We start from the raw sequence: 56,597 nt of genomic DNA on the forward strand, positions 1-56,597 counted from the left end.
GCGTGGTGCACTGCTGATCCGGGGGCCATCGCTTGCTGGGTCCCGGCTCTGCGGCGCATCGCTTCGCGCCGCACCGCGTCCGGGACATGCGGAGGTCGGCACGCTAAGTTTGCGTCATGACGATTCAAAGCACCTTCTCCTTCGACACTCCCGGCGATGCCGAACGCGCGGCCGAGCTCCGCCGCGTGAAAGCGCTGGCAACACTGGTGCTGGCCTCGACGCTCGCCCTGTTCATCGTCGCGAAATGGCTGCTGCCCGTGCATCCCGTGTTCGGCTTCATCGCAGCCTTCGCGGAGGCCGCGACCATCGGCGGGCTCGCCGACTGGTATGCGGTGGTGGCGCTGTTCAAGCGGCCGCTCGGCCTGCCGATCCCGCACACCGCGATCATCCAGAGCAACCAGGCCCGCATCGCCGACAAGCTCGGCGAATTCATCCAAGTGCATTTCCTCGAGGCCGGTCCCGTCGAGGCCAAGCTGAAGGAGATCGATTTCGGCTCCTTCGTTGCCGACTGGCTGCGCGACCGCAAGCGCAGCGACGACCTCGCGCGCTTCGCGCTGCGCCTGCTGCCGGAGGCTGTGTCGGCGACTGAGAGCTCGGGCCTGATGACTTTCATCATCCGCCGCATGTCCTCGCAGCTCCAGGCGATCGACCTCGCGCCGCTCGCGGCCGGTACGCTGCGTGGCTTCGTCGCGGAGGGACGGCATCAGATCCTGTTCGACGATCTCCTGCGCGTGATGCACGAGACGCTGAATCAGAAAGAGACGATGGCGATGATCCGCGAGAAGGTGCGCGCGGAGCTGCCGACCTTGCTCAGGCTCTACCGCGCCGACAAGTTTCTGGTGAACAAGATCGTGGCTTCCGCCACCGCCTTCTTCAATGAGGTGCGCAGCGATCCCAAGCATCCGTTCCGCGGCGAATTCGACCGCATGGTGCTGAGCTTCGTCGACCGGCTCGGCACCGATCAAGCCTATATCGACCGTATCGCCGGGCTGAAGCGCGATCTGCTCGCGCGGCCCGAGCTTACCGATCTCGCCCGCACCGTCTGGGCCAACACGCGCTCCTTCATCGAGCGCAGTGCGAGCGGTGAGACGCAGGTGTTGCAGCATCATCTCGCCGGCATGTTCGTCGCGGCAGGCGAAGCGCTCGCCGGCGATGCCGAGCTGCGCGGCGAGATCAACCAGGGCCTGGTGACGGTGCTGCGCAGCTTCGTCGCCGACCAGAAGAGCGGCGTCTCCACCTTCATCTCCGACCAGGTCAAGGCGTGGAATATGACGCAGCTGATTTCGCTGATCGAAATCAACATTGGGCGCGACCTGCAATACATCCGCTTCAACGGGTCGCTGATCGGTGGGCTCGCTGGACTTACGCTCTACGCCGTGGAATTCCTGCTTCGATTGTTGTGACTTTTGCGTCACGGCCGTTAGCATTAACGCGCGGGCCTATTGTCGCCGCGCATCTCTCCCGCTTGAATATCGGGAACCGGCCGCCTAGCTGATTCATGTTGCGCTGCGGAACGTTCAAGAAGCCGGCGTATTGGAATTCATGCCCATTTGCCGGCATTGCTGCCGGCGGCCTCTCAGGTCTTCCCAGGGGAAACATTGATGACCGCAACTGCCCAGACGCTGCGTCCGCCGTCCCGTACCCTGATGTTTCTGGAGGGGCGGGCGATCCACGAGTTCGGCGCATTCCTCGGCGCACTGCCGCTCTTGAGCCTTGCGCCGCGCGGCGATGGGCATCCGGTGCTGGTGCTGCCGGGCCTCGTGGCCTCCGATGCGTCCACGCGCGCGCTGCGCACGTTCCTGACCAGCAAGGGCTACGCGGTGAGCGGCTGGCGCCAGGGCCGCAACTACGGCCTGCGCGACGGCGTGCAGCATGCGATGGTCGACCTGGTGCGGGAGCTCAGCGACACGCATGGCCGCAAGATCAGCCTGGTCGGCTGGAGCCTCGGCGGCCTCTATGCACGCCAGCTCGCCAAGATGATGCCCGAGCGCGTGCGCCAGGTGATCACGCTCGGCAGCCCCTTCGCCGGCGATCCGCGCTCGACCAACGCCTGGCGGGTCTATGAATGGGCCAGCGGCCGCAAGGCCGACGAGGTCGATCCGCGCTTTGGCGGCGAACTCGCCGCCCCGCCGCCGGTGCCGACCACCGCCATCTTCAGCCGCACCGACGGCATCTGTGCCTGGCAAGGCTGCATGGAGAAGATGGGTGCGCAGACCGAGAGCATCGAGATCGAAAGCAGCCATTGCGGCATGGGGCATCATCCGGCAGCCGTCTATGCCGTGGCCGACCGGCTCGCGCAAAAGGAAGGCCAGTGGCGCCCGTTCGATCGCAGCGGCTGGCGCAGCCTCGCCTATCCTGATCCGCATCGGTAGGCTGTTTCTTCGCCTCTCCCCGCATCCGCCTTCGCTCAAGCTTCGGCGGACATGCGCGGGGAGGAGAAGAGCCGTCGTCCCCGTCCATTGTCGTGCCCGCACCAAACGCGCTATGCCTCGCGCATGGCGCATCCGCTCTCCCGCATCATCGACCAGCTCAAGCGCGAACCATCGCGCACCGGCTCCATCGTCATCACCGTGTTCGGCGACGCCATCGTGCCGCGCGGCGGCTCCGTGTGGCTGGGCACGCTGCTGGAATTCTTCGAGAGTCTGGACATCGATAGCGGCGTCGTCCGCACCGCGATGTCGCGGCTTGCTGCCGACGGCTGGCTGACGCGCGAGAAGGTCGGCCGTAACAGTTTCTATCGCTTGGCCGACAAGGGCCACCAGACGTTCGAGGCCGCGACGCGCCACATCTACGATTCGCCGCCGTCCGACTGGACCGGGCGTTTCGAGCTGCTGCTGATCGGCAATGGCGAGGACCGCGACGCCTCGCGCGAGGCGCTGCGCAATGCCGGCTTCGGCAGTCCGCTGCCGGGCGTTTGGGTCGCGCCGTCAGGAGTGCCCGTCCCGGACGAGGCGATGGGCGCCATCCGCCTCGAAGTGTCGGCGGAGGATGACAGCGGCCGCCGCCTGCTCAGCGCGAGCTGGCCGCTGGACCGCACCGCGGACGCTTATCTGAAATTCATGAAGACGTTCGAGCCGCTTCGCGCCGCGATTGCGCGCGGCGCGGATCTGTCCGAGGCCGATGCCTTCACCGCGCGGGTCCTGTTGATCCACTACTATCGCCGCGTCGTGCTGCGCGATCCGCTGCTGCCCGAAAGCCTGTTGCCGGCGGATTGGCCGGGAAGGGCGGCGCGCGCGCTCTGCGGCGAGATCTATCGCGCGCTCCTCGCTCCATCGGAACAATGGCTTGACGAGCATGGAACCAACGAGAAGGGGTCATTGCCGGCGGCCCGGAAGCTGCTGGAACGCAGGTTCGGCGCCTGACTGTTATGTTACAGAAATATCTTGCATGATGTAATTTCTGTTATACATTGTCTCCCAATAGAACGGGAGGATGCGCATGTACACCCAGGCGCTGAACATGGCCGAGACCGACGATCGCGGTCTGGAGGACGCAGGCAAAGCTGCGCAGTTTCAGGCCCGCATCGATGCCGAGGAGCGTATCGAGCCGAACGACTGGATGCCGGCGGCCTATCGCAGGACGCTCACCCGCCAGATCTCCCAGCACGCCCATTCCGAAATCGTCGGCATGCTGCCCGAAGGCAACTGGATCACGCGCGCGCCGACGCTGCGCCGCAAGGCCGCGCTGCTCGCCAAGGTGCAGGACGAATGCGGCCACGGGCTCTATCTTTACGCCGCTGCCGAGACGCTCGGCTCATCGCGCGAGGAGCTGGTCGACGCGATGCTCGCCGGCAAGGCAAAATACTCCTCGATCTTCAACTATCCGACGCTGACCTGGGCTGACATCGGCACGATCGGCTGGCTGGTCGATGGCGCCGCGATCATGAACCAGATCCCGCTCTGCCGTTGCTCCTATGGCCCGTATGCGCGCGCGATGATCCGCGTCTGCAAGGAGGAGTCGTTCCACCAGCGCCAGGGTTACGAGATCATGCTGACGCTGTGCCGCGGCTCGGAGGAGCAGAAGGCGATGGCGCAGGACGCGCTAAACCGCTGGTGGTGGCCGGTGCTGATGATGTTCGGACCGCCGGATGCGACGAGCCAGCACAGCGACACCTCGACGAAGTGGAAGATCAAGCGCTTCTCCAATGACGAGCTGCGCCAGAAGTTCGTCGATGCCACCGTGCCGCAGGCGCAATATATCGGCCTCACCATTCCTGATCCCGGCATGACGCAGGACGCGGATGGGCACTGGCGCTACAGCGAGATCGACTGGACCGAATTCAAGCAGGTGCTCGCCGGCAACGGCCCGTGCAACCGCGACCGCATGGCGGCGCGCCGCAAGGCGCATGACGAGGGCGCCTGGGTGCGCGAGGCGGCAGCCGCTTATGCCGCCAAGCGCGCCCGGCGTCAGACCGCGCAAGCCGCGGAATAGGAGACCAATATGGCCACGCCGAACACGCCGCTGTGGGAAGTCTTCATTCGCAGCCGCAACGGGCTCGCGCACAAGCATGTGGGATCGCTGCATGCGAGCGACGCCACGATGGCGCTACAGGCTGCCCGCGACATCTACACCCGCCGCGGCGAGGGCCTGTCGATCTGGGTCGTTCCGTCGACCGCGATCACCGCGAGTGATCCCGCCGAGAAGGGCATGATGTTCGAGCCGGCGGAGTCGAAGATCTACCGGCACCCGACGTTCTACGAGGTGCCCGAGGAAGTGGGGCACATGTGATGGCTGTCGCCAACATCCAGGTCTCCGAAACGCCGCTGGTGCTTTACGCATTGCGCCGCGCCGACGATGCGCTGATCCTCGGTCACAGGCTGTCGGAATGGTGCGGTCACGCGCCGATGCTGGAAGAGGACATGGCGCTCTCCAACATCGCGCTCGACCTCATCGGCCAGGCGCGGGAGCTCTACAGCTACGCTGCCAAGGTCGAAGGCAAGGACAACGACGAGGACAAGCTCGCGTACCTCCGCGACGTCAGGCAGTACCGCAATCTGCTGCTGGTCGAGCAGCCGAATGGCGATTTCGCCCAGACCTTGGTGCGGCAGTTCTTCTATTCCGCCTTCGCCGATCTCTACTGGCGCGCCATGATGAATTCGCGTGATGCGACGCTGGCGGCGATTGCCGCGAAGTCGGAGAAGGAGAGCGCCTATCATCTGCGCCATGCCTCGGAGTGGATCATCCGGCTCGGCGACGGCACGGACGAAAGCCATGCCCGCGCGCAAGCCGCGATCGATCATCTCTGGGCCTTCACTGGTGAGATGTTTACCGTCGACGACGGCGAACGCGCCCTGATCCATGCCGACATTGTCATCGATCCCGGAAGCGTGCGCGGTCGTTGGCTGACGACGCTCTCGGATGTCACCCGTGAAGCAACGCTCAAGCTACCGCAGAACGATTGGATGCAGCAGGGTGGCCGCGCCGGCCGCCACAGCGAGCATCTCGGCCACCTCCTGTCCGAGCTGCAATCGATGCAGCGCACTTTCCCGGGGCTGACATGGTGACGGTGCTGGAGCGCGATAGCGATCTGCGCCAACGCGCCTGGGATGCGGCGGCGAGCGTGTTCGATCCCGAGATCCCGGTGTTGAGCATTGCCGATCTGGGCGTACTCCGTGATGTCGTTCTCGACGGCGACCATGTCGAAGTCGCGATCACACCGACCTATTCGGGCTGCCCGGCCATGAACATGATCGCGCTCGAAATCGAGATCGCGCTGGAGCGCGCTGGCTTCCGTCAGCCCAAGGTACGAACCGTGCTGTCGCCGGCCTGGACCACGGACTGGATGAGCGAGGAGGGGCGCGAGAAGCTGCGCGCCTACGGCATCGCGCCGCCGCAAGCCTCGAGCTCGCGCCGCTCGCTGTTCGGCGAGCAGGCGGTCGCGTGCCCGCAATGTGGCTCCGACAAGACTGAGCTCCTCTCCGAATTCGGCTCGACCTCCTGCAAGGCGCTGTGGCGCTGCAAGTCCTGCCGCGAACCCTTCGATTACTTCAAGTGTCATTGACCATGTCCGCAGCCGCACCGCGCTTCCATCGCCTTGCCGTCAGCGATCTCCGCCGCGAAGCGGCCGACGCCGTTTCGATGACCTTCGCCATTCCCGGCGAGCTCGCCGGCGATTACGCCTTCACGCCCGGCCAGTACCTCACGCTGCGCACCACGCTCGACGGCGAAGAGGTGCGTCGCTCCTATTCCATCTGCTCCGGCCCTGATGACGGCGAGATCCGCATCGCCGTGAAGAAGGTCGACGGCGGCGCGTTCTCGAATTGGGCGGCGGACGAATTGAAGTGCGGCGACGAGCTCGACGTGATGACGCCGACTGGCCGCTTCGGTGCGATTCCTCAGGCGGACACGGCGCGCGTCCATGTCGGCTTCGCCGCCGGTTCCGGCATCACGCCGATCCTGTCGATCGCGAAGGGCGTGCTCGCGCGCGAGCCGGACAGCCGCTTCTTCCTGTTCTACGGCAACCGCACCACCGACAACATCATGTTCCTCGAAGCGCTCGAGGAGCTGAAGGACCGGTACATCGATCGTCTCTCGATCTTCCACGTCATCTCCGGCGAGGAGCAGGACATCCCGATCCTGCATGGCCGGCTCGACGGCGAGAAGGTGAAGGTGCTGCTCCGCTCGCTGGTGCCGGCGGCAAGCGTCGATCATGTCTTCATCTGCGGTCCCCTTGGCATGAGCGAGGAGATCGAGTCGACCTGCCGCGATCTCGGCATCGGTGACGAGCACATCCATGTCGAGCGCTTCGTCTCCGAATTCGGCGGCAAGCCGCGGCCGAAGATGGCGGTTGCGCCCGACGCGCCGCCAAAGGCGATCGCCTCGCTGATCATCGACGGCAAGCGTCGCGACGTGCCTGTTGCCGAGGATGAAGCGATCCTCGATGCCGCGCTGCGCGCCGGGGTCGATCTACCCTTCGCCTGCAAGGGCGGCATGTGCTCGACCTGCCGCGCCAAGCTGGTCGAGGGCGAGGCGCCGATGGACATCAACTATTCGCTGGAACCGTGGGAGCTCAAGGCCGGCTTCGTCCTGACCTGCCAGGCCAAGCCATCGTCCGAGCGCGTCGTGGTCGATTATGACCATGTCTGATCGGGCGTATCAGGCTCCGACAATGCAAATGCGTCGCATTATTTGACAGTTTTGGTCAACCAGCAGAACATCATGAACAAGCAATTGGCCGGGAGAAGCGCGTGAACGTCAAAGCCGCCCTGTCGCCTGAGGATATTGCCCGCGCCTGCGCCGATGCGATGTGGGCCGAGGACGATGCGTCCAACGGTCTCGGCATGGAGATCGTCGAGATCGGCCCGGGCTTCGCAACGCTCGCCATGACGGTACGGCCGGACATGGTCAACGGCCAGCGCATCGCCCATGGCGGCTTCATCTTCACGCTCGCCGATTCCGCCTTTGCGTTCGCCTGCAACTCGCACAATGAGCGCGTTGTGGCGGCGCAGGGCCAGATCACCTTCATCAAGCCCGGCAGGCTCGGCGACCGCCTCGTAGCAATAGCGCGCGAAGTCACCCGCGGCGGCCGCTCCGGCATCTACGACGTGCGCGTCACCGCGGGCGACGCCGTGATCGCGGAATTCCGCGGGCATTCGCGCGTCATTCCCGGCACGTGGCTGCCGGCACAGGAAAAATAAGAGACCAACAAAGAAAAGAACAGATAATGTGGGGAAACGAGGATGGCTCTGACGAGGCTCAAGGAAGGCGGCAGCACCTATAGCGCCGAGATGGATGCGCATGAGCGCGCCTCGCGCGACGAGATCATGGCATTGCAGAAGCAGCGGCTGGCCCGGTCGCTGCAGCACGCCTACGACAACGTCGCGCATTATCGCAAGGCCTTCGACAAGGCCGGCGTGCATCCGTCCGACTTACGCGAGCTCTCCGATCTCGCAAAATTTCCGTTCACGGTGAAGACGGATCTGCGCGACAACTACCCCTTCAACATGTTCGCCGTGCCGCGCGAGAAGCTGGTACGGGTGCATGCCTCATCCGGCACCACGGGCAAGCCGATCGTGGTCGGCTATACGCAAGCCGACATCGACACCTGGTCGGAAGTGATGGCGCGCTCGATCCGCGCCGCCGGCGGCCGTACCGGCATGATCATTCACAATGCCTACGGTTATGGTCTCTTCACTGGCGGTCTCGGCGTGCACTACGGCGCGGAAAGGCTCGGCTGCACGGTGGTGCCGATCTCCGGCGGCATGACCGAGCGGCAGGTGCAGCTCATCAACGATTTCCGGCCCGATATCATCACGGTGACGCCGAGCTACATGCTGGCGATCCTCGACGAGTTCAAGCGGCAGAAGCTGGATCCTCGCCAGTGCTCGCTCAAGGTCGGCATCTTCGGCGCCGAGCCCTGGACCAATGCGATGCGCGCCGAGATCGAGGACGCCTTCGACATGGACGCGACCGATATCTATGGCCTGTCCGAGGTGATCGGCCCCGGCGTCGCGCAGGAGTGCATCGAGACCAAGGACGGGCTGCACATCTGGGAGGATCATTTCTACCCCGAAGTGATCGATCCCGAGACCGGTGCGGTGTTGCCGGATGGCGAGAAGGGCGAGCTGGTGTTCACCTCGCTGACCAAGGAAGCCTTTCCGGTGATCCGCTATCGCACCCGCGACCTGACGCGGCTGCTGCCGGGTACGGCGCGGCCGGGCATGCGGCGGATGGAGAAGGTGACGGGACGCTCGGACGACATGATCATCCTGCGCGGCGTCAACCTGTTCCCGACCCAGATCGAGGAGGTGCTGCTCACCACCGACTGGTGCGGCGGCCACTTCATTCTGGAATTGACCCGGGAGGGCCGCATGGACGAGCTGACCATCATCGCCGAGGCGCGGCCCGAAAGCTGGGACGGCCGCGGGCTCGTCGATCATGCGAGCCGGATCGCGACCCACATCAAGAACACGATTGGCGTCAGCTCCAGGGTGCAGGTGGTTGCGCCCGCCACGCTGGAGCGCTCCCTCGGCAAGGCCAAGCGGCTGTACGACAAGCGGCCCAAGGACTGACTTGACGGATTGACTTGACCGCCCCCAGAGGCGACAAGGCCCGCGAGAAATCGTGGGTCTTTTCATGTCGCCAGCCGATGCCAAAACCGTCGAAGCGCGCTGTGTGCGCCTCAACGCCAAAGCGGAAAACGCCGCTGCGCTTGCGCCAGTCGTCGAGCGCCGGACACTCACGCGCGGGCCGAACGATCTCCTGATCGAGGTGAAGGCTGCCGCCGTCAATCCGTCCGACGTCAAAGCTGCGACCGGGCTGATGCCCTATGCCGTGTTCCCCCGGACCCCCGGCCGCGACTACGCCGGCGTGGTAGTCGACGGACCCGCCGGCACAATGGGGCGCGAAGTGTTCGGCTCCTCCGGCGATCTCGGCATCCGCCGTGACGGCACCCATGCGAGCCATCTCGTGGTCGAAGCCGATGCGGTCGTGGAGAAGCCGAAGACCGTGTCCTGGGAGGAGGCCGCCGGCATCGGCGTGCCCTTCGTCACCGCGATGGAAGGCTTTCGCCGCGCCGGCATACCAAAGGCCGGCGAGACCGTGCTGGTGTTCGGCGTCAACGGCAAGGTCGGCCAGGCCGCGGTGCAGATCGCGACCTGGCAGGGCGCGCGCGTGATCGGCGTGGTGCGCAAGGCGGAAGCCTATGAAGGCCATGCCAACGCGCCCATCGAGGTGATCGACGCCTCCGCGACCGACGTGGCCGCGCGCGTGCGCGAATTGGTCGGCGGCAAAGGCGCCGACATCGTCTTCAACACGGTCGGCGATCCCTATTTCCAGGCCGCGCACAAATCGCTTGCGCTTCGCGGCCGCCAGATCCTGATCGCCGCGATCGAGCGGATCGTGCAGTTCAACATCCTCGAATTCTATCGCGGCCAGCACACTTATGTCGGCATCGACACGCTCGGACTGTCGTCGGCCGCGACGGGCGCGGTGCTGCGCGACCTCGGCCCCGGCTTTGCCAGCGGCCATCTGAAGCCGTTCCCGATCAAGGCGAATGCGATCTATCCGCTGGAGCGCGCGAAGGAGGCGTATGTTGCGGTCGCCGGCTCGTCGCGTGACCGGGTGATGCTGAAGCCGTAACGATGGAGTCCTCCACCCAGCTCGTCATTCTTGCCGGCCTCGTCATTGGGCTCACTTACGGCGCCGTTGGCCTGCTCAGCGGTTTCTGTCTGATGAGCAGCATGCGCGGGTTTCTGGCGGAGGGCGACGGGCGGCTGGTGCGAACCTACGCGCTGGCAATCGCTGTTGCGATCGCGGCGAGCCAGTTCCTCGCCGCTAGCGGCATGGTCGATCTCGGCAAGTCGATCTACCTGCAACAATCCTTCTCCGCCCCAGTGCTGTTCCTCGGCGGCCTGCTGTTTGGCTACGGCATGGTGCTGTCGAACGGCTGCGGCTCGCGGGCGCTGGTGTTGCTCGGCCGCGGCAATCTCCGCTCCTTCGTCGTCGTGATCGTGCTTGCGATTGCCGCGCAGATGACGCTGAAGGGCCTGATCGCAGCGGCGCGCATTACGCTGGTCCAGGCTTCGCAAACCACGGTCAAAGCGAATTCGCTGCCGTCCGTGCTGGCTACGCTCGGTCTTACGGAGCTGCCTGCGCGCGCGCTGGCTACTGCGGCGATTGTCTTCGCGCTGATCCTGTTTGCCTTCGCGCATCCTGGGTTTCGTCGCTCGCCGGGTCAGATCGCTGCGGGAATCCTCGTCGGTCTCCTCGTCGCCGGCGGCTGGTACGTCACAGGCTATCTAGGCGCCGACGACTTCAATCCCGTCCCCGTGACCTCGCTCACCTTCATCGCGCCGATCGCGGATGCCCTGCAATACGCCATGCTCTCGACCGGGCTGACGCTCAACTTCGGCATCGCCACGGTTGCCGGCGTCTTCGCCGGCAGTCTGGTCACCGCGCTCGCAACGGGCCGCTTCAAGCTCGAAGGCTATTCATCGCCACGCCATATGCTGCGGTCGGGCACGGGTGCCGCGTTGATGGGGATCGGCGGCGTGATGGCGTTCGGCTGCTCGATCGGGCAGGGGCTCACCGGCGTCTCGACCCTCGGGCTGGGTTCATTCGTCGCAGTTGCCGGCATCCTGCTCGGCACCGCGGCGGGCCTGCGCGGAAGGTTGCGGGTTCAGCCACTCGCGGTGGCCTGACTGCGCAACAGCCGGTCGCCCAGCGTCGCAAGACCGACGCCAGTGACGATCAGTCCGGCCGCGACGGCGAGGCTCATGTCGATGGGCTCGCCGAGCAGGATCGCGGCGCTGGCAATGCCGACGAGCGGTGTGCCGGTGGTCCCGAGCGACGTCGTCAGTGCAGAGATGCTCTTGTTGACCATCGACATTGCCCAATAGGCCAGCGCCGTCCCGATCAGGCCCGAATACGGGAAGAGCGACACAAGCCTCGATGACCACTCGACTTGCGGCGGCCCGTCGATGATCATCGCCAGCGTCGTAAGCACGGCCGTGGCCACGAGCACCTGCCAGAGCAGGAGCTGGAGCGGGGATGCGATCCAGCGGTGCGCGCGGATATAGATGATGTTGGCGGCCCAGGAGATCGCGGCGAGGATGACCATGCCGGCGCCGAGCAGGACTCCTGCATTGGTCCAGTCGATCGAGGACGGATTCAGGATGACGGCAAGCCCGATCAATCCAAGCAGAGCGCCGGCGAGCTTTGGCGCGGTCAGCGTATCCTTCCCCAGCAAGGGCGCGGCGATCGCGACCCAGAGCGGCGTGGTGTAGCCGAGCACGATGGCCTTGCTCGCGGGCAGGAAGCGCACACCGGCAGCAACCAGGACCGAGAACACCGTCATGTGCAGCAGCGCCACGCTCAGGACCACAGGAAGGTCGCGGCGCTCCGGGATCACCAGATTCCTGCTCAGTCCGAGGATCACGAACAATCCGGCCAGCGCGATCCAACTCCGGATCGCTGACGTCCAGAGCGGCGAAAGAAACTGGACGAGCTGCTTCGTCACCGACCAGTTCACGCCCCAGGCCAGCACGACGATGAGGAACAGGCCGATGGCGGCACGGGGGGACAGGGTGTTCATCGGAGGTCCTTGAAGCAATCCGGCTCGGCGGATAGCATCTCGCCTGGCACCTGAAAAAGTGCCAGATTGGAGAAGAATAAGGTGCCAGTTTCAGAAGCCATGATCGCGGGCCTTATCGAGCTGAAATGGGCCGACGGGGAGGGCTTGGCGACACAGCTGACGGGTCAGCTGCGAAGCCTGATTGCGAGCGGTCGCCTCGGCAAGGGCCGTGCGCTGCCGTCGAGCCGCCGGCTCGCGAGCGACCTCGGCGTGTCCCGCAACACCGTCACCTACGCGTTCGAGCAGCTCGCCGCGGAAGGGTATCTGGCAGCGTCGCCCGGGCGGCGTCCGGTGGTGGCGATCGACGGCGGCGAACGCATCGAAGGGGCGCGCGCAGTCGGGTCGAGTCCGGGCTCCGCCAGGCCGCGGCTCTCGCCCTGGGCCTCAAAGCTCCAGCAGACGGACTGGCCGATGTCCTATCAGGCGCCACTCAAGCCGTTGCGCCCGGGGCATGGCGACGCCAGGGAGTTTCCGAACGAGATCTGGGGACGTTGCTTGCGCCGTAGCGCCGTAGGGGCAGCCAGGCGCGAGCTCGGACAGGTCAGCCGGCCGCGCTTGCGTGAGGCGCTGGCGCATTACCTCGCCGCCAGCAGGGGCGTTCGCGCGAGCGCGGAGCAGATCATGATCCTGCCGAGCGCGCAGGCTGCGCTGACCTTGATCGCGGCGGCCGTTATCACGCCCGGCGACGACGTTTGGGTCGAGGATCCCGGTTATCCCGGTGCCGCGGCCGCCTTCCGGGCCTCCGGGGCGCGCGTGATCGGTGTCGGTCTGGATGAGCAGGGCATGCAACGGATGCCGGATCTTGCGACGCCAAAGCTGCTCTTCATGACGCCATCGCATCAGCATCCGACCGGGCGGCTGATGTCGCTGGCACGCCGCACCGAGTTTCTCAGCCTGAGCAGGCCCGGCAAGACCTGGATCGTCGAGGACGACTACGATGGCGAATTCCACTACGACAGCCGGCCGGTGCCGGCCTTGCAGGGCCTCGATGCCCATGGTCGCGTGTTCTATGTCGGCACCTTCTCGAAGGCGATGACGTCGGACATCCGACTCGGCTATCTCGTAGCGCCGCAGGTGCTGGTTCGCACTCTGGAGATCGCACAGCGGCATATCGGACTGATCGCGTCCAGCCACATCCAGGAGGCACTCGCCGAATTCATCGCCGATGGGCACTTCCTGGCGCATCTGCGCCGGGTTCGTCGGCTCTATCACGCGCGCCGCGATCATCTCGTCGCGGGGCTGGAGCGTCATCTCGGCGAGGTGCTCTCGGCCGAGGTGCCCTCGGGCGGCATCCAGCTTGTGGCGCGCCTCAAGCGCGGTCGCGCCGATCAGGCTGCGGTGAAGCGGCTCGTTGAGGCGGGCGTTGTCACGCGAGCCATATCCGGCCTGGCGCTCGGCAAGCCGCGCGATCACGGCCTGCTGCTCGGCTTTGCGGCCTGGCGCGAGAGCGAGATCAGCGCGGCCGTGCGGACGATGGCATCGTGCTTCTAGCGCACCGCTTCACTCCACCGCCTTCGTCACGATGCGGATCTCCGACGTCAGCGTCCGGTGAACCGGACACTTGTCGGCGATCTCCATCAGCTTCTTGCGCTGCTCGGCATCGAGCGCGCCGTCGATCGCGATGTCGCGCTCGATCTGGTCGAGCATGCCCTCGCGTGTCTCGCACTCCGCGCAGTCCTTGCCGTAGATCTTGGAATGCTTCAACGTCACCGTGACGCGGTCGAGCGGCAGCGATTTGCGGTCGGCATAGAGGCGCATGGTCATGGAGGTGCAGGCCCCTAAGCCGGCGAGCAGGAAATCATAGGGGCCGGGGCCGGCATCCTCGCCGCCTGCCGCGACCGGCTCGTCGGCCACCAGATGATGCGGGCCGACGGTGATGATCTGGTTGAACTTGCTCCTGCGGGTCTCCTGCACCACGACCTGGCGCGGCGCATCGGGCAGATCTAGCACCTTCGCGGGCCTTGCGATCTCGATGTAGCGGCTGGCCCAGGCGGCGATCACGTCGGCCGCGTAGAGGGCGTCAGTGGGCTTCGTCAGCAGATGATCGGCATGATCCAGCGAGACGAAGCTCTTGGGATGCCTGGCCGCAACGAAGATCTTCGTCGCGTTGTCGATGCCGACGGTGTCGTCGACCGGCGAGTGCATCACGAGCAGCGCCTTGTGCAGGCCGGTGATGTCCTTCATCAGCTCGTGCTCGGCGATGTCGTCGAGGAATTCACGCCTGATCCGGAATGGGCGGCCCGCAAGCGAGACTTCGACCTCGCCCTGCGCGCGGATGTCGTCGAGATGCTCCTTGAACAGGCCTGTCACATGCGCCGGATCGGATGGGGCCGCGATCGTCACGACCGCCCTGGCTTCGGGAATCTTTCCGGCTGCCGCAAGGATCGCAGCGCCGCCGAGGCTGTGGCCGATCAGGATCGAGGGCGTCTTGTGGACGCTACGCAGATGATCGGCGGCGCGCACGAGATCGGCGACGTTGGAAGAAAATGTCGAATTGGCAAAATCGCCCTCACTGGAGCCGAGCCCGGTGAAGTCGAAGCGCAGCACCGCAATGCCCTTGGCCGCGAGCGCAACCGAAATGCGCTTGGCCGCCAGCGTATCCTTGCCGCAGGTGAAGCAGTGCGCGAACAGCGCGAAAGCCGCGGGCTCGTCGTCGGGTAGCTCCAGCGCGGCCGCGAGCTGATGGCCGCCTTCGCCGGTGAATTGAAAGCGCTCCGTCGGCATGGGCTTCCCCCATTCTTGCGTGAACCTAATCCCCCGAATAGCGCTGCTCGGCCCAGGGATCGCCGCGGTTATGATAGCCGCGGACCTCCCAGAAACCCGGCGCATCCTCGGTCAGGAATTCGATGGCCTGGAGCCATTTGGCGCTCTTCCAGAAATACAGGTGCGGCACGACCAGCCGCACTGGACCGCCATGCTCTTCCGTCAGCGGCTGACCCGACCAGCTATGGGCGAGCAGCGCGTCTTCGGCAGCAAAATCCTCCAGCGCGAGATTGGTGGTGTAGCCGTCATAGCAATGCAGCGTGACGAAGCGCGCATCCTCGCGCGGCTGGCAGACCGCCAGCAGCTCACGCGTGGCGAGCCCTTCCCACTCATTATCGTAGCGCGACCAAGTCGTGACGCAATGGATGTCGGAGCTGAACCGGCTCTGCCTTTGCGCGGCGAACTCGGCAAAGGTCCAGAACACGGGAGTGTCGACCGCGCCGTAGACGTCGAGCCGCCAGCGCTCGCGCGAGACGGGCGGCACGACCCCGAGATCGAGCACCGGCCAATCCTTGGTGAGGTGCTGGCCGGGCGGAAGCCTTTCATCCTCCGGCCGCGTGATCTTGCCTGTGAGAAAGCGCCCCTCGCGAGCCCACTTCTCCTTGGTGCGCGTCAGCTTGCTGTCGGATGGCGTCTCGTCGGTCATGGCCTACTCGTGGCGATGCATTGCGGAGGCGTGCTTGGTGTCGCGCATGCCGTGAAAGGCATGTCCACTTCCTTTGCCTTGGGAAGGCCTACATCGCCTTTCCGAGCAGAAATGGCAACTGCCGGGGGCCTCTCACCGTGCCCTGTGACCAGGTCACCGTCCCCGCCGGATCGAGCCGGAAGTCGGGAATCCGCTTCAGCCATTCCTCCAGTGCAACCTGCATCTCCATGCGTGCCAGGTTGGAACCGACACAACGGTGGATGCCGAGGCCGAAGGCCGCGTGGCGATTCTCGCTCCGGTCGATCACGACTTTGTCAGCGTCCGGAAACATCTTGGGGTCGCGATTGGCGGCCGGGAAGGACAACAACACCATGTTGCCCGGCTTGACCGGACAGCCCGAAATCGTCGTCTCCGTGACCACCTCGCGCGCCATCGTCACCGGCGAATAGGCGCGCAGCAGCTCCTCCACCGCCGTCGGGATCAGCCAGGGCTCGGCGATCAGCCGCTCGCGGTCGGCCGGCGTCTTCGCAAGATGCCACAGCGAGGAGCCGATCGCGCTCCAGGTGGTGTCGATGCCCGCGATGAGAAGCAGGCGCAGCGAGCCCAGCACGTGGGTGTCCTCGAGCGGATTACCGTTCTTGTCCCTGGCGTTCATCAGGTAGGAGATCAGGTCGTCGGTGGGCTTGTTTTTGCGCGCTTCGATGTGGTCGCTGAAGTAGGCGCTCATCTCCTGGACGGCCTGGAGCAGCTTGCTCTCGTCCTTGATGCCGAGCTCCAGGATCCTGTGGATCCAATCGATGAAAAGGTCGCTGTCGCTCTCGGGAATGCCGAGCATGTGCGCGATCGCGCGTACCGGAATGTGTTTCGTGTAGCGCGCCGCAGCGTCCACGCTCTTTTCGGCGATGAAGTCGTCGATCAGCTCGTTGCAGATGGCACGGACCCGCGGCTCGAGCTTCTTCATGGCGTCCGGCGTGAACGGCGGCAGCAGCAATTGCTTGGCCGGCTTGTGCACAGGCGGATCGGAGGTGATGGGCGGGGCGGCGTTCTTGCTGGTAATTTCCGGCCGCACGTCACGGACGATGATCCGGCGGGAGGAGAAATGTTCGGTGTCGTTGGCGATCTCTCGCACCGCCTCATAGGTTGTCGGCAGGTAGCAGCCGAGGAAGCGTTTCGTGTGCACCACGGGACTCGCGGCGCGCAGCTCATCCCAGATCGGGAAGGGGTCCTCGGTCCATTGCGGATCGGTGTGGTCAAAATCATGGACCCAGTCGGTCACGGGCGGATGGGCGGCGGGCTGGTTGGCGTCGGACATGGCAGGGAATCCCTTGGCTCGTGTTCGCTGAAAGCACGCGGGGCGGCAGCGGCCGCGCTACTCCTCGATCACATCGATTGCGATTTCCGGGCAGTTGGATTTCGCAAGCCAGGCCTTGTCCTCGAGCCCCGGCGGGACGGTGCCGTCTCCGGCTTCATGCGCGTTGCCGTATTCGTCGAGCTCGAAAAGTTCCGGCGCGAGAGCCTTACAGCGCGCGTGGCCCTGGCATTTGTCGGGATCGACGTGAACCTTCAATCGCTCTGCCATTGCTGCTTCCTTGGTCGCGTGCGCGCGAGGGCCCGAAGGGCGGCGCGTTTCCTCATCTGAGTTCTGTTTAAGTTATATGCTATTACATTCGCGACGGGCTTCCCCTGTCAAGCGCAAACTTATAGGCTTCGCCTCAACATGCGTTCACAACTCGCCCGCAAGCCCGAGAAGACCTACCACCATGGCGATCTTCGCGATGCGTTGATCAAGGCCGCGCTGCACGAGGCAGAGCGGGGCGGCGCCGAGGCGATCAGCATCAAGGCGCTTGCCAAGCAGCTCGGTGTCTCGCAGCCGGCGCCATACCGGCATTTTGCCGACCGCGAGGCGCTGCTCGCGGCAGTCACCGCGGAGGCATTCCGACAGCTCTCAGCGCTTCTGCGCGAGGCGATGGCGAAGCCGTCGAAGCAGTCGAAACTCTCGCGGCTCGCGCAGGCGACGCTCGATTTCGGTCTGCGTCGCAACGGCATCTACCGCCTGATGTTCGCTTCGCGCACCGTGTCCTGCGCGGCCAAAGGCAGCGAGCTGCACGAGGCGACGCGAGAGACGTTTGCGCTCGTGATCGAAGCCTTGGAAGCGCCCGCTGTCGGCTACTTGCGCGAACGGCAGGCGCTCAAGATCTGGGCGGCGCTGCACGGCGTGGTGATGCTGGCCGCGCAGGGCCTGTTCACCGGTGAGGCGGCGCACGCCACGCGCGAGGAGCTGGTCGAGGATTTCGTCAACGAGACGAAGGCTGCGCTGGCGGTCGCCATCAAGGACGTCCAGCGTCGAAAGAAGGCCGGCGCTTAGGCCCGCGCCTTCAGCAGCCCCATCAGCTTCTCGACAGCGCTGTCCGGCGTCGTCACCACGGGACGGCCGGAGGCCTCTGCAACCAGCGGCGCAGTCGCCGCAATGCTGAATTGCGCGAGCGCGATGACGTCGCAATCGCGTAGGTCCTTTGACGCTTCGACGATCAGCCGGTCATGCGTGGCGCGGTCGCCACGGTCGAGCGCGGCCAGTGCGCCCTCGGCAAGCTTCGGCACGATCTGGACCGAAGCGGGAAACTCGGGCGGCATCGACGCCAGCGTCGGCGGAAAGGTCGAGAGCAGGCCGATGCGCTGACCCATGGTCACCGCCCTCTCGATCATGGCCTCGTTCGGCTTGAGCACCGGCATTGGCGCATGCCTGCGCGCGACGGCCTCGATACAGGGGCCGAAGGCGGAGCAGGTGAACAGGATTCCATCCGCTCCCGTCGCCGCCGCGTAATCGCCGAGCGCGAGGAAACGCTCGGTCATGGCATCGGTGAGTGCGCCGTCGCGCGCCAGATCCGCCGACAGGCTGTCGTCGAGCAGGTTCATCAGTCGCGCTTCTGGCCACGCCTTCGCAAACGCCGCTTCGATCGGGGCGATGGAGTGCTTGAGGGCGTGGATCAGGGCGATGCGAGGGGGCGTCGTCATTGAAAGTGACTACCTGGTAGGTCTCGTGCCCCGGACGCAGCGCAATGCGCGGTATTGCGCTGCCGAGCCGGGGCCCATCTAAGTGCTGGGTCCCGGCTCTGCGCAGCAGCGTTGCACGCTGCAGCGCGTCCGGGACACGGCAGATGCTTACTTGAACGGCACTGCGTACATCAAGCCGCCCTTGCTCCAGAGGCCGTTGAGGCCGCGGTCGAGCTTGAGCGGGCTCGCTTTGCCGACATTGCGCTCGTAGATCTCGCCGTAATTGCCGCCGGCCTTGATCGCCGTGACCAGCCATTTGTTGTCGAGCCCGAGCCGCGAGCCGAGGTCGCCGGACGCACCGAGCAGCCGCTGGATCGCCGGCGTCTGCGACTTCGTCATCTCATCGACATTGGCCTGCGTGACGCTGAGCTCCTCAGCCTCGATCAGGCCGTAATGCAGCCAGGTGATGATGTCGCTCCAGACCTCGTCGCCGTTGCGGGTGAAGGGTCCGAGCGGCTCCTTGCTGATGGTCTGCGGCAGCACGACATAATCGGCCGGGTTCGGCGCCGCGGTGGTCACCGCGCCGGCCAGCGCGGAGGCGTCCTGGGTCATGGCGTCGCAGCGGCCGCCGAAGAAGGTCTGGTACATGGTGTCGACGCGGTCGAACACCAGCGGCTTCCAGTCGATGCCGTTGGCGCGGCCGTAATCGCCGAGCGTGTCCTCGTGCGTGGTGCCCTGTGCGACGCAGACGGTGGCGCCCTTGAGGTCCTTCAGATCCTTCACGCCGAGGTCCTTCTTCACCACGAAACCTTGGCCGTCGTAGAAGTTGATGGGGCCCTGCCGCAGGCCCAGCGTGACGCCGCGCAAGTAGGTTTGCGTCGAGTTACGGTAGAGCACGTCGATCTCGCCGGATTGCAAGGCGGTGAAGCGGTTCTGCGCCGTCAGCGAGACGTAGCGCACCTTGTTGGGATCGCCGAGCACGCCGGCCGCGAGCGCGCGGCAATAGTCGACGTCGAGGCCCTTGTAATTGCCCTGCGAGTCCGGCGCGGAAAAGCCGGCAAAGCCAGCGCTGACGCCGCACACCAGCGTGCCGCGGCTCTTCACCGTGTCGAGCGTCGCGGCCGACGCCATCACGGTTGATGCTGCGAGCGCGCTCGCTGCGATAACCACTTTCCTCATACTACTCTCCCCTCAGTGATTGACACTACGCAACACGTTGTCGACGGCGGTGCCGAGCTTGTCGACGATCTGATCGATCTCATCCGCCGAGGTGATGTAGGGCGGCGCCAGCAGCACGTGGTCGCCGCGCACGCCATCCACGGTACCGCCGCCGGGATAGCAGCCGAGCCCGCCAGCAAAGGCCTCCGCCTTGATCTTCTGGTGCAGCTTGAGCGCCGGATCGAACGAGGCGCGCGTCGCGCGATCGACGACGAGCTCGATCGCCCAGAACAGGCCGCGGCCCCTGATGTCGCCGACATGGCGGTGATTGCCGAAACGTTCGGTCAGGCGCTGCTCGAGCTGCCGGCCGCGTTCCCTGACCTGGTCGAGCAGGCCGTCCTCGCGGATCACGTCCTGCACCGCGAGCGCCGCCGCGCAGGCGAGGGGATGCGCCAGATAGGTGTGGCCGTGCTGGAACGCGCCCGAGCCCGCGCGGATGGTGTCGATGATCTTCCCGCTCGCGAGCATCGCGCCGATCGGCTGATAGCCGCCGCCGAGCCCCTTTGCGATCGCCTGGATGTCGGGTGCGACGCCTTCCTGCTCCCAGGCGTGCGTCGTGCCGGTGCGGCCCATGCCGCACATGACCTCATCGAGAATGAGCAGCGCGCCGTGCCGGTCGCAGATCTCGCGCACCGCCTTGAAGTAGCCGTCCGGTGCGGTCACGGCACCGGCGGTGGCGCCGACAACGGGCTCGGCGAGGAACGCTGCCACAGTATCGGGTCCGAGCCGCTGAAACTCGGCTTCGAGCTCGGCGGCGAGGCGCGCGACGAACTGCGCATCAGACTCGCCCTCGCGCTTCTCGTGATAGGCAAAGGCCGGCGTCACATGGCTGAAAGCGGTCGAGAGCAGCGGTGCATAGGGCGCGCGGCGCCAGGCATTGCCGCCGGCGGCGAGCGCGCCGAGCGTGTTGCCGTGATAGCTCTGCCGCCGCGCGATGAAATGCTGCCGCTGCGGCTCGCCGCGCTCGATGAAATATTGCCGCGCCAGCTTGATGCTGGCCTCGATCGCCGCCGAACCGCCGCTGACGAAATAGGCGTAGGCGAGGCCGCCCGGCTCGTGCCCGACCAGCCTCTCGGCCAGCGCCTCGGCCGGCTCGGAGGAGAAGAACGCGGTGTGGGCATAGGCCAGCGTCGAGGCCTGTTTCGCCATCGCCGCGATCACGCGCGGATGCTGGTGGCCGAGGCAGGACACGGCCGCGCCGCCGGAGGCGTCGATGATGCGGCGCCCGTCCTCGGCAAACAGATAGACGCCTTCGCCGCCGATCGCCTTGGGCGGAGTTTCGCGCAGCGAGCGATGCAGCACGCGGCTGGTGCGAGTGCTCATGGGTCAACCTTTCTCCGAGACGTAGATGGAGGCAGCAGTGAGCCGCGCCTCGGTATTTTCCAGGCGCTTTTTCGCGGCGACGCCGCCGAGCGAGAACGTCACCGCCGCAAGCGACTGCGCGATCGCGATCGCGCCGGTGAGGCTCGGAAAGAACCCGGGAGATGAGGCCGCCTCGAACAGCAGCACGTGGTCGGCGCCCTCGGCCATCGGTGCCGCGAGGCTGTCCGCGATCGCGATCAGCGTTGCGCCGCTGCGATGAGCGGCCTGCGCGACGCGGACGCTCGCACGCGTGTAAGGCAGGAAGCCGATGACGATGACGGCTTCGCCGGGACGGAAGGCGCCGAGATCGAGGTCGTCGGGCCCGGACGTGCCGACGATCTGCACATGTTCGGGACGGAACAAGCGGAGCTCGTAGTTCAAGAGTTCCGCGACGCTGCGGCAGCTTCGATAGCCGGCGATCCAGATCCGCTTGGCATCGTGCACCGCGCGCGCCGCTTCCGCAATCGGCTGGGCCGGGATCCGTGGAAGGCCGGCGGCCTCGGCCTCGAGCTTGTCGATGACGAGCGCGACATCGGCGTTCGGGCCATGGCGTCGGCCTTTTGTGCGGCCGGAGAAGGGTGCGGTCTGCGACGGCCGCCGCGCCTCGGTCAGCGCCGCACGCAGCTCGTCCCAGCCGGAATAGCCGATCGCCTTGGCAAGCCGCGTGAACGCGGCTGGATCGGCGCCGGCTTCCGCCGCGAGATCGCGCATCGAACGGGTGGTGGCGTCGTAATCATTGGCGGCGACGAAGCGGCCGACCTCCTGCAGGCGCAGGGGGAGCGATGGCAATGCGATGCGCAGTTCGCTCAGGGGCGAGGATTTCGCGGGCTCGGCCATGAAACATTTGTTGCATGAATTCGAGTTTGGTGCAACAGTTGACGTGCGCCGCCGGAAATCGCTGCATTTGAGAAGGATTTTTGTGCTGTGACCGCCGATCATCCCAGGCCGCCGCCGCGCCGCCGCCTCCTCGCGCTTGGGCGCAACGAATTGAAGGGCTTGTTCTGGCAGGTCCTGGTGGTCGGGATCGCGGTTGGAGTGATCGCCTTCCTCTGGTCCAACACCGTCACCAACCTCTCGGCCCGCCGCATCACCACAGGCTTCGCCTTTCTCGGCCGCGAGGCCGGCATGCCGATTGCCGACAGCCTGCTCGCCTACAATCCCAGGGACACCTATTTCTGGGCGTTCGTCGTCGGCATCGCCAACACCTTGCGCGTCGCCGTGATCGGCATCGTGCTCGCGACGATCTTGGGCACGCTGATTGGGATCTCACGGTTGTCGGCGAACTGGCTGCTGTCGCGGCTTGCCGCCGTCTACGTCGAAACGCTGCGCGACATCCCGCTGCTGCTTCAACTCCTGTTCTGGTACGTGCTGATGCAGGCGCTGCCGGCGGCACGCGCCGCGTGGCGACCCGTCGAGGGCGTGTTCCTCTCCAATCGCGGCCTGATCCTGCCGGCGATCCCGTTCGGCCCGCCGCAGCTTGCGGTGCTCGGCGCCGCGGTGCTGGGCTGCGCGGTGTTCTATCTCATCCGGCGATGGCTGGTCGCGCAGCAGATGCGCGACGGCAAGCCGCGGCCGGCCTGGCCGTTTGCGCTCGGCCTCATGGTCGTGGTGCCGGTGGCGGTCTCGCTCGCGCTCGGCGTGTCCTGGACGATCGAGTGGCCGCAGCTGCGCGGCTTCAATTTCGTCGGCGGGTTGACGCTCGCGCCGGAATATTTCGCGCTGCTGATCGCGCTCGTGACCTACACCTCGGCCTTCATCGCCGAGATCGTGCGCAGCGGCATCCAGTCGGTGCCGCGCGGGCAATGGGATGCCGCCAACGCACTTGGCCTGCGTCGCAGCTTCATGCTGCGGCAGATCATTTTGCCGCAAGCGCTGCGCGTCATCGTGCCGCCGATGACGAGCCAGTATCTCAACCTGACCAAGAACTCCTCGCTCGCGGTCGCGATCGGCTATCAGGACGTGGTCTCGGTCGCCAACACCACGCTGAATCAGACCGGGCAGGCGATTGAAGCGATCGCGCTGATCATGGCGGTGTTCCTGACCATCAGCCTTTCCATCAGCTTCTTCATGAACTGGTACAACGCGCGCATCGCGCTGGTGGAGCGCTGAGCATGACCGCGATCACCGACATCCCCGATGCACCCCGCGCCGCTCGCCGGCCGCAGACGGGCAATCCGGTGCTGCGCTGGCTGCGCAAGAATCTGTTCTCGTCGATTCCCAACGGTATCCTCACGGTCGTGCTGCTGGCGCTGCTCGCCAAGGGCATCTTCAGCTTCGTGCAATGGGGCATCGCGAATGCGGTCTGGCTGACGCCGGCTAACGACTCCAGCGCCTGCCGCGCCGTGCGTGGCGTCGGCGCCTGCTGGGCGATCGTTCCTGAGAAGTACCGCTTCATCCTGTTCGGCACCTATCCGTTCGACGAGCAGTGGCGGCCGGCGCTGTCGGTCGTGCTGTTCATCGCGCTGTACTATCTCTCGACCCGCCGCGCGCTGTGGCGGCGCGAACTCGTCTATCTCTGGATCGGAGCGCTGGCGCTGATCAGCGTGCTGATGTGGGGCGGCGTCTTCGGGCTCTCCTTCGTCTCGCAGGACCGCTGGGGCGGACTGCCGGTGACGCTGATCCTCGCGACGTTTGGTCTCGCCTTCGGCTTCCCGCTCGGCATCCTCGTCGCGCTCGGCCGGCGCTCGAAGCTGCCGGCGATCCGCTCGCTCAGCGTGCTCTATGTCGAGCTGATCCGTGGCGTGCCGCTGGTGAGCTTGTTGTTCATGGCGAGCGTGATGTTTCCGCTGTTCATGCCCGCCGGGTTCAACATCGACAAGCTGCTGCGCGCGCAGATCGCGATCATCCTGTTCGCCGGCGCCTACCTTGCCGAGGTCGTCCGCGGCGGGCTTCAGGCGGTACCACGCGGGCAGTACGAGGCCGCCGACGCGCTGGGGCTGTCCTATTGGCGCAAGCACCGGCTGATCGTCCTGCCGCAGGCGATCCGCCACGTCATCCCGCCGCTGGTCAACACCTTCATCGCCTTCTTCAAGGACACCAGCCTCGTGTTGATCATCGGCATTTTCGACCTGCTGACGACCGCCAAGACCGCGATCATCGATCCCGCCTGGCAGCAGTTTTCCGTCGAAGTCTATATCTTCGTTGCCGCGATCTACTTTGTCTTCTGTTTCGCGATGTCGCGCTACAGTCGCAGCCTTGAGGCGCCGACAACGCCGAAGTGACGTTCCCCGTTTGGTGCCGCTTGTTTGCGCTTGCCCCGATTGCCGATTTTGAGCTCTAATACCAGAGGTTGCTCCTGCGGTCGATTTGGCGAGGCTGTCATGCGCGTGGCCGTTTTGCGGCAATTTATCGCCGCCCAAATCTGCGTCCCGATCTTCATAACCAATCTCGGCACGTCATCGTGTGCCGCCGAGGGGTTACGGCGCTATCGCGCACCGATCGGTGAGAGTTCGATTTCGGGAATATCGTCGGGCGCGTTCATGGCCGTTCAGTTCGGCACGGCGTGGTCGTCGGTGATCAAGGGCGTCGGCGTGGTCGCGGGCGGCCCTTACTGGTGCGCGAAGGCGGACGCGTTCGACGCCGCCACCTGGTACTGGGGGCCGATCTGGCGGGCCACGGGTGCATGCATGAAAGGGCCGGCGTCGGATCTGGATCCGAAGGATTTTACGGCAAAGGCCGACGCCAAGGCCGCAGCGGGCGAGATCGACCCTCTCAGCAATGTCGGCAGGCAGAAGATCTATCTCTTTCGCGGCTACAATGACGCGATCGTCGACAAGGCCGCGACCGATGCGGCCGCCGATTTCTACCGCCATTATCTAGGGGATGCCAATCGCGCCAACTTGTTCTACCAGGCCACGCTCGGCGCGGGCCACTCGTTCGTCGTGGCGAAACAGGGCGCACCCGGGCTCAACGACTGCAAGGCCAACACGCAGCCCTATATCGACCAATGCGGCTATGACCAGGCCGGCGTCATCCTGCAGCATATTTACGGCCGCCTGAATCCGCCCAATCCCGCGCAGCTTGCAGGTTCGGTGAAGAGCTTTGATCAATCGATCTATACCACGCCGCATCTGCCCGACGCGCTGAGCATGGGCGATACCGGCTATGTGTTCGTACCTCGGGATTGCGAGCAGGGTAGTCCTTGCCGCGTCCACGTCGCGCTCCACGGATGCAAGCAGGACGTCGCCGATATCGGACGCAGATTCGTGGATGAGGCCGGCTACAATGAGTGGGCGGACACGAACCATCTGATTATTCTCTATCCGCAGACCAAGACCAGCCCATACTGGCCGAGCAATCCGCAGGCCTGTTGGGATTGGTGGAGCTACGTCGACCATCAGGATAGCTACGTGACGAAGTCCGGATCGCAAATCAAGGCGATCAAGGCGATGCTGGATGCGCTCGCGGACGCTGCCGCGGCGCCCGCCGGCGCGACCGCGCCCTCGCTATCGGCGCCGCAGTCGCTCACGGTGATCGATACGTCGGATAGCGGCGCTGACCTGGTCTGGTCCCCAGGGGACGACGCAACAACCTACCGGGTTTCGCGTGCGGGGCCAGATGGTGCGTTCCAGGTGATTGGCGACGTGACAGGAACGAGCTTTGGGGATTCCGGTCTGACGCCGCAGACGACATATCGATGGCGTGTCTCGGTCGTTCTGAACGGGGCGGTAGGCCCGAGCTCCCACGAGGCGACCGGCATCACGCGGTCGACGCCTCCTCGCTGCGATGATCCCGGCTCCTGCACGATCGCCAAATAGCGAACCGGGCAACCGTGCTCGCCGCGGATGCGACGGGAGGTCGTGCCGCGCTCTACTTTGTCTTTTGCTTTGCGATGTCGCGCTACAGTCGCAGCCTGGAGGCGACCAGCGGGAGGTGAGGTCTCGTGTCCCGGACAAGGGGCAGCGCGCGAGCGCTGCGCCGCAGAGCCGGGACCCAGGGAGACACAGGAGGTCGCGGAGAGATGGGCCCCGGCTCTGCAGCGCAACGCTGAAGAAGCGCTGCGCTGCGTCCGGGGCGCGAGAGTGAGGCTAGTTCTTCACCTTCGGATCGATCGGCGTCGTGCCGCGCAGGCTTAAGATGTCCTCCAGCACCTTCGCCCCGGCAATCACCTGCGCATCGGCGCGCGGGGCGCCGACCACCTGGACGCCGACAGGCAGGCCAGACGCCGTGAAGCCGCACGGCAGCGACAGCGAGGGGCAGCACGCGAGCGTGACGGCGTAGACGATGCCGAGCCATTCGATGTAGTTCTCGAACCTCTTGCCGTCGCATTCGGCGACGTAGCGGTTCTCGATCGGGAAGGGCGGCACGATCGTGGTCGGCGTCAGCAGCAGATCGTAGCTCTTGAAGAACTCGACCGCCCGCGCGGTCATGCCGACGCGCTGCGCCTCGGCGCGCGCCAACTGCTCGACCGTGAGCTTGAGGCCCTCTTCGATGTTCCAGATCACCTCGGGCTTGAGCAGGTCGCGCTTGGTGCGCAGCAGATTGGCCTTGGTGATCGCGAAATCGAAGGCGCGCAGCACGTGGAAGCATTCATGCGCCTCGCGCCAGTCCGGATGCGCCTCCTCCACGATGGCTCCGGCCTCCGCGAAACGCTCGGCGGCCTTGCGCGTGATCGCCTTCACTTCGGGATCGACCGGCGTGATGCCGAGATCGGGCGAGTAGGCGATGCGCTTCGGTTTCTTGCCCGCCTGTGCCGCCGACAGGAACGAGGTTGCGGGGGCCGGCAGCGACAGCGGATCGTCCGCATAGTCGCCGCTCATGGCATCCAGCAGCAGCGCGAGATCCTCGACATTGCGCGCCATCGGGCCGACCACGCCGAGATTGCGGTCGATACCCGACTTCGGAGTATGCGCGACGCGGCCGATGCTCGGCCGCATGCCGACGACGCCGCAGAATGCCGCGGGGTTGCGCAAGGACCCGCCCATGTCGGAGCCCTGGGCGAGCCAGGCCAGGCCGGTCGCAAGCGCCACCGCCGCGCCGCCGGAGGAGCCCGCTGCCGATTTCGTCGTATCCCAGGGATTGAGCGTCGCGCCGAACACCTCGTTGAAGGTGTTGGCGCCGGCGCCGAATTCCGGCGTGTTCGACTTGGCGTAGATGAGCGCGCCGTTGGCCTCGAGGTTCTCGACCATGAGGTCGGACTTCGCGGGGACGTTGTCCTTGAAGATTGGCGAGCCCTGCGTGTTCAAGACGCCTGCGACGTCGGTCAGATCCTTGATCGGGACCGGCAGGCCGGCGAGCAGCCCGCGCGCGCCGGTCGGCTCCCGCATCAGTGCCTTGGCGCTATCCCGGGCGCGATCGAAGCACAGTATCGGCAGCGCGTTGACCTTGCCGTCGACCTCACTGATGCGCTTCTCCAGCACATCCAGGAGCTCGACCGGCGAGACATCGCCGGACCGCAGCTTGTCGACGACGGCGCATGCCGTTTCGCGGATCAGGTCTTGAGACAATTCTATTACTCCTATGCTTGCTCTAGGCTCCGTCATTGCGAGGAGCGAAGCGACGAAGCAATCCAGCCTTGCTGCAGTAGAGGCATTTCTGGATTGCTTCGCTGCGCTCGCAATGACGAGGGATAGGCCTAACCCCAGCCGGCGCTAATGCCGCCGTCCACCGTATATATCACGCCCGACGTGTAACCGGCGCGATCCGACGCCAGGAACGCCATGAGGTCGCCGATCTCGCGCGCATGCGCAGGCCTGCCGAGCGGCAGGCTCTTCTGGAATTCCTTGTAGCGGCTCTCGTCGCCGAACTGGTGCTTTGCCCGCGTCTTGAGCAGGGTGACGTGGCGATCGGTGCCGACGGGCCCGGGATTGATGCCGACGACGCGGATGTTGTCGGCGAGACTCTTGCCGCCGAGCGCGCGCGTGAACGCCATCAATGCCGCATTGCCGGCGCTGCCGCAGATGTAGTTGGCGTCGAACTTTTCGCCGGCCGCGCCGATGTCGTTGACGATGACGCCGCCCCCCTTCGCCTTCATCTGCGCATAGATATGTCGCGTCAGGTTGATATAACCGAACACCTTCAATTCCCAGGCGTGCCGCCAGGCCGCCTCGTCGATCTTGTCGATCGAGCCGCCGGGGATGTCGCCGGCATTGTTGACGAGCACGTCGATGTCGGCGGCTTCTTTCGCCAGCCGCGCCACGTCCTCTTCCTTGCGCAGATCGACGATGCTCGTTGCGGCGTCGATCTGGTGCGCGGCGCGCAAGCGGTCGGCCAGCGCCTTCAGTGCCTCGCCGCTGCGGGCGGCGAGCAGGAGATGCGCGCCTTCCTCGGCAAACGCCTCGGCGGCGGCCGCGCCGATGCCCTTGGACGCGCCGGTGATCAGAACGCGCTTGCCACGCAGATGCAGATCCATGAGGGGGACTCGTTGGTGGGAACAGGATCAAATCAGTAGGCGCTCGGCCGCGCCATGGTCAACATTGCAGTGCAGCGTTGCACTGCCGCCGCGTTTGGTCCATTGCAGTGCGGTCAAAACGCGGCGGCTGCCGGACCAACCAAGGACGTTCTCGATGAGCAAGAAACAATACCGGATCGCGGTCATTCCCGGCGACGGCATCGGCAAGGAGGTCATGCCGGAGGGCCTGCGCGTTCTGGAGGCGGCAGCGAAGAAGCACGGCGTCTCCGTGCATTTCGACCATTTCGACTTCTCGTCTTACGACTATTACGAGAAGCACGGCCAGATGATGCCTGATGACTGGAAGGAGAAGATCGGCAAGCACGATGCGATCTATTTCGGCGCGGTCGGCTGGCCGGCCAAGATTCCGGATCACGTCTCGCTGTGGGGCTCGCTGATCAAGTTCCGCCGCGAGTTCGACCAGTATGTGAACCTGCGCCCGGTGCGGCTGATGCCCGGCGTGCCGTCGCCGCTGGCGGGCCGCAAGCCCGGCGACATCGACTTCTGGGTGGTGCGCGAGAACACCGAAGGCGAATATTCCTCGGTCGGCGGCCGCATGTTCCCCGACACCGACCGCGAGTTCGTGACGCAGCAGACGGTGATGACCCGCACCGGCGTCGACCGTATCCTGAAATTCGCGTTCGAACTCGCGCAGTCGCGGCCGAAGAAGCACCTGACCTCGGCGACCAAGTCCAACGGCATCTCGATCACCATGCCCTATTGGGACGAGCGGGTGGAAGCGATGGCCAAGAAGTTTCCGGGCGTGAAGTGGGACAAGTACCACATCGACATTCTCACCGCGAATTTCGTGCTGCATCCGGATTGGTTCGACGTCGTGGTCGGCTCGAACCTGTTCGGCGACATTCTCTCCGACCTCGGCCCGGCCTGCACCGGCACCATCGGCATCGCACCGTCAGGCAACATCAATCCCGAGGGCGATTTCCCCTCGGTGTTCGAGCCGGTGCACGGCTCGGCGCCCGATATCGCAGGCCAGGGCATCGCCAACCCGATCGGCATGATCTGGTCGGGCGCCATGATGTTCGAGCATCTCGGAGAGAAGGCAGTCGGCAAGTCGATCGTCGACGCAATCGAGCGCACGCTCGCCGAACGCACGCTGCGGACGAAGGATCTCGGCGGCAACGCCGACACGACGGCGTGCGGCAAGGCGGTCGCGGATATGGTGGATTAAGGGGGCGACGTTAGCGAAAGCGAATTCCGCCGTCGCAACAAACTCTCCCGTCGTCCCTGCGAAAGCAGGGACCCATAACCCCAGGGAGAAGTTGCTGCCCGAGCTGGTAACCGCGAGTCTTCGCCAAACCACTCCCTGTGGTTATGGGGCCCGGATCGGCGCACAGCTCTCGGCAACGCTACGCGTTGTCGAGAGCTGTGCTTGTCCGGGACGACAGCAGCGTTTTGGGCGCCCGCTCTACACATACGACTTCCGCGCCGGGTCGAAGATCGGCGGATAGTCGTTGTCGTCGAGCAGATCGAGAAAGGGATCCAGTCCCTCGGACTTGATCAGCGCGAGCTCCCGATCGGAAATCAGGTTCACGGTCAAAATCTCGACCGGATCGCCCTCGACTTCCAGCGTTTCGGCGATCTGCTTGTCGGGGCCGATGATCGGCGTGAGAAACAGAAAGGTCTGGCAGTCCGTTCCTGCAACCGGCGGTCTCGGCAGAGCCACGCGATGACCGAAGCCGAACCAGGTCGTGTCGAGGAATGGCAGATTGGCGAGCCAGTGCAGATTGTCCCGGACATCCGGTGTCGGCTCGCGGACGTACCACATCAGCTCGGCACGGAGTTTTGCGTCCCCGCGCACCCCCGGCATCCGCTGCTGGCTCATGCCGTTGGTCAGCAGGACATAGCCTTCGTCGGAGCCCTCCTGGCACACCGGCACGAAATCGCGGCCAAAGGCGTGAAGGTCGATGCGGCGCTCGGCGCTGTCCGTGAAGCTGTGCTCGGGTTCGCCAAACTCGCTCTCGTAGATGGCGAGCCGGTGCCGGTAGAGGTCGGCCGCCTTTGACGGTTCGCTCGACCCAGACATGAGCTTTGCAAGACGGGAGAACATGTGGACCTCGGAGGCGGATGTGGACCGGGATATCTGCGTTGTCGCGAGACGACGCTGGCCGGTTCAAATCCGCTTCACGAGTGCGCTTTAGTCCAGACCTCAATGCGCGATAGCGCATTCGGCAAGGATGCGCCTCATTTCCGATCAGCTCACAATCTTCTCGATCGCCGCCTGATCCAACCCGAACTTCTTCCCGGCCTCCAGTATCTCCTGCCAGGTCGTCGGATCGACCGGAATGCCTTCGGCAAGGCGCTTCTTCTTGGTCTCGCGCTCGGGCTCGCCGGCGACTCTGACCTTGTCGACGCCGGGGGCAGGCGGCGAGCCGGTATGCCAGGCGACGAAGCTCTCGACTTCGCGCGCGAGGTTTTCGGCGGTGCCGAGCTTGGTCGGGTCGATGATGATCGAGAGCATGCCATTGAGGACATTGTACTTGCCGTCCGACGGGCCCTTGACCACCTGTCCGCCGGAGAGGGCGCCGCCGAGGATTTCACACACGAGCGCGAGCCCCGACCCCTTATGCTCGCCGAATGGCAGGATGGCACCGTACGGCGGGATTACGGTGTAGCGCGGATTGACCGTGGGCTTGCCTTCATTGTCGATGATGGTGCCGGGCTCCAGCTCGACGCCCTTGTTGTGGGCGACGCGGGTCTTGCCCTGCGCGATCCTGCTGGTGGCGAAGTCGAGCACGATCGGCTCCTTGCCGGCGCGCGGGATGCCGACGCAGAACGGGTTGGTGCCGTGGCGCGCATCGCTGCCGCCCCAGGGCGCCACGATCGGGCGCGAGATCACGTTGACGAAGTGGATCGAGACCAGCCCATGGCCGATGCACTGCTCGGCCCAGTGGCCGATGCGGCCGATGTGGTGCGAGTTGGAGAGGCCGACGAGGCACACGCCGTTGCGCTTGGCGCGCTCGGCCGCCAGCTCCATCGCTTCATGACCGATCACCTGGCCGTAGCCGGTGAGGCCGTCGAGGGTGAGGAGCGGACCGGTGTCGAGCACGGTCTTGACGTGCGCGTTCACGGCGAGGCCGCCGTTGACGACGCTCTGGACGTAGCGCGGGATCATGCCGACGCCGTGGGAGTCGTGTCCCTTCAGATTCGCCTCGACGAGATTGGTGGACACGAGCTCGGCTTCGCGGTCGGTAGACCCACCCGCCTTGACGATGGCGCGGATGGCGTTGGTGAGCGGCTCTGCCTTGATGGTGCGATAGTCGGCCATTGTTGTTGCTCTTATCCCTTCACGATTTGGCGGGGCGCGTAGGGTGGGTTAGCCGAAGGCGTAACCCACCACTTCTGTCTCCGCGGAAACCAAAGAGGTGGGTTACGCCAAGCAGATGCACTTCGCGCATCTGCGAGGCTAACCCACCCTACAAATTCACGATCCGGCGGCAATGGACCCACGCCGCTTCAATCAGGTTCTCGCTCGCCTCCGGCGTGCGGAAGGCGGAATGCGCCGACAGCGTCACGTTCGGCAATTTCGTCAGCGGATGATCGCCGGGCAGCGGCTCGATGTTGAAGACGTCGAGGCCGGCATGGCGGATATGGCCGGACTTCAGTGCGTCGATCATGGCGGCCTCGTCGACGATCGCGGCGCGGGCTGTGTTGATGAGGATGACGCCGCGTTTCATCGCAAAGATCTTCTCGCGCGTGATCATGCCGCGCGTCTCGTCGTTGAGCAGCAGGTGCAGCGACACGACGTCGCTTCTCGCCAGCACGCTGTCGAGGTCGGTGAATTCGACGCCGGGATAACTCTTCGGCGAGCGGTTCCAGGCGATCACCTTCATGCCGCTGCCGCTGGCAATGCGGGCAACTTCGGCGGCGATGCCGCCGAAGCCGATCAGGCCGAGGGTCTTGCCGGTGAGCTGCATGCCGTCCTCGCGCAGCCAGTTGCCGGCGCGCATCTCGCGGTCCATCATCGCGATGACGCGGGCCGACGCCCACATCAGCGCGATCGCGGATTCGGCGACTGCCGTGTCGCCATAGCCCTTGATCAGATGGACGGAGATGCCGAGCTGGCTGAGCTCCTCCGGGTTCATGTAGCTGCGCGCGCCGGTGCCGAGGAATACGACGTGCTTCAGGCCGGCGCACTTCTTTGCGACATCGGTCGGCAGCGCGGTGTGGTCGACGATGGCGATCTCGGCGCCATCGAGGATTTCCGGGTATTGCTCGGGCTTGATATCGGGGCTCCTGTTGATTCTCACCTTGGGATCATCAGGCTTCCCCAGCCGCTCCATGATCACGGCCAGCGATTCATTGGCGTCGACGAAAACTCCGCGCATGGGCTCTCCCCGGTCAGGATGCGACGCCGGCGATCGCCAGCACGGTATGCATGAGAACGTTGGTGCCCGCGGCGCAGTCGCCTTGCGTGGCGTCCTCCAGCTCGTTGTGGCTGATGCCGTCCTTGCAGGGCACGAACACCATAGCGGCTGGCATGACGGTGTTGAGGTTGCAGGCGTCGTGGCCGGCGCCGGAGGTGATGCGGCGGGAGGAATAGCCGAGCGTCTTCGCGGCGTTCTCGACCGCGGCGATCAGCTTCGGATCGAAATGCGTCGGCGGCTTGCGCCAGACCAGATCGATCTTGACCTCGACCTTGCGGCGCGCGGCGATCTCGGTGATTGCCGCACGAAGATCGCGATCGAGCGCGTCCATGATCGCGCCATCGGCACTGCGGCAGTCCATGGTGAAGGCGATCTCGCCCGGAATGACGTTGCGCGAGGGATTTGCGATCACGGCTTCGCCGATGGTGCCGACGGCGTTGGGCCCATGCTTCTTGGCAATGGCTTCCATCGCCAGCACGATCTCCGACAGTGTCGCCAGCGCATCGCGTCGCAACGGCATCGGGGTCGAACCCGCATGGCTCTCGAAGCCGGAAATCTTGCCGTCGTACCACAATACGCCCTGGCCGGAATCGACAACGCCGATGGTCTTGCCTTCGGCCTCCAAAATCGGGCCCTGCTCGATGTGCAATTCGACGAAGCAGCCGAGCTTCTGGAAGCCGACCGGCTTGTCGCCGCGATAACCGATGCTGTCGAGCGCCTGGCCGACGGTCATGCCTTCGGCATCCTTGCGCGACAAAATGTCGTCGGTGGTGAAGTCGCCGACATAGGCGGCGGACGCCATCATCGCAGGTGCGAAGCGCGAGCCTTCCTCGTTGGTCCAGTTGACGACGCAGATCGGCGCCTCGGTCTCGATGCCGGCGTCGTTCAGCGTGCGGATCACTTCCAGTGCGCCGAGCGTCCCCAGAATCCCGTCATATTTGCCACCGGTCGGCTGGGTGTCGAGATGCGAGCCGATGCCGACAGGCGGCTTCGACATGTCGCGGCCCTTGCGCAGGCCGAACTGTGATCCGAGCGCGTCGACATGGACCTCCAGTCCGGCATCCGCGCAGGCCTTGCGGAACCAGTCGCGCACCTGCTTGTCTTCGCTGCTCAGCGTCAGCCGCCGTACGCCGCCCTTGGCGGTCGCGCCGAATTGCGCGGTCTCGTGGATGGAGCCCCACAGGCGGGCGGAATCGATTTGTAGATTGGTGGCGGCTCGGCTCATGCGTCAGTCCATTTTAATCTGTCATTCCGGGGCGATGCGAAGCATCGAACCCGGAATCTCGAGATTCCGGGTCTGGTGCTTACGCACCATCCCGGAATGACGGGAAAGGTTGTCCGGCTCTTTTTCAATGACGCGCCTGCGCGGGCGCGTCAACCGCGAGGCTGCTCTGCGCAATCTGCCGTGCAAGCTCGGCGACGCGCTCCACGGCGACGACGTCGGGCGAGGCGAGCCAGCTCGCGGTGAAGGTCAGCGGCGCGATCGCGAGATCGGTGTCGAGCAGTTGCAGCCGGCCATCGGCAAGCTCGTTCTCGACAATGGCGTCGGGGATCACGGCGATACCCAGTCCCTCGACCGCCATATGGATGACCGTCGCCAGCGAGGCGGAGGCATGCAGGCGAATCGGCGGTAGTTCCGGCCGGTCGAACACCTCGCGCACGACCTCATAGGGCTTGGTCTTGCGCGGGAAGGTGATGATCGGAAACCGCGCGAGCTCCGCCGGCGTCACCGGCCCCTTGCCGAGCCCCAGCGAGGGGCTTGCGAGGAAGCCGATCGGATAATCGGCGAGCACGCGGTTGTGCACGCCGGAAGCGGACAACGGCCCGACGACGAAGGCGAGCTCGATCTCCTGCGCGAGCAGGCGCGCGGTGAGGTTCGGCGTGATGTCGACCTCAATCTCCAGCGACAGATTCGGATAGACCTCGTTCACGCTCTTCACGAGCCGCGGCAGCCAGGTGTGCACGATAGTCTCGGCGACCCCGAGCCGCATCACGCCGCGCATCGCCGACCGGTCGCCGATCTCCGCCATCATCGCAGCGCGCAGGCCGATCAGCTTCTCCGCATAGACCATCATCTGCCGGCCGCTCGGTGTCGGTGAGGCGATGCGATGATCGCGGTTCAGGAGCTTCACGCCCATCTCGCGCTCGAGCTGGGCGATGCGCTGGGAGATCGCCGGCTGGGTGGTGTTGAGCCGTTGTGCGGCGCCACGGAAGCTGCCGAGCTTCACAACCCATAGGAACGTCTCGATCGACCTGAAGTCCAGCATTGGAAGGATTTTCCCAATCGATAAATCAGATTTATCGAGATTGATTAGAAACGACGATTAGACTTTATAGCACGCTTGGTGTTGGCTTGTCTTTGTCGAGTTTATAGGCAGGTCGATCACATGACTGTTTTGGTGGCAGCGCAGCAAACTGAAACGCCCGACACCCTTCCGAGCCGCAAGGCCCGGCTCGCCTACCGCGAGGGGCTGGTCGCCTCCACCGCCGGAGTCGCCCCCGGATACGTTCAGGGCAATCTGGCGATCCTGCCGGCCGAATATGCCGGCGCCTTTCACCGCTTCTGCCAGCTCAATCCCAAGCCATGCCCGATCATCGGCATGTCCGACGTCGGCAGTCCTTTCATCCCCGCGCTCGGCGCCGATCTCGACATCCGCACCGACGTTCCGCGCTACCGCGTCTGGCGCGACGGCGAGGTCGTCGACGAGCCGACCGAGGTGACCAAGCATTGGCGCGACGATCTCGTCACCTTCGTGCTCGGTTGCTCCTTCTCGTTCGAAGAGGCTCTGCTCGACGAGGGCATGCCGATCCGCCACATCGAGCACAATGTGCGCGTGCCGATGTACCGCACCAACATCGCCTGCGGCGAAGCCGGCCCGTTCGCCGGTCCCATGGTGGTGTCGATGCGTCCGTTCAAGCCGGCCGATGCGATCCGCGCGGTGCAGATCACCTCGCGCTATCCCGCCGTGCACGGCGCGCCCGTGCATCTCGGCCATCCGCATCTGATCGGCATCAAGGACATTGCGAAGCCCGACTACGGCGATCCGGTGCCGGTCGCCGATGACGAGATCCCGGTGTTCTGGGCCTGCGGGGTGACGCCGCAATCGGTGATCAACGCCGCGAAACTCCCGTTCGCGATCACGCATTCGCCCGGCTTGATGCTGGTGACGGATCTGAAGAACAAAGACATGGCCGTGATTTAGTAGGCAGCGTCTGCTGCTTCTTCAGGCTTTACCGCATCCATCAATCGCTTCATTCGATCAGCCGAAATTCAGTAACAGGGGACTTTGCCATGACGATCACTCGCCGCGACGTGTTGTTGGGAGCCACCGCCACTGCCGCTCTCGTGCCGCTGGCAGCGCGCGCACAGACGTCGGAAGTCGTGATCGGCGTGATCTATCCGTTCTCCGGCGGCAGCGCGCAGCAGGGCGTCGACGCGCAGAAGGCCTATGAGACTGCGCTCGAAGTCATCAACAAGGACACCGATTTCGACCTGCCGCTGGCCAAGGGCGAAGGCCTGCCGGGTCTCGGCGGTGCGAAGATCCGCCTCGTGTTCGCCGACCACCAGGCCGATCCGCAGAAGGGCCGCGCCGAGGCCGAGCGCCTGATCACGCAGGAGAAGGTCTGCGCCATCATCGGCACTTATCAGAGCGCGGTGGCCGTCACCGTCAGCCAGATTTGCGAACGCTATCAGGTCCCGTTCGTTTCCGCCGACAACTCCTCGCCGAGCCTGCACCGCCGCGGCCTGAAATATTACTTCCGCGCCGCGCCCCATGACGAGATGTACTCGGCCGCGATGTTCGACTTCTTCGACGCCATGAAGAAGAAGGGCACCAAGATCGAGACGCTGTCGCTGTTCCACGAGGACACCATCTTCGGCACCGACTCCGGCAATGCCCAGACCAAGATCGCCGGTGAGCGCGGCTACAAGATCGTCACCGACATCAAGTATCGCGCCAACTCGCCCTCGCTCTCGGCCGAGGTGCAGCAGCTCAAGACCGCCAATGCCGACGTGCTGATGCCGTCGAGCTACACCACCGACGGCATCCTCTTGGTCAAGACCATGGCCGAGCTCGGCTACAAGCCGAATGCGATCGTGGCGCAGGACGCCGGCTTCTCCGAGAAGGCGCTCTATGATGCCGTCGGCGACAAGCTCGAAGGCGTGATCTCGCGCGGCACCTTCTCGCTCGACCTCGCGCAGAAGCGGCCGATGGTCGGCAAGATCAACGAGATGTTCAAGTCGCGCTCGGGCAAGGATTTCAACGATCTCACCTCGCGCCAGTTCATGGGCCTGATCATCCTCGCCGACGCTATCAGCCGCGCCAAGTCGACCGACGGCGAGAAGATCCGCGATGCGCTGGCCGCGACCGACATTCCGGGCGAGAAGACCATCATGCCCTGGAAGCGAGTCAAGTTCGACGAGATGGGCCAGAACAACGACGCCGATCCGGTGCTGCTGCAATATGTCGGCGGCAAGTTCGTCACCATCTTCCCGCCGCAAGCCGCGATCGCCGAGGCGATCTGGCCGATGAAGTGAAGCGGCGACGGAGACAGTAATTCCCGTCCTCGTCCTGAGGGCGGGCGTAGCCCGCGTCTCGAAGGAGAGGGCGGGCCCATCCTTCGAGACGCGCGCTGCGGCGCGCTCCTCAGGATGAGGGCGGTGTGTGGGGGACGATGCAGTGACAGCCCAAGCCATTATCCAAAGTCTTGCGAGCGGCCTTCTGATGGGCCTGCTCTACGGACTGATTGCGGTCGGCCTCGCGCTGATCTTCGGCCTGATGGACGTCACGAACTTTGCCCATGGCGAGTTCCTGATGATCGCGATGTACCTGTCCTTCTTCCTGTTCGCGTTCTTCGCCATCGACCCCTTGCTGTCGGCGCCACTGGTCGCCGCGGCACTGTTCGTGTTCGGCGCGGTGGTCTACTTGCTCATTGTACGCTTCGCCATGCGGGCCAAGGCCAATGCCGGCATGGTGCAGATCTTCACGACCTTCGGTCTCGCCATCGTCATGCGTGGCCTCGCGCAGTACTTCTTCACGCCGGACTATCGCAGCATTCCGCAGTCCTGGCTCGGCGGCAAAACCATCTCGGTCGCCGGCATCTTCCTGCCGGAGCCGCAACTGGTTGGCGCGCTGGTCTCGATTGCGGCCTTTGCCGGTCTCTACTTCTTCATCCATCGCACCGATTTCGGCCGCGCGCTGGAAGCCACCCGCGAAGATCCCGGCGCGGTGGCCCTCGTCGGCATCGACAAGAACCGCGTGTTCGCGTTCGGCTGGGGCCTGGGTGCCGCGCTGGTCGGTCTCGCCGGCGCGATCATGGCGGTGTTCTTCTACATCTATCCCGATGTCGGCGCGTCCTTCGCGCTGATCGCCTATGTCACGGTGGCGCTCGGCGGCTTCGGCAGCGTGTTCGGCGCCTTCGCCGGCGGCATCATCGTCGGCCTCGTCGAGGCAGTCACGGCCCTGGTGCTGCCACCGTCGCTGAAGTCGGTCGGCATCTACGCCGTCTATCTGCTGGTCGTCTTCATCCGGCCGCGCGGCCTGTTCGGGTCGATGTGATGGACAAGAATTTTGCCGCGCGGCGCCGCCGCGACCTCGTCATCGCCGCGGTGCTGGCCGGGCTTGCGGCGCTGGCGCCGCTGTTCATCAAGGACGTCTACGTCCAGAACATCCTGATTCTCACCTTGATGTATGCGGCGTTGTCGCAGAGCTGGAACATCCTGTCCGGCTATTGCGGGCAGATCTCGCTGGGCCACGCCCTCTATTTCGGCATCGGCGCCTACACCACCGAACTGCTGTTCACCAAGTTCGGCGTGCTGCCCTGGTTCGGCATGCTCGGCGGCGGCGTGATTGCGGCCGTCATCGCGATGGGGCTCGGCTATCCCTTCTTCCGCCTGCGCGGCCATTACTTCGTGATCGCGACCATCGTCATCGCCGAGATCGGGCTGCTGCTGTTCCAGAACTGGGAGTGGGCGGGTGCTGCGATGGGCATCACCATTCCGATCCGCGGCGACAGCTGGCTGAAATTCCAGTTCCTGCGCACCAAGCTGCCATACTTCTATTTCGCGCTGGCGCTCTGCTGCCTCGCCTGGTTCGTCACCTGGTGGCTTGAGGACTCCAAATGGGGCTTCTGGTGGCGCGCGGTGAAGGACAATCCGGAAGCGGCCGAGAGCCTCGGCGTCGTCGTCTTCAACTCCAAGATGGGCGCGGCGGCCGTTTCAGCCTTCCTTGTCGCCATCGGCGGCGCCTTCTATGCGCAGTTTCTCGCCTATATCGATCCTGAAAGCGTGATGGGGTTCCAGTTCTCGCTGCTGATGGCACTGCCGGCGGTGCTCGGCGGCATCGGCACCCTCTGGGGGCCGGTGCTAGGCGCGGCTATCCTGATCCCGATGACGGAGCTGACGCGCTCCTATATCGGCGGCTCCGGACGCGGCGTCGATCTCATCGTCTATGGTGCGCTGATCGTGGCGATCTCGCTGGCCTTGCCGCGAGGCCTGGTGAGCCTGTTCTCCCGTGCAAAACCGAAGGGAGCCACACGATGAGCGCGCTCCTCGAAACACGCGGCGTCTGGCAGCGCTTCGGCGGCCTCATCGCCAACAGCGACGTCTCGATCTCGGTTGGCCGCGGTGAGATCGTCGGCCTGATCGGCCCGAATGGCGCCGGCAAGTCGACGCTGTTCAATCTCATCGCCGGCGTCCTGCCGCCGACGCAAGGCTCGATCTGGTTCGACGGTGAGAATGTCACCCACATGCCGGCGGCCGAGCGCTGCCAGCGCGGGGTCGGGCGCACCTTCCAGGTCGTCAAGAGCTTCGAGACCATGACTGTTATCGACAACGTCATCGTCGGTGCGCTCGTGCGCAACACCGTGATGCGCGAGGCCCGTCGCAAGGCGCATGAGGTGCTGGAATTCACCGGCCTTGCCGCGCGCGCCGACGTGCTCGCCAGCGACCTCGTGCCGGCCGAGAAGCGCCGGCTCGAAGTCGCGCGTGCGCTGGCGACCGAACCGAAGCTGCTGCTGCTCGACGAGGTCCTCACCGGCCTCACGCCGACCGAGGCGCAGACCGGCGTCGCGCTGGTGCGCAAGGTGCGCGATGCCGGCATCACCGTGCTGATGGTCGAGCACGTCATGGAGATCGTGATGCCGCTGGTCGACCGTGCCATCGTGCTCGACCTCGGCAAGGTGCTGGTCGAGGGCAAGCCCGCCGACGTCGTCCGCGATCCCAAGGTGATCAGCGCATATCTGGGAGATCGTCATGCTCAGCGCGCGTGAAATCACGACGGCCTATCAGGGCCTCGTCGCGATCTCCGCGGTCTCGATCGAGGTCCAGAAGGGCGAGATCGTCTGCGTCGCCGGCGCCAACGGCGCGGGCAAGTCGACGCTGCTGAAATCCATCGCTGGCGCCGAGCGTCCGCGCTCGGGCACGGTGACGTTCGACGGCAAGCGCCTCGACGGCATGGCGCAGCATCACATCACCGCAACAGGCATCGCCTATGTGCCGGAGAACCGCCGCCTGTTCCCGCGCCTGTCGGTGCGCGACAATCTTCGCCTTGGCAGCTATCTCTACCGCGGCGAGGCGGATCGCGAGGGGCCGCTCGATCTCGTCTTCAACCTGTTTCCGCGGCTGTCCGAACGCCTGGAGCAGCGCGCCGAGACGCTAAGCGGCGGCGAGCAGCAGATGCTCGCCATCGGCCGCGCGCTGATGACGCGCCCGCGGCTGCTGATGCTGGACGAGCCGTCGCAGGGCATCATGCCGAAACTGGTCGACGAAATCTTCCAGGCGGTGAAGCGCATCCGCGATGCCGGCATGACCGTGCTGATCGTCGAGCAGCGCATGGCCGAGTGCCTCGAGATCGCCGACCGCGCCTACATCCTGCAGACCGGCCGCGTGCTGATGCAGGGCCCGTCCGCGGAGATCAAGGGCAATCCCGACGTGAGGAAGGCGTATCTGGGGCTGTAGACGCGAAGTGTGGGGCACGCGCGTCCAAGACGTTCGGTGTCATCGCCCGCGCAGGCGGGCGATCCAGTACTCCGAGACGCTGGAGGAATACTGAGAAGCCGCGGCGTACTGGATTCCCCGCTTTCGCGGGGAATGACGGCGGTGGGTGAGGCGGCGCTCGTCCGTCTATGACGGCACGGCTCTAGTGCTCGTGCCCATGTTCCGGCAGCGTCACCCCGAACACCTTCACCAGATCCGTCACCTGCTCCGGTGACAAATATCGCGGGTTCATCCCGCGCAGCAGCAGATACAGCTTCGCCGTCTCCTCCAGCTCCTCCGTCGCGAACACGGCCGCTTCCAGCGTGTCGCCGGCGACGACGGGCCCGTGATTGGCAAGCAGCACGGATGAATACTTCCCCGCCAGTCCCTTGATCGCGTCCGCGACGGCGGGATCGCCGGGGCGGTAATAGGGCACGAGCGCGGTGGCGCCGCATTTCATCAGATAGTAGGCCGTCATGGGCGGCAGCGCGGCGCGCGGGTCGATCTCGGGGAGCATCGAGAGCGCGACCGAATGGGTGGAGTGTAGATGCACGATCGCCCGCGCACTCCCACGCGTGTCGTAGAGCGCCGTGTGCAGCGGAACTTCCTTGGTCGGCGCCTCGCCAGAGACCAGCCGGCCCCGGCTATCCAGCCGCGACAGCGTCGCGGGATCGAGGAAGCCGAGCGAGGCGTTGGTCGGCGTCACCAGCCAGCCGCCATCGTCCATCTTGACGCTGATATTGCCGGAGGAGCCCGGCGTCAGCCCGCGCTCGAACAGGGACCGTCCGAAGCGGCAGATATCCTCGCGCAGCCGTGTTTCATTGCTCATGGCCGTCATGCCTGCTTGTCTCACGCTTTGGCAGCGCGGCCAAGCCGTGTTATTCGGTTGCCAAGCCGCGGCAAAGGGCGGCTATTCGGGAAACGTTCGCAAGGATCAGTTGCATATGTCCGCCTCCACGTCACAAAGTCAGCGTATCGCCGTCGTCGGGCTCGGCTCGATGGGATTCGGCATGGCGACCTCGCTGCAGCGCGCCGGCCATGCCGTCACCGGCTGCGACGTTTCGGCGGATGCCGTCGCGCGCTTCGTGAAGGATGGCGGCGCGGGGGCCAAGACCCCGGCCGAAGCGGCCAAGGAGGCCGATATCGTCGTCAGCGTCGTCGTCAATGCGGCGCAGACTGAAACCATCCTGTTCGGCAAGGATGGTGCCGCCGAGACCATGCCGAAGGACAGCGTCTTCATATCCTCGGCGACCATGGATCCCGACGTGGCGCGGCGCCTGGCCAAGCAGCTTGAGGCGACCGGCCGGCACTATCTGGACGCGCCGATCTCCGGCGGGGCGCAGCGCGCCGCGCAGGGCGAGTTGACGATCCTCGCCTCCGGCAGCCCGGCTGCCTTTGCAAAGGCACGGCCCGCGCTCGATGCCATGGCGGCGAAGCTTTACGAACTGGGTGACGCCGCTGGGCAGGGCGCCGCCTTCAAGATGATCAACCAGCTGCTCGCGGGCGTGCACATCGCCGCCGCCAGCGAAGCGATGGCGTTCGCGGCCAAGCAGGGCCTCGACATCCGCAAGGTCTATGAGGTGATCACCGCATCCGCCGGCAATTCCTGGATGTTCGAGAACCGCATGCCGCACGTGCTCGACGGCGATTACACGCCGCGCAGCGCGGTGGAGATCTTCGTCAAGGACCTCGGCATCATCCAGGACATGGCGCGCAGCGCCAGATTCCCGGTGCCGGTCTCCGCCGCCGCGCTCCAGATGTTCCTGATGACGTCGGCCGCCGGCATGGGCCGCGATGACGACGCGTCGGTCGCGCGCATGTATGCGCAGGTCACCGGCGTCAAGCTTCCCGGCGACAAGTAAGCAAGAGGAACTCTGATGCCCCGTTTCGCCGCCAATCTCTCGATGATGTTCACCGAGGTGCCGTTCCTCGACCGGTTCGATGCCGCCGCGCAAGCGGGCTTCACCGCCGTCGAGTTTCTCTTTCCCTACGAGCATCCGGCCGAGGTGGTCGGCGAGCGACTCAAGCGCAACGGCCTGACCCAGGCGCTGTTCAACCTGCCGCCGGGCGATTGGAATGCCGGCGAGAAGGGCTTTGCGGCGCTCCCCTCGCGGTTCTCCGATCTCAAGGCGAGCCTGGAGACGGCGCTGCCCTATGCCAAGGCGACCGGCGTCAAGCGCCTGCACCTGATGGCGGGCATCGCCAACCGCGGCGAGCGCGTCGCGATCGAGGCGTTCTACAAATCGGTGGCCTGGGCCGCGGAGTTCTTTGCACCCCACGGCATCGACGTCGTGATCGAGCCGATCAATGCGCGCAACGTGCCCGGCTACTTCCTCAACGATTTCGGCTTCGCGCGGGATCTGATCCAGGAGCTGAGGCTTGCGAACCTGAAACTCCAGTTCGACATTTATCACTGCCAGATCATTCATGGCGACGTCACCATGCGGCTGCGCGAGATGATGCCGATCATCGGCCACATCCAGATCGCCAGCATTCCCTCGCGCAACGAGCCCGACGGCGAGGAGCTGAATTATCCGTTCCTGTTCGAAGAGCTCGACCGGCTCGGCTATGCCGGATTCGTCGGCTGCGAATACAATCCGCGCGGCAAGACCACCGACGGCCTTGCCTGGTTCAAGCCTTATGCTGGAGTGAAGTCGTGACACTTGCGTTGGGCTGCATCGCCGACGACTATACCGGCGCCTCCGACCTCGCCAACACGCTGACGCGCGCCGGCCTGCGCACCGTGCAGACCATCGGCGTGCCCGCGGACGATCTCGCGCTGCCCGAGGTCGATGCCGTCGTGGTGTCCCTGAAGAGTCGCTCGATCGAGGCCGGCCTCGCCGTGTCGCGCTCGCGCGCGGCGGAGGCATGGCTGCGCGGCCGCGGCGCAGGCCACGTGCTGTTCAAGATCTGCTCGACCTTCGATTCCACCGACGCCGGCAATATCGGTCCCGTCATGGACGCGCTGCGCGCCGACTGCGGCGAAGCTGCCGTTCTGGTGACGCCGGCGTTCCCGGAGACCGGCCGTACCGTCTACCAGGGCAACCTCTTCGTCGGCGCCGTGCCGTTGAACGAGAGCCCGTTGAAGGACCATCCGCTCAACCCGATGCATGATTCCAACCTGGTGCGCGTGCTGGTGCGTCAGAGCAGGACGCAGATCGGCCTCGTCGATCTCGCCACCGTCACGCGCGGCGCCGATGCGGTCCGGGCGCGATTGGCCGAGCTCGCGGGCAAGGGCATCGGTGCCGCGATCATCGACGCGGTATTCGACCGCGACCTCGAGACCATCGGTCTCGTTGCCGCCGAACACCGGCTGTCGGTCGGCGCCTCCGGCATCGGCCTTGGGCTTGCTCGCGCGTTGGTGTCGACGGGCAAGGTCCAGTCGGCGTCGCCGAGCAGCGAGACCGGCGCTCCGGTCGGTGGGCTGGCGGCCTGCCTTGCCGGAAGCTGCTCGCAGGCGACGCTTCAGCAGATCGCCAACGCTGAACGCATCATGCCGGTGCTCCATCTCGATCCAGCCCGTATCATTACGGGGTCGGGCGAAGCGCAGCGCGCGCTGGACTGGGCAAGACCGCGACTGGCCGAGGGTCCGGTGCTGATCGCATCGAGCTCGACACCCGATCAGGTCGCCGCGCTGCAAGCACGCCACGGTCGCGACGCCGCCGGCCACGCGATCGAGCAGGCCATGGCCGATATTGCAGAAACCCTCGTAAAATCAGGCGTGCGGCGTTTGGTCGTCGCCGGTGGCGAGACATCCGGCGCCGTGGTCGATCGGTTGAGGATTCCCGGGTTTCTCGTGGGAGTGGAAATCGCGGCAGGCGTTCCGGTGCTGCGCGCGGTCGGCGCCGAAAGCGACATGCTGCTCGCGCTGAAGTCCGGAAACTTCGGCGGCGCAGAGTTTTTCTCCGATGCGCTTAGGCTCATGCGCTGAGCGCAGAGCATTCTTAGCCCCTCATTCATTTCTTTCGGGCTCCGTACTCGCACGGAGTCGTAGTTAACATCCGCGCAGGTGCTCTGGTGTTGGATGTCGGCGCTGCTCCTTTTGTTTGATTCGTAACTCCCGGACGCGCGCTCGCGCCTGCACGAAGAGACCTCAATCATGTTCGCTAAGATCTCCATCCGCGCCAAGATCATCAGTGTCGTGGCGTTCCTGCTGGTTGCGATGGCCGGCATGGGCCTGCTTGCCGTCATGAAGATGCGATCGATCAACGCCAACACAGTGGACATCACCACGAACTGGATGCCCAGCGTCCGGGTGATCGGGGATTTGCGCGCCAGCGTCATCACCTATCGCAACGTCGTGCGCCAGCACATGCTGGCCGAAGCTCTGGAAGACAAGCTCGCGACCGAGAAGACCGCCGCCACCGTGACCGAGGCGCTCGCCAAAGTGCGCGCCAGGTACGAGCCGATGATCACCTCCCCGGAAGAGCGGGCGCTTTACAGCCAGTGGTCCAAGCTCTGGGATGAGTACAAAAAGGGGACCGAGGAGGTCATGGCGTTGTCGCGCAAGGAGGCCGGCAAGATCCCGCGCGAGGCGCAGGAGCTCAACTCCAAGACGGTCAACAAGATCGGGCTTCAGGCGGATGAGGTCCTGAACAAGGACATCGCGCTCAACACCAAGGGCGGCGAACAGGCCGCCCAGGATGCCGCCGATAGCTACGCCTATGCCTTCATGCTGGTTTCGGTCATTCTCGGCGTCGCCGTCGTGACCGGCATCGGACTCAGCTTCTATCTCGTCCGTGATGTCTCGAGCGGCATCAACTCGATCATCGAGCCGATGCAGGCCCTCGGCAAGGGCGACCTCTCCGCCGAAGTCCCGCATCGTGGCGAGAAGACCGAGATCGGCGCCATGGCCGACGTGCTCCAGATCTTCAAGGAGGCGCTGATCGCCAAGAAGGCCGCCGACGAAGCCGCCGCGGCCGACGCCGAAGCCAAGATCGAGCGCGGCCGCCGGGTCGACAACATCACCCGCGAATTCGAGACGATGATCGGGGAGATCGTCCAGACCGTGTCGTCGGCCTCGACCCAGCTCGAAGCCTCCGCCTCGACCCTGACCGCGACCGCCGACCGCTCGCAGCGACTGGCGACCACGGTGGCGGGCGCCTCGGAGGAAGCCTCGACCAACGTGCAATCGGTGGCCTCGGCGACCGAGGAGATGGCCTCGTCGGTCGGCGAGATCAGCCGTCAGGTGCAGGAATCGGCGCGGATGGCGGGCGATGCCGTCGGCCAGGCGCGTGCCACCACCGAGCGCGTCAGCGAACTTTCCAAGGCCGCCTCGCGCATCGGCGATGTCGTCGAGCTGATCAACACCATCGCCGGCCAGACCAATCTCCTGGCGCTGAATGCCACCATCGAGGCGGCACGCGCGGGCGAAGCCGGTCGCGGCTTCGCCGTCGTCGCCTCCGAGGTGAAGGCCCTCGCCGAGCAGACCGCGAAGGCAACCGGCGAGATCGGCCAGCAGATTTCCGGCATCCAGGCGGCGACCAACGATTCGGTCGGCGCGATCAAGGAGATCTCCTCGACCATCGAGCGTCTGTCGGAAATCTCGTCGGCCATCGCGGCGGCCGTGGAGGAGCAGGGCGCGGCGACGCAGGAGATCGCACGCAACGTGCAGCAGGCCGCGCAAGGAACCCAGCAGGTCTCGTCCAACATCACCGACGTGCAGCGCGGCGCGACCGAGACCGGCACGGCATCCTCGCAGGTGCTGTCGGCAGCGCAGATGCTGTCCAACGACTCGAACCGGCTGAAGACCGAGGTCAGCAAGTTCCTGACCAACGTGCGCGCTGCGTAAAGTCTCGAACATCCGTTGCGGCAAGATAGAGCGGCGTTGCACAGCGCCGCTCTTTTTCTTTTCAGCGCCGGTAGCCCGATGTCGCTTGCAGGTAGCATCATGGGGGCGCCCCGTAGACCTACGGGGAGCGCGTTTCATTGATAGTTAAATTCGCTTTATGAGAATCGCGCAAGACGACTCGAATAGCGGCCGTCCGAATTGCAATGAACAGATAATCAATTCATTTGGGGCCTCCGATGCGCAAGAATTTCCCTGTTACGGATGTCGAATACCCCGTGAGCGACGAGACGCTGATCGTCTCCCGGACCGACATCAAGGGCAAGCTCACCTACTTCAACGAGGACTTCCTCGCTGCCGCCGGCTTCACCTCGGCCGAGCTGATGGGCCAGCCGCACAACGTCGTTCGCCACCCCGACATGCCGCCTGAGGCGTTCGACAATCTCTGGGACACGCTGAAGGCGGGCAAGCCCTGGCTCGGCGCAGTAAAGAACCGCCGCAAGAACGGCGACTTCTACTGGGTGCTGGCGACGGCCTCTCCGATCCGCGAGAACGGCCAGGTCAAGGGCTATACCTCGATCCGCACCAGGCTGCCGGCCGACCAGCGCAGGCTCGCCGAGGAGGTTTACACCGCCATTCGCGAGAAGAAGCCGCATGGCTACCGCGTCGATGCCGGCATCATCCGCCGGCGCTCGTGGCTCGACCGCTTCAGCACCTTCACCGGGACGCTGAAGGCGCGCCTGGTCACGACGATGGTGATCCAGGCATTGTTCATGCTCGCGCTCGGCATCGGCGGCGCGCTCTCCGCCGGCGGCTCGACCAGTCTGGTCCTGTCGCTGCTGGCGCTGTTCGGCGCCGCCATCGCCGGCTTCGCCGGCCTTGCGACCATCCGTGCGATCCAGGGTCCGATGCAGCAGCTCAATGACACTTTGCTCAACCTCGTGCAGGACAAGCTCGACAACCGCATCGTGATCGAGCGCGACGACGAGATCGGTGAGGCGCTGCGCAACCTCCAGACCGTGCAAACCATCATCCGCTTCAGCCGCGACGAGGTGCAGGCCGTGCAGCGCCGCGCCGAGGCGCAGCGCAAGTCCGACATGACCAAGCTCGCCGACGGCTTCGAGGCCGCGATCGGCGAGATCGTCGAGACTGTGTCCTCGGCCGCGACCGAGCTCGAGGCTTCGGCCTCGACCCTGTCCTCGACTGCGGGCCGGGCGCAGGAATTGGCCACGGTGGTCGCATCCGGTTCGGAGGCCGCCTCCAGCAATGTCCATTCGGTGGCGTCGGCCGCCGAGGAGATGTCATCCTCCGTGCGCGAGATCGGCCGGCAGGTGCAGGATTCCACCCGAATTGCCAGCGAGGCAGTTAGCCAGGCACATGCCACGACGGAACGCGTCAGCGAGCTGTCACGGGCTGCGGCGCGGATCGGCGATGTCGTCGAATTGATCAATGCGATCGCGGGCCAGACCAATCTCTTGGCACTCAACGCTACGATCGAGGCGGCGCGGGCGGGTGAGGCCGGCCGCGGCTTCGCGGTGGTCGCTTCCGAGGTCAAGGCACTGGCCGAGCAGACGGCCAAGGCGACCGGCGAGATCGGCCAGCAGGTCGGCGGCATCCAGGCGGCGACGCAGGATTCGGTCAGCGCCATCGGCGAGATCAGCGGCACCATCGCGCGTCTGTCGGAAATCGCTTCGGCGATTGCGGCGGCCGTGGAGCAGCAGGGCGCGGCTACGCAGGAGATCGCCCGCAACGTGCAGCAGGCTGCCCGAGGCACCCAGCAGGTCTCGTCCAATGTCGGCGACGTCCAGCGCGGCGCATCCGAAACCGGGTCGGCCTCCTCGCAGGTGTTGTCCGCCGCGCAGATGCTGTCGCGCGACTCCAGCCGGCTCAAGCTCGAGGTCGGCAAGTTCCTGAACTCCGTCCGCGCCGCCTGAGGCGCGCGGCTGCATGGCTGCGATGTAGATTTCGCAGTGCGGTAGCAGGGAAGTGAATGCGTGAAGGCCGCCGGAGGTTAGCGTTTCTGGCGGTGCTCAGGTAAAGGGGAGCAGGGGATCGCCGTGGGGGCGGAATCCTTATCCTCGCCTGACCTGGAATTGCCTGGCGCATGATTGCTCTGGTCCGTATTGCCCTGAGCCGGCCCTATACGTTCGTCGTGCTAGCGCTGCTGCTGCTGATCATCGGACCGCTCGCGGCGCTGCGGACTCCGACCGACATCTTCCCGGACATTCGCATTCCCGTGATCGGTGTGGTCTGGCAGTACACCGGCCTGCCGCCGGACCAGATGTCGGGCCGCATCACCACGCCATTCCAGCGTGCGCTGACGACGACCGTCAACGACATCGAGCACATCACGGCCAATTCCTATAACGGCTTCGGCATCATCAAGATCTTCTTCCAGCCGAACGTCGACATCCGCACCGCCAATGCGCAGGTCACGGCGATCTCGCAGACGCTGCTCAAGCAGATGCCGCCGGGTGCGACGCCCCCCTTGATCCTGAACTACTCGGCTTCCACCGTGCCGATCATTCAGGTCGCGCTGTCAGGTGAGGGGCTCACCGAGCAAAATCTCGCCGATATCGGCATCAACCAGCTCCGCACGCCGCTGGTCACCGTGCCAGGCGCGGCGATCCCTTATCCATTCGGCGGCAAGCAGCGCCAGGTCCAGATCGACCTCGATCCCACCGCGCTCCAGGCCCGCGGCCTGTCGGGCCAGGACGTCGCCAATGCGCTCGCCGCGCAAAACCTGATCACGCCGGTCGGCACCCAGAAGATCGGTCAGTTCGAATACAACATCCAGCTCAACAACTCGCCGCTCCGGATCGACGAGCTCGGCAATCTGCCGATCAAGACCGTCAACGGCGCCATGGTCTATGTGCGCGATGTCGCCACCGTGCGCGACGGCAATCCGCCGCAGACCAACATCGTCCATGTCGACGGCAACCGCTCGGTGCTGATGATGGTGCTGAAGGCGGGCGCCACTTCGACGCTCGATATCATCGCCGGCATCAAGCAGAAGGTGATCGAGGTCAAGGACCAGATGCCGGATGCGCTCAAGATCGGCTTCATCGGCGACCAATCGGTGTTCGTCCGCGGCGCGATCCAGGGCGTCGCCTTTGAAGGCGTGATCGCGGCGCTGCTGACCAGCGTCATGATCCTTCTGTTCCTCGGCAGCTGGCGCTCGACCATCATCATCGCGGTCTCGATCCCGCTCTCCGTGCTGGGCGCCATCATCATGCTGTCGGCGATCGGCGAGACGCTGAACATCATGACGCTCGGCGGCCTTGCGCTCGCCGTCGGCATCCTCGTCGACGACGCCACCGTCACCATCGAGAACATCAACTACCATCTCGAGCAGGGCAAGCCGGTCGAGCAGTCCATCCTCGACGGCGCCAATCAGATCGTGACGCCGGCCTTCGTCTCGCTGCTCTGCATCTGCATCGTGTTCGTGCCGATGTTCTTTCTCACCGGCGTCGCACGCTTCCTGTTCGTGCCGATGGCGGAAGCGGTGATGTTCGCGATGATCTGGTCGTTCATCCTGTCGCGCACGCTGGTGCCGACCATGGCGAACTATCTGTTGCAGGCGCATGTCCATCACGAGGGCTTTCCGCCGAAGTCGCGCAATCCTCTGGTCTGGTTCCAGCGCGGCTTCGAGGCGCGGTTCGAGCGCATCCGCGGTGGTTATCGCGGCCTGCTCGGCCTGGCGCTGGCGCACCGCGCGGTGTTCGTGATCGGCTTCCTCTGCGTCGTCGGCGCATCCTTCGCGCTGGTGCCGTTCCTCGGGCGCAATTTCTTCCCCGCGGTCGATGCCGGCAACATCCTCATGCATGTCCGCACCCAGGTCGGCACGCGCGTCGAGGAGACCGCCAACCAGCTCGCCGACGTGCAGAAGGCGGTCCGCAAGCTGATCCCGGGCGAGATCGAGACCATGACCGACAATATCGGCATGCCGATCTCTGGCATCAACATGACCTACAACAACACCGGCGTGATCGGCCCGCAGGACGGCGACATCCAGATCAAGCTGAAGGAAGGCCACAAGCCGACGGAAGAGCACGTGAAGGTGCTGCGTGAGCAATTGCCGCGCCTGTTCCCCGGCGTTAGCTTCGCGTTCCTGCCGGCCGACATCGTCAGCCAGATCCTGAATTTCGGCGCGCCGGCGCCGATTGACCTGCAAATTCGCGGCGCCAATCTCGGCGCGAATTTCGCTTATGCCAACAGCCTGCTGGCCAAGGTCCGCAAGATTCCGGGCGTTGCCGATGCGCGCATCCAACAGTCGCCGAACAATCCGACCTTCAACATCGACGTCGACCGCACCCGCGCGCAATATGTCGGCCTGACCGAACGCGCCGTCACCAACAGCCTCGTGGTCAATCTCGCCGGCTCATCGCAGGTGGCGCCGACCTACTATCTCAATCCCGACAACGGCGTGTCCTACTCGATCGTGATGCAGACGCCGCAATACCAGATCGACTCGCTCGGCGCGCTGCAGACGCTGCCGATCACCGCCGCCGGCAATGCGCAGTCGCCGATCCTCGGCGGCATCGCCGACATCAAGCGCTCGACCTCGAGCGCGGTGGTGTCGCAGTACGACATCCAGTCGATGGTCCAGATCTTTGCGACGACGTCAGGCCGCGATCTCGGCGCGGTCGCCGCCGACATCCGAAAATTGATCGCCGAAACTGCGAAAGAGGTGCCGAAGGGCTCGTCCGTGGTGCTGCTCGGCCAGGTGCAGACCATGAACAGCGCCTTCACCGGCCTGCTGTTCGGCCTGCTCGGGGCCGTCGTGCTGATCTACTTCCTGATCGTCGTGAACTTCCAGTCCTGGTCCGATCCGTTCGTGATCATCACCGCGCTGCCGGCCGCGCTCGCCGGCATCGTCTGGATGCTGTTCATGACGGAGACGACACTGTCCGTACCGGCGCTCACCGGCGCCATCATGTGCATGGGCGTTGCCACTGCCAACAGCGTGCTCGTGATCTCCTTCGCGCGCGAGCGTTACGAGGAGCTCGGCGATCCCATCGCCGCCGCGCTCGAAGCCGGCTTCGTCCGGTTCCGCCCGGTGCTGATGACCGCGCTCGCCATGATCATCGGCATGGCGCCGATGGCGCTGGGGTTAGGGGAGGGCGGCGAGCAGAATGCGCCGCTCGGCCGCGCCGTGATCGGCGGCCTGATCTTTGCAACATTCGCCACGCTGATGTTCGTTCCCGTGGTGTTCAGCATGGTCCACAAGAAACAAGGCGTCAAAGCCGCCGCCTCATTGGAGACTCCGCATGTCGCCCACTGAACCCCGCTCGGCGGTGTCGCACCGGAAACTGGGCATCTTCGGCGTGGCGGCGCTGATTGCGGCAGGTCTCGTCGTCGGCACCGGCATCCGTGCCCGCGAGGAGCAGGGCTCCAGGCTGAAGGAATGGACCGATGACCAGGCCGTTCCCAGCGTGGCGGTGACGCTGCCCAGCGCCAAGGACCTCAACGCCACCATCGATCTGCCCGGCCGATTGGAAGCCTACTACCGCGCGCCAATCTTCGCCCGCGTGTCGGGCTACCTGAAGAGCTGGAGTGCCGACATCGGCGCTCGCGTCAAGGCCGGCCAGGTGATTGCCGAAATCGAGGCGCCGGACCTCGATCAGCAGCTGCTGCAGGCCCGCGCCGACCTCGCCAGCCAGCAGGCCAGCGCCAGGCTGTCGGAAGCAACGCTGAACCGGCGCAAGACGCTGGTCGCCTCCAACTTCGTTTCCGCGCAGGAGATCGACGAGCGCACTGCCGACCTCTCCAACAAGAAGGCGGCCGTCAATTCGGGGCAGGCCAATGTCGAGCGGCTGGAAGCGCTCGCCGGCTACAAGAAGATCGCCGCGCCGTTCGACGGCGTCGTCACCGCGCGCGACACCGACGTCGGCGCGCTGATCAATGCCGGCGGCGGCTCGGGCCCGGCGATGTTCGTGATCTCCGACATCACCAAGCTGCGCGTCTACGTCAACGTGCCCCAGAACTACGTGCCGGCGATCAGGATCGGCGCCAAGGCGACGATCACGCTGCCGGAATACCCGAACCGGACTTTTCAGGCGACGGTGGAGGCGTCCTCGCAGGCGGTCGACGTCGCCTCCGGCACGACGCGGATGCAGCTTGGTCTGGACAATTCGAGCGGCGAGCTGATGCCCGGCGGTTACGCCAGCGTGAAGCTGAGCCTGCAGCGCGACTCCGCGCCGCTCAGCATTCCCGCCAGTGCGCTGATCTTCAACGGCAGCGGCCTGCGCGTTGCGACCGTCGGGGCGGACGACAAGGTGCGGTTCAAGGCCGTGACCATCGCGCGTGATCTCGGCCGCGAGATCGAGCTCGCCTCGGGGATCGCGCCGGACGATCGCGTCATCACCGCCCCGCCCGACGGCCTTGCGGACGGCGATGCGGTGCGTGTGGTTGGCGCCGGTGCCAAAGGCAAGCCGGCGACTGCGTCGGAGAAGCAGCCGCCGAAGAGCTGAAGACTGTCTCGTGCCCCGGACGCGGCGCAGCACGAAGTGGTGCGCCGCTGAGCCGGGGCCCATCTCTCCTCGCTGTACTGTGTAGCTCTCTGGGTCCCGGCTCTGCGGAGCGGCATTGCATGCCGCACCGCGTCCGGGACACGAGAGGGAGCTACGCCACCCGCCACTCCGGCACGCCATCCCCAGCCATCGTGATCTCGCCGAGCGAGCCCACCGGTGTGCGATCCATGTCGAGTAGATGCGCCAGCGTCACGCCGTCGCTCGCCGGAATCCGCGCAAGTGTACGCCGATCATCCGCCGTGCGCAGCATCACCACGCCGTGCTCAACATCGCCGCCACGGCCGTAGAGCACGGTAAAGCTCTCGACCTTGCCCTTGCCCGAAGCCTCCGTCACAAACTCCGGCACCGCGCGCTTGTTGCGGTCGGCTTCGCCTTGCACGCTCGTCTCCTGCGCCAGCGCCTCACGCGGCGGCGTCTTTGCCACGACCAGCGCGTGATGCTTGGTGATGAAGCCGCCTTGGCCATAGAGCAGGCCGAGCTTGGCACCGTCGCGTACACGCCGCACCATCGCACAGGCCGCGTGCGTCATGTAGGTGTTGAGCGGCGCGCCGAAGAAGGTGAGACCGCCGGTCACGGTCGGCTGCACGTCGGCACCCAAGCCGAGCGTCCGCCGCGCCATCTTGGGCACGCACGGAAAGCAGCTGTAGAGCTCGATCGCATCGAATTGCTTGCCGTCGCCGCCGGCGAGGTCCATCACGCTCCTGAGCACCGCGTTCTGCGGATGGCTCTCGTAGAACTGGTCGCGCAGCAGATAGTCGCGTGGCTCCTCGGCAGAGGCGCCGCCGAGCGGATAGACCAATTTGTCCTCGGGAATCCCGACCGCCCGTGCCTTGGCGAGGCTGGTGAGCAGCAGCGCGCCGCCCATGTTGACGCTGGGGTTGGCGACCATGAGCTTGTTGTAGGGCCAGGCGATCAGCCGGTTGTCCGCCGTCGGCGTCGTGATCTCCTCGGGCGCATAGCGCCGCTTCAGCCACGCGTTGGGATTCTGCGCGGCGGCTTCCGAATAGCGCGACCATAGCGTGCCCGATTCCGCCATCGCTTCGCGCGGCGTCTGGCCCCAATGTGCGGATGAGGCCGCCTCATAGAACGGATAGACGGTGACGGGGCGAAACACGCCGAGCTTCACCGCGAGCGGCTTCTGGAACGCCGCGCCGCGCTTGGGCTCCTCGACGTCATGCGCGAAGGGCGTCCATGGCAGCTTGGCGCCGGCGCGCTCCGCCTTGGTCGCAGTCGACTGCGCTTCCGCGCCGCAGACCGCCGCCACGCTGCATTCCCCGCGCGCGATGCGCTTTGCCGCCTCGTGGATGTAACGGATCGGGCTCTCGCCGCCGACCGGGCCGTAATAGCAATGCGCAGGCGCAATGCCGAGACGCTCAGCCAAAAGCTTCTCCGGATCGCGATAGCGCCAGCTCAGGAAGTTGACGACGTCGAGCGACTGCACCTCGCCGAGCAGCTTTGCGCCGGCATCCTGCTCAGCGCGCCGCAGCGCCTGTTCGAGTAGATCGAGCGGTTCGAGGCCCTCGGTGATCTCCTTCGGGCGGTCGACGATCTCGCCGATGCCGACGATGACGGGGATGCGGTCTTCGGGGGTAGGGGAGCTGGTCATTTCTTCTTGCTTCACGTTTCAGATCTTGGGCACGCCGCCGCCCTTCGAGGGCTGCTGAAGAAGCGGCCACCTCCATCCCCGCGCGATGGCAAAGCCATCGTCGCAGGAGGTGCGAGGCCGGCGGCGCACTCGCGCCGCTGGCCGAGCCTCGAAGGATGGGCCGCGAACACCACGCCAGCCACGGGCAATCACTCCGCCACCAGCGCATTGATGTGCTCGACGGCTTCGGCGAAATCTTCCTTGAACTCCTGCACCACCGCGCCTGCCGACTTCACGCTGTCGATCAGGCCGACGCCCTGGCCGACGAAGTAGCTGACGAGATCGCGCGCCTTGGCGTTGCCGCTTGCGGCGGCGCGGTCGATCGAATGGAAGGCGTCGCGGCTGACGATGCTTTGCAGCGGCATCGGCAGTGCGCCGGGGCTCTCCGGCGCGCGGTCCCAGGCATCGGTCCAGACCGAGCGGAGCTGCCGGGCCGGTTTGCCGGTGCGGCCCTTCGAACGAACGGCATCGCGCGAGGACGCCGCGATCATCTTCTCGCGGAAAATCTCCGTGGTCTCGGCCTCGACGGTGGCGAGCCACACCGAGCCGGTCCAGACGCCGGCCGCGCCCATCGCCATGCAGGCCGCCATCTGCCGTCCGGTCATGATGCCGCCGGCCGCCAGCACCGGCACGTCGCGGATGGGCTTGATCGCCTTGATCACCTCCGGCACCAGCACCATGGTCGAGACCTCGCCGCAATGGCCGCCGGCCTCGGTGCCCTGCACCACGAGAATGTCGACACCGGCCGCGACCTGACGCAGCGCGTGCTCCTTGGCGCCGACGAGCGCTGCGACCGGCACGCCGTGCGTCTTGCCCATCTCGATCATCGCCTTCGGCGGCACGCCCGGCGCATTTGCGATCAGGCGGATCGGATGATTGAAGGAGACTTCCAGCAGCTGGAGCGCCGTCTTGGCGTCGAACGGCTGCGGCTGATTGTCCGCGACCTCGGTGGTCGTCAGCTCGATGTCGTATTTCTTCAGGAGATTTCGCGTGTAATCGCGGTGCGCCTGCGGCACGCGCGCTTCCAGGCTCTTCCAGGTGACGTCCTTCTCGCCAGCGGTCGAGATGTTTTCGGGGATCAGCACGTCGATGCCGTAAGGCTTGCCATCGACGTGATCGTCGATCCACTTCAGCTCGCGTTCGAGCGTGTCAGGCGTGTGCACGGTCGCGCCCAGCACGCCGAAGCCGCCGGCGCGGCTGACGGCGGCGACGACATCGCGGCAATGACTGAAGGCGAGCAGTGGGAATTCGATCCCCAGCATGTCGCAGATCGGCGATTTCATGGCTCTCTCCCGGCAGCCTTCGCGTTCTCGTTGCTTTCGCTGGCAAAGCAAAGTGACGCTAGCCGATCGATGACATGCCGGATTCGGCGAGGCATCTTGTGTGTAGACGTCGCGCGCCATCCGCGGGCCGCAGGCCGCGGCGTCCTAAGTGACGCCGTCATTCCGGGGCGCCCGCAGAGCGAGCCCGGAATGACGGCGGGGAGGGGGTGCCATGACAAAACGCTGAGTGGCCCCGTCCGGCAATGCATTTCGGCGCCCTTGCCATCGGCCGTTCGCGGGCTAATTAATGCAGGCGCATCTTTCCGCCGGAGCCCCGCATGACCGATACCCCCGCCTACGTGCCGCCCAAAGTCTGGACCTGGAACAAGGAGAATGGCGGGCAGTTCGCCAACATCAACCGGCCCATTGCCGGTCCCACCCACGACAAGGTGCTGCCGGTCGGCAAGCACCCCCTCCAGCTCTATTCGCTGGCGACGCCGAACGGGGTAAAGGTGACGGTGATGCTGGAGGAGCTCCTGGCGCTCGGCCACAAGGGGGCCGAATAC

The 56,597-nt window shown here is 65.4% G+C and carries 51 protein-coding genes (1 of these 51 only partly in view); 32 read left to right on the plus strand and 19 right to left on the minus strand.

Annotated elements, in window-relative coordinates:
* Positions 1-116: 116 nt before the first annotated feature.
* The 12 genes from CVM73_RS00520 (at position 117) to CVM73_RS00575 (ending at position 11,141) form a co-directional block, all read left to right on the plus strand.
* Positions 117-1,403: a DUF445 domain-containing protein gene (locus CVM73_RS00520; RefSeq protein ID WP_100230069.1), complete on the plus strand. Its 1,287-nt coding sequence runs from the start codon at positions 117-119 to the stop codon at positions 1,401-1,403.
* A gap of 198 nt (positions 1,404-1,601) precedes the next feature.
* Positions 1,602-2,372 (plus strand): esterase/lipase family protein, encoded by a 771-nt coding sequence (locus tag CVM73_RS00525; RefSeq protein WP_100230070.1) that lies wholly within the window; start codon positions 1,602-1,604, stop codon positions 2,370-2,372.
* Positions 2,373-2,495: 123 nt separating this feature from the next.
* The gene (gene paaX / locus CVM73_RS00530; RefSeq protein ID WP_100230071.1) at positions 2,496-3,362 is read left to right on the plus strand and encodes a phenylacetic acid degradation operon negative regulatory protein PaaX; all 867 of its coding nucleotides are present in this window, start codon (positions 2,496-2,498) and stop codon (positions 3,360-3,362) included.
* Positions 3,363-3,438: 76 nt separating this feature from the next.
* Positions 3,439-4,431 (plus strand): 1,2-phenylacetyl-CoA epoxidase subunit PaaA, encoded by a 993-nt coding sequence (paaA, locus tag CVM73_RS00535; RefSeq protein ID WP_167406535.1) that lies wholly within the window; start codon positions 3,439-3,441, stop codon positions 4,429-4,431.
* A gap of 9 nt (positions 4,432-4,440) precedes the next feature.
* On the plus strand, positions 4,441-4,728 hold the full coding sequence (paaB, locus tag CVM73_RS00540; RefSeq protein ID WP_008136594.1) for a 1,2-phenylacetyl-CoA epoxidase subunit PaaB: 288 nt from the start codon (positions 4,441-4,443) through the stop codon (positions 4,726-4,728).
* Entirely contained in the window at positions 4,728-5,504 is a 777-nt protein-coding gene (paaC, locus tag CVM73_RS00545) for a 1,2-phenylacetyl-CoA epoxidase subunit PaaC (protein WP_167406536.1), read from the plus strand. The genes paaB and paaC overlap by 1 nt, the downstream gene beginning before the upstream one ends.
* Complete coding sequence (paaD, locus tag CVM73_RS00550; RefSeq protein ID WP_100230074.1) at positions 5,498-6,001, plus strand: 1,2-phenylacetyl-CoA epoxidase subunit PaaD; 504 nt, start codon at positions 5,498-5,500, stop codon at positions 5,999-6,001. Before paaC ends, paaD begins: the two co-directional genes overlap by 7 nt.
* 2 nt (positions 6,002-6,003) lie before the next feature.
* Positions 6,004-7,086: a 1,2-phenylacetyl-CoA epoxidase subunit PaaE gene (gene paaE / locus CVM73_RS00555; RefSeq protein WP_100230075.1), complete on the plus strand. Its 1,083-nt coding sequence runs from the start codon at positions 6,004-6,006 to the stop codon at positions 7,084-7,086.
* Positions 7,087-7,187: 101 nt separating this feature from the next.
* Positions 7,188-7,637, plus strand: a complete 450-nt coding sequence (paaI, locus tag CVM73_RS00560) for a hydroxyphenylacetyl-CoA thioesterase PaaI (protein ID WP_100230076.1) — start codon at positions 7,188-7,190, stop codon at positions 7,635-7,637.
* 42 nt (positions 7,638-7,679) lie between these two features.
* Entirely contained in the window at positions 7,680-9,011 is a 1,332-nt protein-coding gene (paaK, locus tag CVM73_RS00565; protein ID WP_100230077.1) for a phenylacetate--CoA ligase PaaK, read from the plus strand.
* 64 nt (positions 9,012-9,075) lie between these two features.
* Positions 9,076-10,080: a quinone oxidoreductase family protein gene (locus CVM73_RS00570; protein WP_100230078.1), complete on the plus strand. Its 1,005-nt coding sequence runs from the start codon at positions 9,076-9,078 to the stop codon at positions 10,078-10,080.
* Positions 10,081-10,082: 2 nt separating this feature from the next.
* Entirely contained in the window at positions 10,083-11,141 is a 1,059-nt protein-coding gene (locus tag CVM73_RS00575; protein WP_100230079.1) for a YeeE/YedE family protein, read from the plus strand.
* On the opposite strand, the gene CVM73_RS00580 is transcribed toward CVM73_RS00575, so the two are convergent.
* Complete coding sequence (locus CVM73_RS00580) at positions 11,120-12,034, minus strand: DMT family transporter (protein ID WP_100230080.1); 915 nt, start codon at positions 12,032-12,034, stop codon at positions 11,120-11,122. The genes CVM73_RS00575 and CVM73_RS00580 overlap by 22 nt on opposite strands.
* A gap of 99 nt (positions 12,035-12,133) precedes the next feature.
* On the opposite strand from CVM73_RS00580, the gene pdxR reads away from it, so the two are divergent.
* Positions 12,134-13,564, plus strand: a complete 1,431-nt coding sequence (pdxR, locus tag CVM73_RS00585; protein ID WP_208639159.1) for a MocR-like pyridoxine biosynthesis transcription factor PdxR — start codon at positions 12,134-12,136, stop codon at positions 13,562-13,564.
* A gap of 9 nt (positions 13,565-13,573) precedes the next feature.
* Here the strand turns inward: pdxR and CVM73_RS00590 are convergent, their stop codons facing one another.
* The 4 genes from CVM73_RS00590 to CVM73_RS00605 form a co-directional block, all read right to left on the minus strand.
* Complete coding sequence (locus CVM73_RS00590) at positions 13,574-14,797, minus strand: bifunctional alpha/beta hydrolase/OsmC family protein (RefSeq protein ID WP_100230081.1); 1,224 nt, start codon at positions 14,795-14,797, stop codon at positions 13,574-13,576.
* A 25-nt stretch (positions 14,798-14,822) separates the two neighbouring features.
* On the minus strand, positions 14,823-15,482 hold the full coding sequence (locus CVM73_RS00595) for a sulfite oxidase-like oxidoreductase (protein ID WP_100230082.1): 660 nt from the start codon (positions 15,480-15,482) through the stop codon (positions 14,823-14,825).
* An 88-nt stretch (positions 15,483-15,570) separates the two neighbouring features.
* A complete protein-coding gene (locus CVM73_RS00600) occupies positions 15,571-16,794 on the minus strand; it encodes a cytochrome P450 (protein WP_100230083.1) in 1,224 nt (407 codons plus the stop codon).
* Positions 16,795-16,851: 57 nt separating this feature from the next.
* Positions 16,852-17,061 (minus strand): ferredoxin, encoded by a 210-nt coding sequence (locus CVM73_RS00605; RefSeq protein WP_018648108.1) that lies wholly within the window; start codon positions 17,059-17,061, stop codon positions 16,852-16,854.
* A gap of 138 nt (positions 17,062-17,199) precedes the next feature.
* Between CVM73_RS00605 and CVM73_RS00610 the strand changes: the two genes are divergently transcribed.
* Complete coding sequence (locus tag CVM73_RS00610) at positions 17,200-17,847, plus strand: TetR/AcrR family transcriptional regulator (RefSeq protein ID WP_100230084.1); 648 nt, start codon at positions 17,200-17,202, stop codon at positions 17,845-17,847.
* Here CVM73_RS00610 and CVM73_RS00615 read toward each other — a convergent pair.
* From CVM73_RS00615 to CVM73_RS00630, 4 genes are all read right to left on the minus strand, one after another.
* A complete protein-coding gene (locus CVM73_RS00615; protein WP_100230085.1) occupies positions 17,844-18,494 on the minus strand; it encodes an aspartate/glutamate racemase family protein in 651 nt (216 codons plus the stop codon). The two genes, CVM73_RS00610 and CVM73_RS00615, sit on opposite strands and share 4 nt — an antisense overlap.
* A gap of 147 nt (positions 18,495-18,641) precedes the next feature.
* Positions 18,642-19,652: an amino acid ABC transporter substrate-binding protein gene (locus CVM73_RS00620; RefSeq protein WP_100230086.1), complete on the minus strand. Its 1,011-nt coding sequence runs from the start codon at positions 19,650-19,652 to the stop codon at positions 18,642-18,644.
* Between the two features lie 12 nt (positions 19,653-19,664).
* The gene (locus CVM73_RS00625) at positions 19,665-21,014 is read right to left on the minus strand and encodes an aspartate aminotransferase family protein (protein WP_100230087.1); all 1,350 of its coding nucleotides are present in this window, start codon (positions 21,012-21,014) and stop codon (positions 19,665-19,667) included.
* A 3-nt stretch (positions 21,015-21,017) separates the two neighbouring features.
* Positions 21,018-21,890 (minus strand): MurR/RpiR family transcriptional regulator, encoded by an 873-nt coding sequence (locus CVM73_RS00630; protein ID WP_100230088.1) that lies wholly within the window; start codon positions 21,888-21,890, stop codon positions 21,018-21,020.
* 87 nt (positions 21,891-21,977) lie between these two features.
* On the opposite strand from CVM73_RS00630, the gene CVM73_RS00635 reads away from it, so the two are divergent.
* From CVM73_RS00635 to CVM73_RS00645, 3 genes are read left to right on the plus strand one after another with little or no spacing between them, the layout of a single operon-like run.
* Entirely contained in the window at positions 21,978-23,162 is a 1,185-nt protein-coding gene (locus tag CVM73_RS00635) for an amino acid ABC transporter permease (RefSeq protein ID WP_100230089.1), read from the plus strand.
* A 2-nt stretch (positions 23,163-23,164) separates the two neighbouring features.
* Positions 23,165-24,274 carry an amino acid ABC transporter permease gene (locus CVM73_RS00640; protein WP_100230090.1) on the plus strand — a complete coding sequence of 370 codons (1,110 nt, stop codon included), beginning with the start codon at positions 23,165-23,167 and terminating at the stop codon, positions 24,272-24,274.
* A 39-nt stretch (positions 24,275-24,313) separates the two neighbouring features.
* Positions 24,314-25,810: an extracellular catalytic domain type 2 short-chain-length polyhydroxyalkanoate depolymerase gene (locus CVM73_RS00645; RefSeq protein WP_146006553.1), complete on the plus strand. Its 1,497-nt coding sequence runs from the start codon at positions 24,314-24,316 to the stop codon at positions 25,808-25,810.
* A 270-nt stretch (positions 25,811-26,080) separates the two neighbouring features.
* On the opposite strand, the gene CVM73_RS00650 is transcribed toward CVM73_RS00645, so the two are convergent.
* Together CVM73_RS00650 and CVM73_RS00655 are read right to left on the minus strand one after the other, a co-directional pair.
* Complete coding sequence (locus CVM73_RS00650) at positions 26,081-27,499, minus strand: amidase (protein ID WP_100230092.1); 1,419 nt, start codon at positions 27,497-27,499, stop codon at positions 26,081-26,083.
* Positions 27,500-27,627: 128 nt separating this feature from the next.
* The gene (locus CVM73_RS00655) at positions 27,628-28,404 is read right to left on the minus strand and encodes an SDR family oxidoreductase (RefSeq protein ID WP_100230093.1); all 777 of its coding nucleotides are present in this window, start codon (positions 28,402-28,404) and stop codon (positions 27,628-27,630) included.
* 154 nt (positions 28,405-28,558) lie between these two features.
* Here CVM73_RS00655 and CVM73_RS00660 point away from each other — a divergent pair, with 154 nt between their 5' ends.
* Positions 28,559-29,632, plus strand: coding sequence for a tartrate dehydrogenase (locus CVM73_RS00660; protein ID WP_100230094.1), 1,074 nt, complete (start codon positions 28,559-28,561; stop codon positions 29,630-29,632).
* 237 nt (positions 29,633-29,869) lie between these two features.
* Here CVM73_RS00660 and CVM73_RS00665 read toward each other — a convergent pair whose 3' ends face one another.
* The 5 genes from CVM73_RS00665 to CVM73_RS00685 all read right to left on the minus strand — a co-directional run bounded on the left by CVM73_RS00665 (position 29,870) and on the right by CVM73_RS00685 (position 35,095).
* Positions 29,870-30,511, minus strand: coding sequence for a suppressor of fused domain protein (locus CVM73_RS00665; RefSeq protein WP_100230095.1), 642 nt, complete (start codon positions 30,509-30,511; stop codon positions 29,870-29,872).
* Positions 30,512-30,655: 144 nt separating this feature from the next.
* The gene (locus CVM73_RS00670; RefSeq protein WP_100230096.1) at positions 30,656-31,729 is read right to left on the minus strand and encodes a malate/lactate/ureidoglycolate dehydrogenase; all 1,074 of its coding nucleotides are present in this window, start codon (positions 31,727-31,729) and stop codon (positions 30,656-30,658) included.
* A gap of 148 nt (positions 31,730-31,877) precedes the next feature.
* On the minus strand, positions 31,878-32,789 hold the full coding sequence (locus CVM73_RS00675; protein WP_100230097.1) for an NAD(P)-dependent oxidoreductase: 912 nt from the start codon (positions 32,787-32,789) through the stop codon (positions 31,878-31,880).
* Positions 32,790-32,802: 13 nt separating this feature from the next.
* On the minus strand, positions 32,803-34,053 hold the full coding sequence (locus tag CVM73_RS00680) for a Zn-dependent hydrolase (protein WP_100230098.1): 1,251 nt from the start codon (positions 34,051-34,053) through the stop codon (positions 32,803-32,805).
* 124 nt (positions 34,054-34,177) lie between these two features.
* A complete protein-coding gene (locus CVM73_RS00685; protein ID WP_100230099.1) occupies positions 34,178-35,095 on the minus strand; it encodes a LysR family transcriptional regulator in 918 nt (305 codons plus the stop codon).
* A gap of 120 nt (positions 35,096-35,215) precedes the next feature.
* Here CVM73_RS00685 and CVM73_RS00690 point away from each other — a divergent pair, with 120 nt between their 5' ends.
* From CVM73_RS00690 to CVM73_RS00715, 6 genes are all read left to right on the plus strand, one after another.
* A complete protein-coding gene (locus CVM73_RS00690; RefSeq protein ID WP_100230100.1) occupies positions 35,216-36,031 on the plus strand; it encodes a putative hydro-lyase in 816 nt (271 codons plus the stop codon).
* Between the two features lie 89 nt (positions 36,032-36,120).
* Positions 36,121-37,365: an ABC transporter substrate-binding protein gene (locus tag CVM73_RS00695; protein ID WP_100230101.1), complete on the plus strand. Its 1,245-nt coding sequence runs from the start codon at positions 36,121-36,123 to the stop codon at positions 37,363-37,365.
* A gap of 187 nt (positions 37,366-37,552) precedes the next feature.
* Entirely contained in the window at positions 37,553-38,386 is an 834-nt protein-coding gene (locus tag CVM73_RS00700; protein WP_245452191.1) for a branched-chain amino acid ABC transporter permease, read from the plus strand.
* Positions 38,386-39,369 (plus strand): branched-chain amino acid ABC transporter permease, encoded by a 984-nt coding sequence (locus CVM73_RS00705; protein ID WP_100230103.1) that lies wholly within the window; start codon positions 38,386-38,388, stop codon positions 39,367-39,369. Before CVM73_RS00700 ends, CVM73_RS00705 begins: the two co-directional genes overlap by 1 nt.
* A complete protein-coding gene (locus CVM73_RS00710; RefSeq protein WP_100230104.1) occupies positions 39,366-40,097 on the plus strand; it encodes an ABC transporter ATP-binding protein in 732 nt (243 codons plus the stop codon). Before CVM73_RS00705 ends, CVM73_RS00710 begins: the two co-directional genes overlap by 4 nt.
* Positions 40,081-40,785 (plus strand): ABC transporter ATP-binding protein, encoded by a 705-nt coding sequence (locus CVM73_RS00715; RefSeq protein ID WP_100230105.1) that lies wholly within the window; start codon positions 40,081-40,083, stop codon positions 40,783-40,785. Before CVM73_RS00710 ends, CVM73_RS00715 begins: the two co-directional genes overlap by 17 nt.
* Before the next feature lie 181 nt (positions 40,786-40,966).
* Here CVM73_RS00715 and otnC read toward each other — a convergent pair whose 3' ends face one another.
* Positions 40,967-41,641: a 3-oxo-tetronate 4-phosphate decarboxylase gene (gene otnC / locus CVM73_RS00720; RefSeq protein ID WP_167406538.1), complete on the minus strand. Its 675-nt coding sequence runs from the start codon at positions 41,639-41,641 to the stop codon at positions 40,967-40,969.
* A gap of 100 nt (positions 41,642-41,741) precedes the next feature.
* Here otnC and ltnD point away from each other — a divergent pair, with 100 nt between their 5' ends.
* From ltnD to CVM73_RS00755, 7 genes are all read left to right on the plus strand, one after another.
* Positions 41,742-42,665: an L-threonate dehydrogenase gene (gene ltnD, locus CVM73_RS00725; protein WP_430641282.1), complete on the plus strand. Its 924-nt coding sequence runs from the start codon at positions 41,742-41,744 to the stop codon at positions 42,663-42,665.
* 15 nt (positions 42,666-42,680) lie between these two features.
* Positions 42,681-43,463, plus strand: a complete 783-nt coding sequence (otnI, locus tag CVM73_RS00730; RefSeq protein WP_100230108.1) for a 2-oxo-tetronate isomerase — start codon at positions 42,681-42,683, stop codon at positions 43,461-43,463.
* Positions 43,460-44,734: a 3-oxo-tetronate kinase gene (otnK, locus tag CVM73_RS00735; protein WP_100230109.1), complete on the plus strand. Its 1,275-nt coding sequence runs from the start codon at positions 43,460-43,462 to the stop codon at positions 44,732-44,734. Before otnI ends, otnK begins: the two co-directional genes overlap by 4 nt.
* Positions 44,735-44,902: 168 nt before the next feature.
* Positions 44,903-46,594 (plus strand): methyl-accepting chemotaxis protein, encoded by a 1,692-nt coding sequence (locus CVM73_RS00740; RefSeq protein WP_100230110.1) that lies wholly within the window; start codon positions 44,903-44,905, stop codon positions 46,592-46,594.
* 236 nt (positions 46,595-46,830) lie between these two features.
* A complete protein-coding gene (locus CVM73_RS00745; RefSeq protein ID WP_100230111.1) occupies positions 46,831-48,525 on the plus strand; it encodes a methyl-accepting chemotaxis protein in 1,695 nt (564 codons plus the stop codon).
* Between the two features lie 170 nt (positions 48,526-48,695).
* Positions 48,696-51,875: an efflux RND transporter permease subunit gene (locus CVM73_RS00750; protein ID WP_100230112.1), complete on the plus strand. Its 3,180-nt coding sequence runs from the start codon at positions 48,696-48,698 to the stop codon at positions 51,873-51,875.
* The gene (locus CVM73_RS00755) at positions 51,862-53,064 is read left to right on the plus strand and encodes an efflux RND transporter periplasmic adaptor subunit (protein ID WP_100230113.1); all 1,203 of its coding nucleotides are present in this window, start codon (positions 51,862-51,864) and stop codon (positions 53,062-53,064) included. The genes CVM73_RS00750 and CVM73_RS00755 overlap by 14 nt, the downstream gene beginning before the upstream one ends.
* A gap of 151 nt (positions 53,065-53,215) precedes the next feature.
* On the opposite strand, the gene CVM73_RS00760 is transcribed toward CVM73_RS00755, so the two are convergent.
* Both CVM73_RS00760 and CVM73_RS00765 read right to left on the minus strand, forming a co-directional pair.
* Complete coding sequence (locus tag CVM73_RS00760) at positions 53,216-54,730, minus strand: acetyl-CoA acetyltransferase (protein WP_100230114.1); 1,515 nt, start codon at positions 54,728-54,730, stop codon at positions 53,216-53,218.
* A 188-nt stretch (positions 54,731-54,918) separates the two neighbouring features.
* Positions 54,919-56,052, minus strand: coding sequence for a nitronate monooxygenase (locus CVM73_RS00765; protein ID WP_100230115.1), 1,134 nt, complete (start codon positions 56,050-56,052; stop codon positions 54,919-54,921).
* 317 nt (positions 56,053-56,369) lie between these two features.
* Here CVM73_RS00765 and yghU point away from each other — a divergent pair, with 317 nt between their 5' ends.
* A protein-coding gene (gene yghU / locus CVM73_RS00770) for a glutathione-dependent disulfide-bond oxidoreductase (protein ID WP_100230116.1) crosses the window boundary here: on the plus strand, positions 56,370-56,597 show its 5' end (the start). Its footprint extends 648 nt past the window's final position; only the first 228 of its 876 coding nucleotides appear in the window; the start codon lies at positions 56,370-56,372; the stop codon falls past the right edge of the window.

Source organism: Bradyrhizobium forestalis, assembly GCF_002795245.1.
Taxonomy (GTDB): Bacteria; Pseudomonadota; Alphaproteobacteria; order Rhizobiales; family Xanthobacteraceae; genus Bradyrhizobium; species Bradyrhizobium forestalis.

What these genes read in the sequence shown, in the direction of transcription:
- CVM73_RS00595 (WP_100230082.1), bottom strand. Translation starts at nt 15,482, where the DNA reads ATGACCGACGAGACGCCATCCGACAGCAAGCTGACGCGCACCAAGGAG.
- CVM73_RS00620 (WP_100230086.1), bottom strand. Translation starts at nt 19,652, where the DNA reads ATGAGGAAAGTGGTTATCGCAGCGAGCGCGCTCGCAGCATCAACCGTG.
- CVM73_RS00630 (WP_100230088.1), bottom strand. Translation starts at nt 21,890, where the DNA reads ATGGCCGAGCCCGCGAAATCCTCGCCCCTGAGCGAACTGCGCATCGCA.
- CVM73_RS00700 (WP_245452191.1), top strand. Translation starts at nt 37,553, where the DNA reads ATGGGCCTGCTCTACGGACTGATTGCGGTCGGCCTCGCGCTGATCTTC.
- CVM73_RS00575 (WP_100230079.1), top strand. Translation starts at nt 10,083, where the DNA reads ATGGAGTCCTCCACCCAGCTCGTCATTCTTGCCGGCCTCGTCATTGGG.
- CVM73_RS00685 (WP_100230099.1), bottom strand. Translation starts at nt 35,095, where the DNA reads ATGCTGGACTTCAGGTCGATCGAGACGTTCCTATGGGTTGTGAAGCTC.
- CVM73_RS00525 (WP_100230070.1), top strand. Translation starts at nt 1,602, where the DNA reads ATGACCGCAACTGCCCAGACGCTGCGTCCGCCGTCCCGTACCCTGATG.
- CVM73_RS00745 (WP_100230111.1), top strand. Translation starts at nt 46,831, where the DNA reads ATGCGCAAGAATTTCCCTGTTACGGATGTCGAATACCCCGTGAGCGAC.
- CVM73_RS00610 (WP_100230084.1), top strand. Translation starts at nt 17,200, where the DNA reads ATGCGTTCACAACTCGCCCGCAAGCCCGAGAAGACCTACCACCATGGC.
- CVM73_RS00600 (WP_100230083.1), bottom strand. Translation starts at nt 16,794, where the DNA reads ATGTCCGACGCCAACCAGCCCGCCGCCCATCCGCCCGTGACCGACTGG.
- CVM73_RS00675 (WP_100230097.1), bottom strand. Translation starts at nt 32,789, where the DNA reads ATGCGCGGAGTTTTCGTCGACGCCAATGAATCGCTGGCCGTGATCATG.
- CVM73_RS00640 (WP_100230090.1), top strand. Translation starts at nt 23,165, where the DNA reads ATGACCGCGATCACCGACATCCCCGATGCACCCCGCGCCGCTCGCCGG.
- CVM73_RS00760 (WP_100230114.1), bottom strand. Translation starts at nt 54,730, where the DNA reads ATGACCAGCTCCCCTACCCCCGAAGACCGCATCCCCGTCATCGTCGGC.
- pdxR (WP_208639159.1), top strand. Translation starts at nt 12,134, where the DNA reads ATGATCGCGGGCCTTATCGAGCTGAAATGGGCCGACGGGGAGGGCTTG.
- CVM73_RS00605 (WP_018648108.1), bottom strand. Translation starts at nt 17,061, where the DNA reads ATGGCAGAGCGATTGAAGGTTCACGTCGATCCCGACAAATGCCAGGGC.
- CVM73_RS00665 (WP_100230095.1), bottom strand. Translation starts at nt 30,511, where the DNA reads ATGTTCTCCCGTCTTGCAAAGCTCATGTCTGGGTCGAGCGAACCGTCA.
- CVM73_RS00715 (WP_100230105.1), top strand. Translation starts at nt 40,081, where the DNA reads ATGCTCAGCGCGCGTGAAATCACGACGGCCTATCAGGGCCTCGTCGCG.
- paaD (WP_100230074.1), top strand. Translation starts at nt 5,498, where the DNA reads ATGGTGACGGTGCTGGAGCGCGATAGCGATCTGCGCCAACGCGCCTGG.
- CVM73_RS00680 (WP_100230098.1), bottom strand. Translation starts at nt 34,053, where the DNA reads ATGAGCCGAGCCGCCACCAATCTACAAATCGATTCCGCCCGCCTGTGG.
- CVM73_RS00740 (WP_100230110.1), top strand. Translation starts at nt 44,903, where the DNA reads ATGTTCGCTAAGATCTCCATCCGCGCCAAGATCATCAGTGTCGTGGCG.
- paaE (WP_100230075.1), top strand. Translation starts at nt 6,004, where the DNA reads ATGTCCGCAGCCGCACCGCGCTTCCATCGCCTTGCCGTCAGCGATCTC.
- CVM73_RS00660 (WP_100230094.1), top strand. Translation starts at nt 28,559, where the DNA reads ATGAGCAAGAAACAATACCGGATCGCGGTCATTCCCGGCGACGGCATC.
- CVM73_RS00670 (WP_100230096.1), bottom strand. Translation starts at nt 31,729, where the DNA reads ATGGCCGACTATCGCACCATCAAGGCAGAGCCGCTCACCAACGCCATC.
- paaB (WP_008136594.1), top strand. Translation starts at nt 4,441, where the DNA reads ATGGCCACGCCGAACACGCCGCTGTGGGAAGTCTTCATTCGCAGCCGC.
- CVM73_RS00750 (WP_100230112.1), top strand. Translation starts at nt 48,696, where the DNA reads ATGATTGCTCTGGTCCGTATTGCCCTGAGCCGGCCCTATACGTTCGTC.
- CVM73_RS00590 (WP_100230081.1), bottom strand. Translation starts at nt 14,797, where the DNA reads ATGCCGACGGAGCGCTTTCAATTCACCGGCGAAGGCGGCCATCAGCTC.
- paaA (WP_167406535.1), top strand. Translation starts at nt 3,439, where the DNA reads ATGTACACCCAGGCGCTGAACATGGCCGAGACCGACGATCGCGGTCTG.
- CVM73_RS00755 (WP_100230113.1), top strand. Translation starts at nt 51,862, where the DNA reads ATGTCGCCCACTGAACCCCGCTCGGCGGTGTCGCACCGGAAACTGGGC.
- otnC (WP_167406538.1), bottom strand. Translation starts at nt 41,641, where the DNA reads ATGACGGCCATGAGCAATGAAACACGGCTGCGCGAGGATATCTGCCGC.
- paaX (WP_100230071.1), top strand. Translation starts at nt 2,496, where the DNA reads ATGGCGCATCCGCTCTCCCGCATCATCGACCAGCTCAAGCGCGAACCA.
- CVM73_RS00710 (WP_100230104.1), top strand. Translation starts at nt 39,366, where the DNA reads ATGAGCGCGCTCCTCGAAACACGCGGCGTCTGGCAGCGCTTCGGCGGC.
- CVM73_RS00615 (WP_100230085.1), bottom strand. Translation starts at nt 18,494, where the DNA reads ATGACGACGCCCCCTCGCATCGCCCTGATCCACGCCCTCAAGCACTCC.
- paaK (WP_100230077.1), top strand. Translation starts at nt 7,680, where the DNA reads ATGGCTCTGACGAGGCTCAAGGAAGGCGGCAGCACCTATAGCGCCGAG.
- CVM73_RS00520 (WP_100230069.1), top strand. Translation starts at nt 117, where the DNA reads ATGACGATTCAAAGCACCTTCTCCTTCGACACTCCCGGCGATGCCGAA.
- CVM73_RS00705 (WP_100230103.1), top strand. Translation starts at nt 38,386, where the DNA reads ATGGACAAGAATTTTGCCGCGCGGCGCCGCCGCGACCTCGTCATCGCC.
- paaC (WP_167406536.1), top strand. Translation starts at nt 4,728, where the DNA reads ATGGCTGTCGCCAACATCCAGGTCTCCGAAACGCCGCTGGTGCTTTAC.
- CVM73_RS00570 (WP_100230078.1), top strand. Translation starts at nt 9,076, where the DNA reads ATGTCGCCAGCCGATGCCAAAACCGTCGAAGCGCGCTGTGTGCGCCTC.
- CVM73_RS00690 (WP_100230100.1), top strand. Translation starts at nt 35,216, where the DNA reads ATGACTGTTTTGGTGGCAGCGCAGCAAACTGAAACGCCCGACACCCTT.
- CVM73_RS00625 (WP_100230087.1), bottom strand. Translation starts at nt 21,014, where the DNA reads ATGAGCACTCGCACCAGCCGCGTGCTGCATCGCTCGCTGCGCGAAACT.
- CVM73_RS00655 (WP_100230093.1), bottom strand. Translation starts at nt 28,404, where the DNA reads ATGGATCTGCATCTGCGTGGCAAGCGCGTTCTGATCACCGGCGCGTCC.
- otnI (WP_100230108.1), top strand. Translation starts at nt 42,681, where the DNA reads ATGCCCCGTTTCGCCGCCAATCTCTCGATGATGTTCACCGAGGTGCCG.
- CVM73_RS00580 (WP_100230080.1), bottom strand. Translation starts at nt 12,034, where the DNA reads ATGAACACCCTGTCCCCCCGTGCCGCCATCGGCCTGTTCCTCATCGTC.
- CVM73_RS00695 (WP_100230101.1), top strand. Translation starts at nt 36,121, where the DNA reads ATGACGATCACTCGCCGCGACGTGTTGTTGGGAGCCACCGCCACTGCC.
- CVM73_RS00765 (WP_100230115.1), bottom strand. Translation starts at nt 56,052, where the DNA reads ATGAAATCGCCGATCTGCGACATGCTGGGGATCGAATTCCCACTGCTC.